Source organism: Bacillus sp. XT-2 (genome assembly GCF_025696525.1).
GTDB classification, from domain to species: domain Bacteria; phylum Bacillota; class Bacilli; order Bacillales; family Bacillaceae; genus Bacillus; species Bacillus halotolerans.
Map to the genome: position 1 here is coordinate 115,343 of NZ_JAHVOC010000006.1, position 57,671 is coordinate 173,013.

At 45.2% G+C, this 57,671-nt stretch carries 54 protein-coding genes and 1 pseudogene (2 of these 55 running past the window's edge); 43 read left to right on the forward strand and 12 right to left on the reverse strand.

Annotated elements, in window-relative coordinates:
* Positions 1 to 753: the 3' portion of an aldo/keto reductase gene (locus KXD37_RS16160; protein WP_188323503.1), read on the forward strand. 180 nt of this gene lie to the left of the window's left edge; the window shows 753 of its 933 coding nt (coding positions 181-933); its start codon lies beyond the left edge, outside the window; it ends in the stop codon at positions 751 to 753.
* A gap of 37 nt (positions 754 to 790) precedes the next feature.
* On the opposite strand, the gene KXD37_RS16165 is transcribed toward KXD37_RS16160, so the two are convergent.
* Both KXD37_RS16165 and KXD37_RS16170 read right to left on the reverse strand, forming a co-directional pair.
* A complete protein-coding gene (locus KXD37_RS16165) occupies positions 791 to 1,855 on the reverse strand; it encodes a DUF4352 domain-containing protein (protein ID WP_101865318.1) in 1,065 nt (354 codons plus the stop codon).
* A gap of 23 nt (positions 1,856 to 1,878) precedes the next feature.
* Positions 1,879 to 2,013, reverse strand: a pseudogene (locus KXD37_RS16170) (hypothetical protein).
* Positions 2,014 to 2,173: 160 nt separating this feature from the next.
* On the opposite strand from KXD37_RS16170, the gene KXD37_RS16175 reads away from it, so the two are divergent.
* Both KXD37_RS16175 and KXD37_RS16180 read left to right on the forward strand, forming a co-directional pair.
* The gene (locus KXD37_RS16175) at positions 2,174 to 3,595 is read left to right on the forward strand and encodes a YcdB/YcdC domain-containing protein (RefSeq protein ID WP_263463667.1); all 1,422 of its coding nucleotides are present in this window, start codon (positions 2,174 to 2,176) and stop codon (positions 3,593 to 3,595) included.
* Positions 3,596 to 3,780: 185 nt separating this feature from the next.
* The gene (locus KXD37_RS16180) at positions 3,781 to 5,142 is read left to right on the forward strand and encodes a YcdB/YcdC domain-containing protein (RefSeq protein WP_188323504.1); all 1,362 of its coding nucleotides are present in this window, start codon (positions 3,781 to 3,783) and stop codon (positions 5,140 to 5,142) included.
* 5 nt (positions 5,143 to 5,147) lie between these two features.
* On the opposite strand, the gene KXD37_RS16185 is transcribed toward KXD37_RS16180, so the two are convergent.
* Positions 5,148 to 5,651, reverse strand: a complete 504-nt coding sequence (locus tag KXD37_RS16185) for a M15 family metallopeptidase (protein WP_024120117.1) — start codon at positions 5,649 to 5,651, stop codon at positions 5,148 to 5,150.
* A 120-nt stretch (positions 5,652 to 5,771) separates the two neighbouring features.
* Here KXD37_RS16185 and KXD37_RS16190 point away from each other — a divergent pair, with 120 nt between their 5' ends.
* From KXD37_RS16190 to znuB, 6 genes are all read left to right on the forward strand, one after another.
* Positions 5,772 to 6,893, forward strand: a complete 1,122-nt coding sequence (locus tag KXD37_RS16190; protein ID WP_024120118.1) for a Rap family tetratricopeptide repeat protein — start codon at positions 5,772 to 5,774, stop codon at positions 6,891 to 6,893.
* Positions 6,894 to 7,003: 110 nt separating this feature from the next.
* The gene (locus KXD37_RS16195) at positions 7,004 to 7,780 is read left to right on the forward strand and encodes an SDR family oxidoreductase (protein WP_106021212.1); all 777 of its coding nucleotides are present in this window, start codon (positions 7,004 to 7,006) and stop codon (positions 7,778 to 7,780) included.
* Between the two features lie 26 nt (positions 7,781 to 7,806).
* Positions 7,807 to 9,495, forward strand: coding sequence for a glycoside hydrolase family 13 protein (locus tag KXD37_RS16200; protein ID WP_106021214.1), 1,689 nt, complete (start codon positions 7,807 to 7,809; stop codon positions 9,493 to 9,495).
* A 191-nt stretch (positions 9,496 to 9,686) separates the two neighbouring features.
* Positions 9,687 to 10,649 (forward strand): metal ABC transporter substrate-binding protein, encoded by a 963-nt coding sequence (locus KXD37_RS16205; RefSeq protein ID WP_188323505.1) that lies wholly within the window; start codon positions 9,687 to 9,689, stop codon positions 10,647 to 10,649.
* A 57-nt stretch (positions 10,650 to 10,706) separates the two neighbouring features.
* A complete protein-coding gene (gene znuC / locus KXD37_RS16210; protein WP_024120122.1) occupies positions 10,707 to 11,402 on the forward strand; it encodes a zinc ABC transporter ATP-binding protein ZnuC in 696 nt (231 codons plus the stop codon).
* Entirely contained in the window at positions 11,360 to 12,202 is an 843-nt protein-coding gene (gene znuB, locus KXD37_RS16215) for a zinc ABC transporter permease ZnuB (protein WP_095714473.1), read from the forward strand. Before znuC ends, znuB begins: the two co-directional genes overlap by 43 nt.
* Positions 12,203 to 12,242: 40 nt before the next feature.
* Here znuB and KXD37_RS16220 read toward each other — a convergent pair whose 3' ends face one another.
* Positions 12,243 to 13,238 (reverse strand): LLM class flavin-dependent oxidoreductase, encoded by a 996-nt coding sequence (locus tag KXD37_RS16220; RefSeq protein WP_188323506.1) that lies wholly within the window; start codon positions 13,236 to 13,238, stop codon positions 12,243 to 12,245.
* 287 nt (positions 13,239 to 13,525) lie between these two features.
* Between KXD37_RS16220 and KXD37_RS16225 the strand changes: the two genes are divergently transcribed.
* From KXD37_RS16225 to niaP, 11 genes are all read left to right on the forward strand, one after another.
* Entirely contained in the window at positions 13,526 to 14,125 is a 600-nt protein-coding gene (locus KXD37_RS16225; RefSeq protein ID WP_010332925.1) for a TerD family protein, read from the forward strand.
* A 22-nt stretch (positions 14,126 to 14,147) separates the two neighbouring features.
* Positions 14,148 to 14,729 (forward strand): TerD family protein, encoded by a 582-nt coding sequence (locus KXD37_RS16230; RefSeq protein WP_010332926.1) that lies wholly within the window; start codon positions 14,148 to 14,150, stop codon positions 14,727 to 14,729.
* Between the two features lie 35 nt (positions 14,730 to 14,764).
* Entirely contained in the window at positions 14,765 to 15,343 is a 579-nt protein-coding gene (locus tag KXD37_RS16235; protein WP_010332927.1) for a TerD family protein, read from the forward strand.
* A 51-nt stretch (positions 15,344 to 15,394) separates the two neighbouring features.
* A complete protein-coding gene (locus KXD37_RS16240) occupies positions 15,395 to 16,168 on the forward strand; it encodes a TerC family protein (RefSeq protein ID WP_024120125.1) in 774 nt (257 codons plus the stop codon).
* Between the two features lie 62 nt (positions 16,169 to 16,230).
* Positions 16,231 to 17,391, forward strand: a complete 1,161-nt coding sequence (locus KXD37_RS16245) for an HpcH/HpaI aldolase/citrate lyase family protein (protein ID WP_106021220.1) — start codon at positions 16,231 to 16,233, stop codon at positions 17,389 to 17,391.
* Entirely contained in the window at positions 17,381 to 18,691 is a 1,311-nt protein-coding gene (locus KXD37_RS16250) for a phosphoribosyltransferase family protein (RefSeq protein ID WP_151175189.1), read from the forward strand. The genes KXD37_RS16245 and KXD37_RS16250 overlap by 11 nt, the downstream gene beginning before the upstream one ends.
* 6 nt (positions 18,692 to 18,697) lie before the next feature.
* On the forward strand, positions 18,698 to 19,807 hold the full coding sequence (locus KXD37_RS16255; protein ID WP_188323507.1) for a cysteine protease StiP family protein: 1,110 nt from the start codon (positions 18,698 to 18,700) through the stop codon (positions 19,805 to 19,807).
* Positions 19,804 to 20,604, forward strand: a complete 801-nt coding sequence (locus tag KXD37_RS16260; RefSeq protein WP_106021223.1) for an HAD family hydrolase — start codon at positions 19,804 to 19,806, stop codon at positions 20,602 to 20,604. Before KXD37_RS16255 ends, KXD37_RS16260 begins: the two co-directional genes overlap by 4 nt.
* Before the next feature lie 31 nt (positions 20,605 to 20,635).
* Positions 20,636 to 22,249: a YceG family protein gene (locus tag KXD37_RS16265; protein ID WP_263463657.1), complete on the forward strand. Its 1,614-nt coding sequence runs from the start codon at positions 20,636 to 20,638 to the stop codon at positions 22,247 to 22,249.
* A 15-nt stretch (positions 22,250 to 22,264) separates the two neighbouring features.
* Positions 22,265 to 23,356: a toxic anion resistance protein gene (locus KXD37_RS16270; RefSeq protein ID WP_151174734.1), complete on the forward strand. Its 1,092-nt coding sequence runs from the start codon at positions 22,265 to 22,267 to the stop codon at positions 23,354 to 23,356.
* Positions 23,357 to 23,477: 121 nt separating this feature from the next.
* Positions 23,478 to 24,680 (forward strand): niacin permease NiaP, encoded by a 1,203-nt coding sequence (niaP, locus tag KXD37_RS16275; protein ID WP_106021227.1) that lies wholly within the window; start codon positions 23,478 to 23,480, stop codon positions 24,678 to 24,680.
* Positions 24,681 to 24,693: 13 nt separating this feature from the next.
* On the opposite strand, the gene KXD37_RS16280 is transcribed toward niaP, so the two are convergent.
* Together KXD37_RS16280 and KXD37_RS16285 are read right to left on the reverse strand one after the other, a co-directional pair.
* Positions 24,694 to 25,875, reverse strand: a complete 1,182-nt coding sequence (locus KXD37_RS16280) for an MFS transporter (RefSeq protein ID WP_106022464.1) — start codon at positions 25,873 to 25,875, stop codon at positions 24,694 to 24,696.
* A 66-nt stretch (positions 25,876 to 25,941) separates the two neighbouring features.
* Complete coding sequence (locus tag KXD37_RS16285; RefSeq protein ID WP_081638228.1) at positions 25,942 to 26,244, reverse strand: ArsR/SmtB family transcription factor; 303 nt, start codon at positions 26,242 to 26,244, stop codon at positions 25,942 to 25,944.
* A gap of 290 nt (positions 26,245 to 26,534) precedes the next feature.
* Here KXD37_RS16285 and opuAA point away from each other — a divergent pair, with 290 nt between their 5' ends.
* Genes opuAA through KXD37_RS16300 form a run of 3 tightly spaced genes read left to right on the forward strand, consistent with a single transcriptional unit; the run spans position 26,535 to position 29,522 of the window.
* Complete coding sequence (opuAA, locus tag KXD37_RS16290) at positions 26,535 to 27,791, forward strand: glycine/proline betaine ABC transporter ATP-binding protein OpuAA (RefSeq protein WP_024120134.1); 1,257 nt, start codon at positions 26,535 to 26,537, stop codon at positions 27,789 to 27,791.
* Between the two features lies 1 nt (position 27,792).
* Positions 27,793 to 28,641, forward strand: coding sequence for a glycine/proline betaine ABC transporter permease subunit OpuAB (gene opuAB, locus KXD37_RS16295; protein ID WP_024120135.1), 849 nt, complete (start codon positions 27,793 to 27,795; stop codon positions 28,639 to 28,641).
* Positions 28,641 to 29,522: a glycine betaine ABC transporter substrate-binding protein gene (locus KXD37_RS16300; RefSeq protein WP_024120136.1), complete on the forward strand. Its 882-nt coding sequence runs from the start codon at positions 28,641 to 28,643 to the stop codon at positions 29,520 to 29,522. The genes opuAB and KXD37_RS16300 overlap by 1 nt, the downstream gene beginning before the upstream one ends.
* A 37-nt stretch (positions 29,523 to 29,559) precedes the next feature.
* On the opposite strand, the gene KXD37_RS16305 is transcribed toward KXD37_RS16300, so the two are convergent.
* Positions 29,560 to 30,711 carry a M20 peptidase aminoacylase family protein gene (locus KXD37_RS16305; RefSeq protein ID WP_151174736.1) on the reverse strand — a complete coding sequence of 384 codons (1,152 nt, stop codon included), beginning with the start codon at positions 30,709 to 30,711 and terminating at the stop codon, positions 29,560 to 29,562.
* A gap of 127 nt (positions 30,712 to 30,838) precedes the next feature.
* Between KXD37_RS16305 and KXD37_RS16310 the strand changes: the two genes are divergently transcribed.
* The 5 genes from KXD37_RS16310 (at position 30,839) to KXD37_RS16330 (ending at position 38,136) form a co-directional block, all read left to right on the forward strand.
* A complete protein-coding gene (locus tag KXD37_RS16310) occupies positions 30,839 to 32,272 on the forward strand; it encodes a YfcC family protein (protein WP_024120138.1) in 1,434 nt (477 codons plus the stop codon).
* A gap of 115 nt (positions 32,273 to 32,387) precedes the next feature.
* Positions 32,388 to 32,879, forward strand: coding sequence for a DUF6773 family protein (locus KXD37_RS16315; RefSeq protein WP_044162006.1), 492 nt, complete (start codon positions 32,388 to 32,390; stop codon positions 32,877 to 32,879).
* A 265-nt stretch (positions 32,880 to 33,144) separates the two neighbouring features.
* On the forward strand, positions 33,145 to 35,145 hold the full coding sequence (gene amyE / locus KXD37_RS16320; RefSeq protein WP_127696050.1) for an alpha-amylase: 2,001 nt from the start codon (positions 33,145 to 33,147) through the stop codon (positions 35,143 to 35,145).
* 367 nt (positions 35,146 to 35,512) lie between these two features.
* A complete protein-coding gene (locus KXD37_RS16325) occupies positions 35,513 to 36,478 on the forward strand; it encodes an L-lactate dehydrogenase (protein WP_103672191.1) in 966 nt (321 codons plus the stop codon).
* A gap of 32 nt (positions 36,479 to 36,510) precedes the next feature.
* Positions 36,511 to 38,136, forward strand: coding sequence for an L-lactate permease (locus KXD37_RS16330; protein ID WP_127696048.1), 1,626 nt, complete (start codon positions 36,511 to 36,513; stop codon positions 38,134 to 38,136).
* A gap of 41 nt (positions 38,137 to 38,177) precedes the next feature.
* Here the strand turns inward: KXD37_RS16330 and bmr3 are convergent, their stop codons facing one another.
* The gene (gene bmr3, locus KXD37_RS16335) at positions 38,178 to 39,716 is read right to left on the reverse strand and encodes a multidrug efflux MFS transporter Bmr3 (RefSeq protein WP_106021104.1); all 1,539 of its coding nucleotides are present in this window, start codon (positions 39,714 to 39,716) and stop codon (positions 38,178 to 38,180) included.
* Between the two features lie 112 nt (positions 39,717 to 39,828).
* Between bmr3 and KXD37_RS16340 the strand changes: the two genes are divergently transcribed.
* The 3 genes from KXD37_RS16340 (at position 39,829) to KXD37_RS16350 (ending at position 41,828) form a co-directional block, all read left to right on the forward strand.
* Entirely contained in the window at positions 39,829 to 40,293 is a 465-nt protein-coding gene (locus KXD37_RS16340; RefSeq protein WP_127696046.1) for a MarR family transcriptional regulator, read from the forward strand.
* Positions 40,294 to 40,367: 74 nt separating this feature from the next.
* Positions 40,368 to 40,997 (forward strand): LysE family translocator, encoded by a 630-nt coding sequence (locus KXD37_RS16345; protein ID WP_024120145.1) that lies wholly within the window; start codon positions 40,368 to 40,370, stop codon positions 40,995 to 40,997.
* Positions 40,998 to 41,066: 69 nt separating this feature from the next.
* Positions 41,067 to 41,828 carry a YqcI/YcgG family protein gene (locus KXD37_RS16350; protein ID WP_024120146.1) on the forward strand — a complete coding sequence of 254 codons (762 nt, stop codon included), beginning with the start codon at positions 41,067 to 41,069 and terminating at the stop codon, positions 41,826 to 41,828.
* A 1-nt stretch (position 41,829) separates the two neighbouring features.
* On the opposite strand, the gene KXD37_RS16355 is transcribed toward KXD37_RS16350, so the two are convergent.
* The gene (locus KXD37_RS16355; protein WP_263463658.1) at positions 41,830 to 43,170 is read right to left on the reverse strand and encodes an amino acid permease; all 1,341 of its coding nucleotides are present in this window, start codon (positions 43,168 to 43,170) and stop codon (positions 41,830 to 41,832) included.
* A 129-nt stretch (positions 43,171 to 43,299) separates the two neighbouring features.
* Between KXD37_RS16355 and KXD37_RS16360 the strand changes: the two genes are divergently transcribed.
* Positions 43,300 to 43,896 (forward strand): DUF1989 domain-containing protein, encoded by a 597-nt coding sequence (locus KXD37_RS16360; protein WP_044161986.1) that lies wholly within the window; start codon positions 43,300 to 43,302, stop codon positions 43,894 to 43,896.
* A gap of 133 nt (positions 43,897 to 44,029) precedes the next feature.
* Positions 44,030 to 44,854, forward strand: a complete 825-nt coding sequence (gene nadE / locus KXD37_RS16365; protein WP_106021096.1) for an ammonia-dependent NAD(+) synthetase — start codon at positions 44,030 to 44,032, stop codon at positions 44,852 to 44,854.
* A 78-nt stretch (positions 44,855 to 44,932) separates the two neighbouring features.
* Here the strand turns inward: nadE and tmrB are convergent, their stop codons facing one another.
* Positions 44,933 to 45,526 (reverse strand): tunicamycin resistance ATP-binding TmrB, encoded by a 594-nt coding sequence (tmrB, locus tag KXD37_RS16370; RefSeq protein WP_263463659.1) that lies wholly within the window; start codon positions 45,524 to 45,526, stop codon positions 44,933 to 44,935.
* A 54-nt stretch (positions 45,527 to 45,580) separates the two neighbouring features.
* Positions 45,581 to 46,369, reverse strand: a complete 789-nt coding sequence (locus KXD37_RS16375) for a sugar phosphate isomerase/epimerase family protein (protein WP_106021092.1) — start codon at positions 46,367 to 46,369, stop codon at positions 45,581 to 45,583.
* 370 nt (positions 46,370 to 46,739) lie between these two features.
* Here KXD37_RS16375 and KXD37_RS16380 point away from each other — a divergent pair, with 370 nt between their 5' ends.
* On the forward strand, positions 46,740 to 47,300 hold the full coding sequence (locus tag KXD37_RS16380; RefSeq protein WP_127696038.1) for a shikimate kinase: 561 nt from the start codon (positions 46,740 to 46,742) through the stop codon (positions 47,298 to 47,300).
* Between the two features lie 26 nt (positions 47,301 to 47,326).
* Here the strand turns inward: KXD37_RS16380 and KXD37_RS16385 are convergent, their stop codons facing one another.
* Positions 47,327 to 48,088, reverse strand: a complete 762-nt coding sequence (locus tag KXD37_RS16385; protein WP_127696036.1) for a class I SAM-dependent methyltransferase — start codon at positions 48,086 to 48,088, stop codon at positions 47,327 to 47,329.
* 115 nt (positions 48,089 to 48,203) lie between these two features.
* Between KXD37_RS16385 and KXD37_RS16390 the strand changes: the two genes are divergently transcribed.
* The 9 genes from KXD37_RS16390 to KXD37_RS16430 form a co-directional block, all read left to right on the forward strand.
* Complete coding sequence (locus KXD37_RS16390; protein ID WP_151174740.1) at positions 48,204 to 49,154, forward strand: LysR family transcriptional regulator; 951 nt, start codon at positions 48,204 to 48,206, stop codon at positions 49,152 to 49,154.
* 156 nt (positions 49,155 to 49,310) lie between these two features.
* On the forward strand, positions 49,311 to 50,267 hold the full coding sequence (gene cah, locus KXD37_RS16395; protein ID WP_188323510.1) for a cephalosporin C deacetylase: 957 nt from the start codon (positions 49,311 to 49,313) through the stop codon (positions 50,265 to 50,267).
* Positions 50,268 to 50,348: 81 nt separating this feature from the next.
* Positions 50,349 to 51,131 carry a nucleotidyltransferase domain-containing protein gene (locus KXD37_RS16400; protein ID WP_024120156.1) on the forward strand — a complete coding sequence of 261 codons (783 nt, stop codon included), beginning with the start codon at positions 50,349 to 50,351 and terminating at the stop codon, positions 51,129 to 51,131.
* A gap of 188 nt (positions 51,132 to 51,319) precedes the next feature.
* Positions 51,320 to 52,231 carry a proline dehydrogenase PutB gene (putB, locus tag KXD37_RS16405; RefSeq protein ID WP_081638229.1) on the forward strand — a complete coding sequence of 304 codons (912 nt, stop codon included), beginning with the start codon at positions 51,320 to 51,322 and terminating at the stop codon, positions 52,229 to 52,231.
* A gap of 16 nt (positions 52,232 to 52,247) precedes the next feature.
* A complete protein-coding gene (pruA, locus tag KXD37_RS16410) occupies positions 52,248 to 53,795 on the forward strand; it encodes an L-glutamate gamma-semialdehyde dehydrogenase (protein WP_044161972.1) in 1,548 nt (515 codons plus the stop codon).
* A gap of 91 nt (positions 53,796 to 53,886) precedes the next feature.
* Entirely contained in the window at positions 53,887 to 55,341 is a 1,455-nt protein-coding gene (putP, locus tag KXD37_RS16415) for a sodium/proline symporter PutP (RefSeq protein WP_188323797.1), read from the forward strand.
* 153 nt (positions 55,342 to 55,494) lie between these two features.
* Entirely contained in the window at positions 55,495 to 56,724 is a 1,230-nt protein-coding gene (gene putR, locus KXD37_RS16420) for a proline utilization transcriptional regulator PutR (protein ID WP_101860181.1), read from the forward strand.
* A gap of 191 nt (positions 56,725 to 56,915) precedes the next feature.
* Positions 56,916 to 57,302 (forward strand): lactococcin 972 family bacteriocin, encoded by a 387-nt coding sequence (locus KXD37_RS16425; RefSeq protein WP_188323511.1) that lies wholly within the window; start codon positions 56,916 to 56,918, stop codon positions 57,300 to 57,302.
* Positions 57,303 to 57,381: 79 nt separating this feature from the next.
* Positions 57,382 to 57,671, forward strand: the beginning of a protein-coding gene (locus KXD37_RS16430) for a bacteriocin-associated integral membrane family protein (RefSeq protein ID WP_188323512.1). It continues 1,918 nt past the right edge of the window; the window shows 290 of its 2,208 coding nt (coding positions 1-290); it begins with the start codon at positions 57,382 to 57,384; the stop codon falls past the right edge of the window.

The window sequence follows — 57,671 nt, forward strand, 5'->3', positions numbered from 1 at the left end:
TTGGGGCGATCCGAAGAATTAATCGGTGAGGTCGTTCATGAACGCGGTGTCCGGGATCAGCTCATTATCGCCTCTAAAGGAGCCCATAAAGAAGTAAACGGCCGCATTGAATTAGACAACAGCCGGGACTTTCTTCGCGGCGAGGTGGAAAAGAGCCTAAAGCGGCTGAAGACAGATTACATCGATCTGTATTATGTTCATTTTCCGGATGGCAAGACACCTCTTGCGGAAGTCGCGGGCACGCTGAAGGAACTGAAGGATGAAGGGAAAATCAAAGCGATCGGGGCTTCGAATCTCAATTATCAGCAATTGCAGGAATTTAATGCGGACGGCTATTTGGAGGTCTTTCAGTCAGAATACTCTTTAATTCAGCGTGATGCTGAGAAGGAGCTGCTCCCATACTGTGAAAAACACGGGATTTCCTTTATTCCGTATTTCCCGCTCGCATCCGGGCTGCTGACCGGAAAGTTTACAAAAGATGATGCCTTTGACGACACTCGAAAGGACAAGCCGCAATTCCAGGGAGACACCTTTATTCAAAACCTGAAAAAAGTGGACAAGCTCAAAGCGGTAGCTGAGGAAAAGAATGCGGAAACGGCTCATGTCGCCTTGGCTTGGCTGTTAACGAGACCGGCTGTAGACGCCATCATCCCAGGTGCTAAGCGCCCGGAACAGCTGAAGGCTAACCTGAAAACCTTAGATGTTGAACTGACGGATGATGAAGCAGATTTCATCAGCAGGATTTTTAAATAAAAAAGGAAATAGCCACAGGGCTATTTCCTTTTGATGTTTATTCTTTAATGAATGCTTCAACTAATTCTGCTGCTCTGTAATCGTCCATATCAAGCTGCCACTGGTCGATGTCATTTTTCTTCATTTTCACTTCAACTGTTTTTTCACTTGAAGCCGGGCCAAGCTTTTTGAACTCTTCTGGATAGACTTGAAGCGCATATTTTACAGCATCTTCATAGCTCGCACCTGAATTCTTGCTGTAGTAGTCTTTCATTCTGTCCTCGATGCGGTCGGAGAGAGAAGAAGCGTCGACTGGTTTAATTGTAGCTTCTACAATGGCTTCATCTTTTGAGATAGAAGTTGTTTTCGCTTGAATCGATGAGTTTTTGCTTAATCCCGCTTTAATGCCGTTCACGATATTATCAAGCGCTTTGCTGTCCGCATATGTGCTTGAAAGGCCTGATGCTGAGAGGTAGCCGTCTTTTGCTGACTCGTTAAAGTCGTTCACAATCTCATTTTTGTTAGCGCCGGTGATTTTTTCGAAATCTTTGTTATCTTTACCGAAAAGAAGGACATCTATATATGCCGATAAAGCTTTCGCAGAGTCTTGGAGCTGATCTGCTGTCGCAAGGATTTTTTTGTCTTTTCCATCAATTTTGAATGTAACTGATTTTGGCTTCTTATCACCGTAAGATTCCGGTGTATAATTCAGCTCGTATTTTTCGCCTTTATCTACAACGAAGAAAAGATTTCCTTCAACGGATTTGTCAGTGTTAATCGTGCTGCCCTGCAGCTTTTCGTTATAGTCTTCAGGATCTGTGTCAGACATTTTGGTATCACCCTGATACAAAGTGAAATCCATATTGTCTACATTAAGCGGTTCTTTCCCTGTGTTTTTCACAGCGACATTTACCTTTAACACGAGCTGATCATCTGAAGTTGACTTATCATACTGAGACGGAAGTGTATAAGAGACATCTTTGATCTTAACTTGAGCTATATCTGCGCTTTTTTCTGTTTCTGAATTTTTCTTCTCCGCGCTTGTTTTACTTCCGGAACAAGCAGCTGTAAACAGCATCAGCAGGAGAACAAGGAAAACAGCGTACGTTTTTTTCTGAAACATTCATTTTTCCTCCTCAAATGGTTTTAGGAAAGGGGAGTCTTTTGTCTTTGAGAATTGGATCTTTTTGAATGGATTGACATCATCCAGCCAAAAAAATCGGTTCTTTTCTCACGGTTTTACCCAGATTTATGGAAACTCCGTCCTTCTTTGCGATTGATGACCTATAAAAAGTTGCAACGGAATTAATTTTAAGATTATTAGCTTTTATATTGAATAGGTTCATCATACTATTTTTGGTGAAAAATGTTCTGGTAAAACTGGAAAACACAGAAATTTGTGTATATTAGACTATTACTTTGTGATCAGTCGAAGGGTGACATTCGAACGAAGAAGGGGGCCGCCTTGGTGAAAAAAGAGGAATTGAAACAAAAAGCACTGGAAATCGGCCGTGTGCCGACACACTTAAAGCTGGAAATTGAAGATTATGGTGATGAACGGAAAAGGTCGTATTTTTGCTGGATAGATCCGCAGGATGAACACAAAGGGATCATCGTAGAGCTTGGACCGGACGGACAGCTGGAAGGGCTTTCTCGTGATATTGAGCTTGAAAGCGATGAGAAGCTGTCCGAAGACCAAATAGAGGATATCTTGATTCAGTTCGTGCACTCTCATTATCCTGAAGCTCCGTCTGCATTTGTCCGTGAAGAAAATGATGAGGCGTATGATGATAAAGTAAGGTTTTCATATGTTCAAATGGAAGACGGGCTGCCGCTTCCTATGAGCGGATTTATGGCTGATGTCTCCTTATCAGGGGAGGTGGTGTATTTTCGGTATTACGGGAAAGCGTGCAATATAATCAAGCCGGAACAGGTCGCAGATGAAAAAGAAGCACTGGCTTATTTCAAGAAAGATGTAGATGTCACTCTCCTGTTTGAGATCCTTCATCGCTCTGTCTACAAAAACGGAGACGATCAGCCGCATTTGGTGTATGAGTTTGAAAACGCGGGCATTGCTGTGTCTGCTGATTTGGTTCGAGAAGAAAAAGAATTTGATAATGACGATTACAGGGAGCGGGAAAGCTTTCCTCTCCCTTTATTCGAGGGCATTCACGAAAAGGCCGATCCTGGCAGCATGATCGGGGTCGAAAAAGGCTTAGTCAAAGAGCGGGAAACGGATCTAGGGGATGGGAGAATCGGGGTCGTCTGGCGGAATCCGGATAATCCTGTGTATCAACCGGCGGATAAAAGCATGGACAGCTGGTTAAGAGGACGGATTCACCAAATGCTGAAAACCATCCATAACAAAGAAACCGGAAAACTTGAAGGTGTTATGTCGTTTATAGACGAAAAAGGGCCGTATACCGTAGGCGAGGAAGAGTGCGAAAAAATCGCCATTCGTTTTCTGTTTGCGTTGTTTCCGAATGCTGATCAATATTTTAAGATCAAATACGCTGAACAGGATGAAGAAAGCTCGTCAGCCGTCTTTACGTTTGACGTGCACTGTAACGGAGTTCCGCTTCGGTTTGGGCAGGTCAAAATCTGCGTCAGCCGCCAGACAGGACTTATTACCGTTTACATGGGACCGGACATTGACCCTGAAGTGCTCCAAGCGATTGACCCTGTTCCATCCATTTCACCGGAACAAGCCAAGTCTATCTTTTGGCGCCATTTTAAAGTCGAGCTTGGCTGGAAGAGAGAATACGAAGAAGATGAAGAAAACAGCTACCGGCTCGTCTACAACCCGGTATATCCGAGATTGATTGATGCCCATACTGGTGAGGCTGTCATAAGTGCATTGTAAAACAGTCAAAAGTCACACATTTTCGGCGTGTGTACTGGCTGATGTATGAAAAAAGTAATAGAAAGGATATGGAAACCCAGTTTCCTTAATAGAAAAGGACCTTTCTTCACTTTAAAAGAAGAAGGGTCTTTTTATATAATAAACAAGGTTCTCTTTGTCGTAGACTCTTTGAAAGGATGACTTCATTGGTAAACAAACAGCTGAAAAAGAAGGCGCAAGAGATCGGAAATGTACCGCCGCATTATGAGCTTGAGATCGAAGATTATGCTCAAAAACAAAAGAAGAAGGGGCATGCATACTTCATTTGGAAGGACCCCGAAGACCCGGAAAAGCAAATTATCGTAGAACTCTCGAACGACGGCGCTTTGCTCACATTTTCAACAGCCGCCGGCCTCGAGCAGGACAAAAAGCTCCCAGATGCCGAGCTGAAGCTGACAGCTCTTCAGTTTGCCGCAGCCCACCATCCGGCCACATTTATGAAATTTCATTTTCAAGCCAAGGAAGAACGAGGGCATCACATCCGGTTTGTTTATACAAAAAAACAGCTGGGCCTCTCGCTTCCTAATTCAGGATTTTTAATAGATATCACCCGCAGCGGACAGATTGTCCATTTTTTATATTACGGACAAGGGAACAAAGCCGACATCCCAAAGGAATTCGTAGAGAAAGAGAAGGTCATTTCTCATTACGTCAATACCATGTCTTTACGGCTCATGTATGACGTCATTGATGATGAACAGTCGCCCAGACTCGTCTATGAACCGATTTTGCCCGGTTACAGCTATCCAGCGGATGTAGATGAAATCGTGCCTGACCAGCATATATCGGATGAAAGAACGGAAAACGGGGCGCCTCTCCCGCCGCTTGAAAAAAAAGAAGGAACCGATATATATGGAATGCTGGGATTTACCCCTGATATGAAAAAAGTCGGTGAAAAGGACTTCGGAGAGGAACTTGGAAGCACTTGGCGCAAAGGCAGTGCGCCGGAGCGAAAGGATTTAAGCATAGGAAGCTATTTTGCGACGAGAAATAAAAATACAATCAAAATGAAGACTGATAAAAAAACAGGAAAATTAAAAGCAGCTATTTCATTTATGGAACTACAGGGTTCTGCACATTACTCAATGGAAGAATGCCAAGAGACAGCGCTTCAGTTTTTGTACGCGCTCTATCCGAGAGCTGATGAGTTTTTCAGAGTGAATCCAATCCGAATCGATGAAAGAGGCAGGGTCCGCAATCATTTTTCTGTCTGGTATAAAGGAATACCGCTGCGGTTCGGTGCTGCCCGCATCATCGTCAACCCGGAAACAGGAAAAGTTGACGCTTTTATGGCTCCGGATATAGACCCAGAGCAATTAGAAACAATCAACCACAAACCGGATGTTTCAGCTGACGAAGCGAGAGAAGCATTTTTATCAGCGTTTGATGTGAAGCTGGAGTGGCAGCCTGATTTTTCAGCAGGCAGCCATCAGCATTATAAGCTTGTGTATAAGCCGATTTATCCTTCATATATTGATGCGCATAAAAGAAAAAAGAAGAGGCTGTGAGGTGTCTAGTCAGGAATCATCTGCAAGTGAGGGTAATCCTTGAACCGTTCCCAATCCCCGCCCCACTCAAATCCGAGTTTTTTAGCGATGGTGACGACCTCCAGCCAATCTGATTTCCCGTTTTGATTGCCGTCGTAATCCATATCCCATAAGATGCTGCCATCCTTTTTCTGAAGAGCGAAATCAATCGCCAAACCATAATTATGATACGATTCCCCTCCTTTTGCGTAGGTGACAATATTCCCTTTTTTTGTGCGTCCTTGCTTATATAATTCGTCTTGTTCCTTGAAGGATCTGAATCCTTCAGTAATCACGATCGAGATGCCTTTATTTGATGCGGCAGCCTTGAGGGTGTCGGCATTCTGCTTCACAATCGGATCAAGAGCGGAAGGAACAGGCCTGTCCTGCAGAGCGGTTTGAGCGTGCCATGCGTGCCGCACATATGAAAAACAAAGGTCCGCCACAAACAGGAGGCATAAGATGAAGGATGTTTTTGCTATTAATTTCATACCGGTCTCACTTTCTCATGAGGTGCTGAATGTTATGTTTTAAGCCATTGACTCTCTCTAAAAGAGAATAGCTATGATAAAATATAACATAAATAGTAGCAGGAGGAAGGAGGCAGATCATTGAGAGCAAAGATTCCATCTGAAGAAGTGGCGGTAAAACTAAACGAATGGTACAAACACATTCGTGCGTTTGAAGCAGATAAAGCAGAAGCGTTAAAGCAGGAGATCGAGTACGAATTAGAAGATATGGAAGAAAATCAGGATTTACTATTATATTTTTCTTTGATGGAATTTCGGCATCGGATTATGCTGGACAAGCTGATGCCGGTGAAAGACAGCGACACCGAGCCTCCGTTCTCTGACATGCTGAATGAAATTGAAAGCAATCAGCAAAAACTGACGGGCTTATTAGAATATTATTTTTACTATTTCAGAGGGATGTACGAATTTAAGCAGAAAAATTTCATTTTAGCCATTGATCATTATAAGCACGCCGAGGAAAAGCTGGAGTACGTGGAAGATGAGATTGAAAAAGCTGAATTTCTTTTTAAGGTCGCAGAAGTGTATTATCACATCAAACAAACGTATTTTTCGATGAATTATGCAAGCCAGGCGCTTGATATCTATACGAAATACGAACTGTACGGCCGCCGCCGTGTGCAGTGTGAATTTATCATTGCCGGAAATTTGACGGATGTCTACCATCATGAAAAGGCGCTCAAGCACCTGTGCAGCGCTTTGGATCATGCAAGGCAGCTTGAGGAAGCATATATGATTGCCGCCGCTCATTATAACGTAGGCCACTGTAAGTACAGCTTGGGAGATCTTAGCGAAGCGGAGGGCTATTTCAAGAAGGCCGCCGCCATTTTTGAAGAGCACAAATTTCAGCAGACCGTTCAAGCTGTATTTTCACTGACACATATCTACTGTAAAGAAGAAAAATATGACAAAGCAATAGAGACGTATCAACACGGGGTAAAAAGCGCGGCGGAATGGGCGGATGACATGTACTTAACAAAATTCCGCCTTATTCACGAGCTTTATCTTGGCAGCGGCGACAGGAAGGTTCTGGAAGAGTGCTTTGATCTTCTCGAATCCCGCCAGCTTCTCGCTGATGCAGAGGAGCTGCTGCTGGATGCGGCAGAACGCTTCAATCAGCAGCAAAATTATGAGTCCGCTGCTTTCTTTTACCGCAGGCTGATGGACATAAAAAAGACACTTGCCGAGCAGCGCTTCCAATAAGAGATGGCAGAGAACCGAAAAGGTTCTCTGCTTTTTTTATGCTGTTTTCAACCCGGAAAAATGGGGTATTTTCCAGATACACAATGGAAAATCAGAGGAGGACATCATTTATGTATACAGATTTAATTGGAAAAACAGCCATCGTAACAGGCTCTTCAAAAGGAATCGGGAAAGCCATTGCGGAACGCTTTGGCCGCGAGAAAATGAATGTGGTGGTGAATTATCACAATGACCCGTCAGGAGCCGATGAAACAGTGGACATCATTAAGCAAAATGGAGGGAAGGCCGTCGCAGTCGAAGCGGACGTGTCAAAGGAAGAAGGGATTCAGGCGCTGATGGATGCCGCTTTAGGACACTTTGGCACGCTTGATGTAATGGTGAACAATTCAGGCTTCAACGGCACAGAAGCCATGCCGCATGAGATGAGCCTTGAAGATTGGCAAAGGGTCATTGATGTAAACGTAACGGGAACCTTTATGGGGGCAAAAGCCGCGCTCAATCACATGATGAAGAACAATATCAAAGGAAACGTGCTCAATATCTCAAGTGTTCATCAGCAGATTCCGCGCCCAGTCAATGTTCAATACTCAACTTCTAAAGGCGGCATCAAGATGATGACGGAAACGCTGGCGCTTAACTATGCAGACAAGGGAATTCGCGTCAACGCGATAGCACCGGGCACTATCGCCACAGAGTCCAACGTCGACACGAAAAAAGAAGAAAACAGACAAAAGCAATTGAAAAAAATTCCGATGAAAGCCTTCGGTAAACCGGAAGAAGTGGCGGCTGCAGCGGCTTGGCTCGTATCAGGAGAAGCGAGTTACGTCACCGGCACAACACTGTTTGTAGACGGAGGAATGACACTTTATCCGTCTCAGCTCGAGTAGAAAGAAAAAAACAGGGGGAGTGCGGGATGAAAAAAGACTGGTGGAAGGATGCAGTCGTTTATCAAATATATCCAAGAAGTTTTCAGGACAGTAATGGAGATGGGATCGGGGATTTGCGGGGAATGATTTCCCGGCTGGACTACATAAAGGAGCTTGGGGCAGATGTGATTTGGATATGTCCCATCTACCCTTCTCCAAATGTTGATTACGGTTATGATGTGACTGACCATAAGACGATTATGGAGTCTTACGGCACGATGGAGGATTTTCATGATCTGCTTGACGAGGTGCATCAGCGCGGCTTAAAGCTTGTCATGGATTTTGTCCTAAATCACACCTCAGTCGAGCATCCGTGGTTTAAAGAAGCGGAGCTGGACAAAAACAGCAAGTACCGCAGTTATTACTTTTGGCGCCCCGGAACCGAAGATGGCCCGCCGACAGACTGGGTGTCAGACTACGGACGTCCGGTTTGGCAATATGAGGAGCACACTGGCGAATATTATCTGCACATGAATGCAGTCAAACAAGCTGATTTAAACTGGGAAAACCCTGACGTTCGCCAAGCGGTATATGACATGATGAAGTTTTGGCTCGATAAAGGGGTCGACGGCTTGCGTATAGACCAGCTTCATCTGATCTCAAAGAAAGAGTTCCTTCCTTCACATGAGGACTACGTCAATCAGTGTGCAGAACCGAAACCCTTCCAGCCGAACGGCGAACGCATCCATGACTATTTAAAAGAGATGACAGACGAAGTATTTTCACAATACGATGTCATGTCGGTCGGTGAGGTTGGCTCTGTCACACCGGAGGAAGGCTTGACATATACGGGAACTGATAAGCATGAACTGAATATGATTTTTCACTTTCAGCATATGGAGCTTGACCAGCAGCCGGGAAAAGAACATTGGGATCTGAAGCCCCTAAAGCTTTCTGATTTAAAATCTGTATTAACAAAGTGGCAGAAGACGCTTGAACATAAAGGCTGGAATACTCTGTTTTGGTGCAACCACGACCAGCCGCGGATCGTTTCCCGTTTCGGAGATGAAGGGAGATATCGCAAAGAGTCTGCGAAAATGCTTGCCACTGTCCTTTATTTTATGAAAGGCACGCCGTATATTTATCAAGGAGAAGAAATCGGCATGACAAACGCGCCGTTTACGAGAATTGAGGACTACAAAGATATCCAAACGATTAATATGTATCATAAACGGGTGTTTGAGAACGGCTATGATCCTGAAGAAGTGATGACTTCTATCTTGGCCAAAAGCCGGGATCACGCCCGGACGCCGATGCAATGGAGCAGCGGGAAGAATGCCGGATTCACGGACGGAACGCCATGGCTGAAGGTCAATCCGGACTATGCATCCATCAATGCCGAGGAAGCGGAGGCCGACCCCGATTCCATTTTAGCCTATTACAAAAAGGTGATCAGCCTGAGAAAGCAGTATGCAGATCTCATAAAAGGAAGCTACGATCTCTTGCTTCCAGATGATCCGCAGCTGTTTGTATACGTCAGAGAGAACGGCCGGCAAAAGCTTTTGGCGGTGAATAATTTTTCAAAAGAGCAGGCTGTATTCCAATGGCCGGAGTGCTGCAGCAAGGATCAGGCGTCCCTTTTACTCAGCAATTATAAAAACAACGGTGATATTGCTGATGAAATGGTGTTTCAGCCTTACGAGAGCAGAGTATATCTTTTGAACACAAGAGAATAAGAAGTCAGCCCGGCGCAGTTTGCCGGGTTTTTCAGTACATATATCCGCGCTGCACGCGGGAAGAATAAAAACATAGCGTCAACATAAAATTAATCTTGCAAAACGTAATGACTTCGGTTTATTATTATTAAGGATTACAAAATCGTTATCATTTTGATTTAAAGTCATTGTGAAAAAGAGGGGATATCGTTATGTTTAAAAAATGGAGCGGTTTGTTTGTGATTGTAGCGTGCTTCTTATTGGTCGCGGCATGCGGCAACTCATCAACGAAAGGGTCAGCGGATTCAAAGAGTGATAAACTGCACATTGTCACGACGTTCTACCCGATGTATGAATTTACGAAACAAATTGTGAAAGATAAGGGCGATGTGGATCTTTTAATTCCGTCTTCTGTCGAACCGCACGACTGGGAGCCGACGCCGAAGGATATTGCAAGTATTCAGGACGCAGATTTGTTCGTTTATAATAGCGAATACATGGAAACTTGGGTTCCTTCAACTGAAAAAAGCATGGGCCAAGATCATGCGGTTTTCGTAAATGCGAGCAAGGGCATCGATTTAATGGAGGGCTCTGAAGAAGAACACGAACATGAACACGGAGATCACGAAGAGCATGAACACAGCCATGAAATGGACCCTCATGTATGGCTCAGCCCTGTTTTAGCGCAAAAGGAAGTTGAAAATATTACTGCGCAAATCGTGAAGCAAGACCCGGATAACAAAGAATACTATGAGAAAAATAGTAAAGAATATATTGCAAAACTGCAGGATCTTGATAAACTATATCGTACAACCGTAAAAAAAGCGGCGAAGAAAGAATTTATCACACAGCACACAGCTTTTGGCTATTTGGCAAAAGAATACGGCCTGACTCAGGTTCCGATTGCGGGGCTTTCTCCTGAACAAGAGCCGAGTGCAGCTGACTTAGCAAAACTGAAAACGTATGCGAAAGAGCATGACGTGAACATTATATATTTTGAAGAAATTGCATCCTCCAAGGTTGCAGATACACTGGCCAGTGAAATCGGCGCGAAAACAGAAGTGCTGAATACGCTGGAAGGCTTAAGCAAAGAAGAACAGGATAAAGGTATAGGGTACATCGACATCATGAAGCAAAACCTCGATGCCCTGAAAGATTCACTATTGGATAAATAAAAAGATAGTGTGCGCCGGAGGGTGCACACTATCTTTTTGTGAGAAAGGAAGATTGACATGAATCTCGTCTCATTGAAAGATATCGTTTTTGGCTATTCCCACACGCCTGTGTTGGATAAAGTATCTCTTGATATTGAAAGCGGCGAGTTTGTCGGCATCACAGGTCCAAACGGCGCTTCTAAATCAACGCTGATAAAAGTGATGCTCGGCATGCTGAAACCGTGGGAAGGCAAGGTAACAATCAGTAAAAAGAATGCAGAAGGAAAACGTCTGACTATAGGGTATGTCCCGCAGCAAATTTCTTCATTTAATGCAGGTTTTCCGAGCACCGTGCTTGAGCTTGTCCAATCCGGCCGGTACACAAAAGGGAAATGGTTTAAACGTTTGAATGAAGAAGATCATATCGAAGTAGAAAAAGCCCTCAAAATGGTGGAAATGTGGGAGCTTCGCCATCGGAAAATCGGTGACTTGTCGGGCGGCCAGAAGCAGAAAATCTGTATTGCCAGAATGCTTGCCAGCAATCCCGATCTCTTAATGCTGGACGAACCGACCACAGCGGTTGATTATGACAGCAGAAAAGGGTTTTACGAATTCATGCACCACTTGGTGAAAAATCACAATCGCACAGTTGTGATGGTCACTCATGAACAAAATGAAGTACAGCAATTTTTAGATAAAGTGATTCGATTAGAGAGAGGAGAAAAAGGCGGATGGAAATGTTTGACTTGGAATTCATGCGACGAGCTTTTCTAGCAGGCGGTATGATCGCCATCATGGCCCCGATTTTAGGGGTATATCTTGTGCTTAGAAGGCAGGCCTTAATGGCTGACACACTCTCGCATATTTCACTGTCGGGTGTTGCCATCGGCTTTTTCCTCAGCACCAATATTACCGCGGCGAGCATAGTCGTTGTGACCGTCGGCGCGGTCGGAATTGAATACATGCGGCGGGCATATCGGACATATTCGGAAGTGTCCATTGCCATCTTAATGGCGGCGGGTTTGTCCTTCGCGATGTTTTTAATCAGCCTTTCGAAAGGCGCCGCCAATATGAGCATTGATCAGTACTTATTCGGGTCGCTCGTGACGGTTAACCAGCAGCAGGTCTATATTATCGGCATCATTACATTGTTGATCCTGCTTTATTTTATCGTGCTGAAAAGGCCGCTTTACCTGCTGACATTTGATGAAGCGACAGCCAAAACGTCCGGAATCAATACAAACATTTTGTCGATGTCATTCAGCATTGTCACTGGTCTTGCGATCTCAGTTATTATTCCGATTATCGGCGTACTGCTCGTATCGGCACTGCTCGTATTGCCGGCAGCTTTCGCCATTAGAATCGCAAAAGGCTTTAACATGGTATTTATGTCAGCCATACTCATTTCCTTATTCAGTGTATTTATGGGACTGACATCATCTTATCAGCTCGGCACACCGCCAGGGCCTTCCATTACCCTGCTGTTAATTGTTCTGCTCCTGATCGGATTTGCAGTTCAGGGGATATGGACGTTTATCAAAAAAGAAACCCAGCGTAAAAAAGGGAGCAGATAAAAATAAAAAGCAGTTTTTCCTTTGGGAAAAACTGCTTTTTTTATAGAAATAACCCGGCAAGACGTTCATACGATTCTTTTTTCGCCTCAAAATCAAACACATTGCAAAGAACCATGATTTCATTTGCTTCATAGCGGTCCGCCAGCTCTAGAAGCTGCTGTTTTACAGTGCTTGGAGAACCGATGACCATGCGCTTTCTGTTTTCTCGTATTTGGTTTTTGTCTGATTCAGTATAGTGGTATGCTTTCGCTTCCTCAATGCTTGGCACCCTGCTGTCCAAGCCTTTCCCGACGCGAAGAAGCCACAAATCCTGGCTTAACGCGAGCTCCTCTGCCTCTTCATCTGTTTTTGCGCAAATGACAAAGATCGTAAACAGTGCGGCCGGAGATGTGAAATGGGCTGATGGCTGAAAGTTTTCACGATAGATACGAAACGCGCTTTCCCCTCGTTCAGGGCTGATAAAATGTCCAAACACATATCCGATTCCCTGATGGGCCGCTCGCCTTGCGCTGTTCTCCCCTAATCCAAGCACCCAAAGCTCCGGTGCTGTGTCAATAAGAGGAGCCGCTTTGATCCCGGCATACGGATGCCCGGCGGGAAGCGAATCGGTCAGAAAATAAGAGACATCCTGAAGCTGTCTGTTAAAATCGGTTAAGCTTTTTTTGATGCCGTCGGTTAATGCGAGCCGGGTTTTCGTCGTTCCGCCCGGCGAACGCCCGAGGCCAAGGTCAATCCGGTTCGGATACAAGGCCTCAAGCTGGCGAAAGGTCTCGGCCACCTTAAACGGGCTGTACTGAGGCAGAAGCACACCGCCAGACCCGACACGAATCTTGTTTGTGTGAGCCGCGATACGGGCGATCATAATTTCCGGAGCCGTGCTTGCCAGTCCTTTCGTGCTGTGATGTTCGGCAAACCAATAACGCTTATAGCCCCATTCTTCACTTCGTCCGGCCAGCTCGACCGAATGCTGAAGGGTTGTCACGGGGCTTTCTCCTTTAGAAACAGGTGCCTGATCAAGTATGCTTAAATGAATCAAAAGGCCGCTTCCTTTCCGTTGCTTTTTAGAATGTGATACAAGAATAGGCAAAATGACTCGCTCACGTCAAATGGTTTGTTTAAGATCCCCCATTCATATGATTTGCAAAACATATATCAAATATGGGAGATTTTTTTCGAGGATTTTCGTCAATTATTCTTAACTTTTACGAAACTTTGATATAATAAAAAACGTATATATTAATAATTTACGGCATACTCAAGTTACGTTTGTACGTAAAAATAAATGTGACTATATTCACATTTCGATGATTAGGAGTGAATCGTGTGGCAATTTCTTTAGAAAAAGGTCAGCGAATTGATTTAACAAAAGGAAAAGCGGGTCTGTCAAAATTGATGGTCGGTCTCGGCTGGGACCCGGTTTCATCAGGCGGCGGCTTTTTTGGAAAGCTGCTCGGCGGAGGCGGACCAAATATTGACTGTGACGCATCAGTGCTGATGCTGGAAAACGGCAAATTCACTGATAAGAAAAATGTCATTTATTTTGGAAACCTGAAAAGCCGCTGCGGCAGTGTCAAGCACACAGGTGACAACCTGACAGGCGACGGAGCGGGCGATGATGAGCAGATTTTAATTGATTTGGCGAAAGTGCCTGCCAACATTAATAAGCTTGTATTTGTTGTGAATATTTATGATTGCGTGAGAAGAAAACAGGATTTCGGCATGATTCAAAATGCTTTTATCCGTGTTGTTGATCAATCGAATCATGAAGAAATGCTCAAATACAATTTGAAAGACAATTATGCCGGCAGAACAAGCCTGATTACGGCTGAAATCTACCGCCAGGACGGCGAGTGGAAATTCGCGGCGGTCGGCGAAGGCACAAACGATACGAGATTAGAAGATATTGTCAACCGGTACGTATAAAAGAAAAAGGAGTGGATGAAACATGGCAATTTCATTGGCAAAAGGACAAAAAGTAGATTTAACAAAAACAAATCCGGGTCTTTCAAAGGTTGTTGTCGGTTTAGGCTGGGATACGAATAAGTATGACGGCGGTCATGACTTTGACCTTGACTCAAGTGTATTTCTTTTAGATGCGTCTGGAAAATGCGCATCTCAAAATGATTTTATTTTCTATAACCAGCTTGAAGGCGGAAACGGTTCAGTTGTTCATTCAGGCGATAACCTGACAGGTCTTGGCGAGGGTGATGACGAGAATGTAAAAGTCAATCTCAGCGCCGTACCTGCGAATATCGACAAAATCTCATTTGTTATCACGATTCACGAAGCGGAAGCGCGCAGCCAAAACTTTGGACAAGTGTCAAACGCGTTTGTACGCATTGTCAATGAAGAAACAAATGAAGAGCTTATTCGTTACGATCTTGCGGAAGATTTCTCTATTGAAACGGCAATTATCGCTGGAGAGCTTTACAGACACAACGGCGAATGGAAATTCTCTGCTATCGGCTCAGGCTACCAAGGCGGTCTTGCCCGCATCGCAACAGACTACGGCTTGCAAGTCGGTTAAGACATATTACGAAGAGCAGAAAGGAGAGAGGCAGTATGGCCATTCAATTAGCAAAAGGACAGCGTGTTGACTTAACGAAAACAAATCCGGGACTCACAAAAGCGGTGATCGGTTTAGGCTGGGATACAAATAAGTACTCAGGCGGACACGATTTTGACCTGGATGCTTCAGCCTTTTTAGTGGATGCGCATGATAACTGTGTGAATGATCTCGATTTCGTCTTCTATAATAACCTTGAGCACCCGAGCGGCGGTGTCATCCATACGGGTGACAACCGCACCGGTGAAGGCGACGGAGATGATGAGCAGATCATCGTTGATTTTTCAAAAATCCCTGCTCACATTGAGAAAATCGGCATCACAGTTACAATTCATGACGCGGAAGCACGCAGCCAAAACTTTGGACAAGTGTCAAACGCGTTTGTACGCGTTGCAGATGAAGAGACTCAAAATGAGCTTCTTCGCTTCGATTTGGGAGAAGATTTCTCCATTGAAACAGCCGTTGTCGTATGTGAGCTGTACAGACACGGAAACGAGTGGAAGTTCAATGCGATCGGCAGCGGTTTTTCCGGCGGCCTTGCTTCATTATGCCGGAACTACGGTTTGCAGGTGTAAGCGAGTGACAAATAAAGCAGTCACCGTTTTCAATTAATAGGAGGAAAAAACTTGGAATTTTTACATCACATCATGTCTACGTATGCTTCATTTTTCGATTGGAAAATGTGGGGGGAAGTTCTGACTGATCCGGTTTCTTGGGGTCTGATCGGTTCCCTTGTTGTGCTGGAAGGCCTTTTATCGGCCGATAACGCGTTAGTTCTTGCGGTTATGGTGAAACATCTTCCGGAAAAACAGCGTAAAAAAGCGTTAACGTATGGTTTATTCGGAGCGTACATTTTCCGATTTATATTCATCGGACTCGGTATGCTTCTCATTAAATTCTGGTGGATCAAAGTGCTTGGCGCGCTTTACCTGGCTTGGCTCGTCATTAAGCACTTCTGGATCGGCGAAAAAGAAGAGGAAGCAGACGGTATTAAGAAAAACTCTTGGATGGTCCGTACATTCGGTATCTTCTGGGCAACTGTTATTTCAGTTGAGCTGATGGACCTTGCCTTTTCTGTGGACAGCATCTTGGCCGCGTTTGCGGTATCTGAAAAAGTATGGGTTCTTTTGATCGGCGGTATGCTGGGTATTTTAATGATGCGTACAGTCGCAAAAGTATTCCTTGTGCTGATCGATAAAATCCCTGAACTTGAAAACACAGCATTCGTGTTAATCGGAATTATCGCGCTGAAAATGGCAGGGAGCGCTTTCCATTATGAAATGCCGCATTCTGTATTCTTCATTATCATTATCGCTGCATTTGCGGTAACATTTATCATTCACTATATCAACAAACAAAAGCAGGTGCGCGAACAAACAGCTGCGTCAAAAGAAGAATAAAACAAAACAAGGAGGGAGTTTCATGTCCTTCCTTTTTTGTTACAGAAAAGAGGGTGACTGGTTTGCGGTATTTCCACTATTTATCAGCGCGTCAAGAAGAGCATGTATTTTATCAAGTGCCGAAACAGGTCACGAAAGAGGCGCCTAAAAAATGGCTTGAACAAGCGCTGGGAGCCCTATTATATATGCCTGCAACCCGCCACGACATAGCCGCTATGATTACTGAACAAAAGTACGAGGATCTAACGTCCGTTGTTTTCTGCTTAGAGGATGCGATTGGGGATCATGAAGTCGAGCAGGCTGAACATAATCTCAACATTCAGCTTGAGCGCATAGAACAGGCGATTCAGCAAAACAAAATAGAACCGGATAATCTTCCGCTCATGTTTGTAAGGGTGCGTTCTCCGAAGCAGCTGCAGGAGCTGGCGGGACGCTTGAAGCGCTTTCTTCATTTGTTAACCGGTTTTGTGTTTCCGAAATGTTCAGGAGTGAACGCCCGTGACTATGCGGAAACGGTGGAAAACATTTCTCGCGATATGAGAGCGCCGATTTATGGAATGCCGATTTTAGAAACGCCCGATTTGCTTTCTAAAGAGACGCGGCCGGAGGCTTTCGGAGAGCTGAGTGCGGTTCTGCATCAATATCAGGACTTGATTTTAAATGTGCGAATCGGTGCTACTGATTTGTGCGGGTTATACGGCATCCGGAGAAAGCCGGGGCAAACCATCTATGATATTCGCCTGATTTCCGATTTTATGGCGGATGTCATCAATTATTTCGGCCGGACGTTTGTCGTTTCTGGACCGGTCTGGGAATATTTCCAGACAGCGCAAAAGCCTCACCTTCTGTCAGCGCACCAGCCTTCTGAGCTGAATGAGCATGTCAAAGGTTTGGTGAAGGAAACAGAGCTTGATATCGCTAACGGGATTCACGGGAAAACGGTCATTCACCCGTCTCAGCTTAAAGCGGTAAACAGCCTGTATGTTGTATCAAAGGAAGACTATATGGATGCGTTAAGCATTATTCATCACGGAAACGGTTCAATCGGTGTGATGAAAAGCCATTTTTCCAACAAAATGAATGAGATGAAGCCCCATATGAAATGGGCTGAGAACATCATAATAAAATCAGAAATCTATGGGGTGTATCATGAAAACCGATCTTTCTCCGATTTGCTCAACGAACAGCAAAACACTTCAAATATTGGACAATATGGCGGTTGATCTGTCGGTCACTGACAATCCGCTTTCTATTCCGGAGCAAGTCTTATTTGAAATGGCGGCGCGTGTAAACAAAAAAAGGGGTTTTTTATTTGTCAGCAAAGTGCTGGGAAAGCATATTCCAGTTCATCCGCTGAAGCCGCTTTTGGCGTCAGGGCTGCTTGCTTTGGAGTACGCTGAACGAAAAACGGGCCGTGAGCTGAAGGAGAAGGCCGACATTCTGAACGGGTTTCTTTCAGGAACGGACAGCGGGCTTCGGGCTGCTTATCGAACGTTGCAAAAGCAGCGTATTGCACTAGAGGAAGCGCCGCTTGTGATCGGGTTTGCGGAAACGGCGACAGCCCTTGGACACGCGGTTTATGACTGCATTGAGAATGCGTCGTATGTCCATACAACACGTGAATTGATACGAAACAACGAGCCTTCCATTACATTTGTCGAGGAGCACTCCCATGCGACCGACCAGCTGTGCTATGCGGAACCTCATATGATCAACAACGATTGCCCGGTGATTCTCGTGGATGATGAAATCACGACAGGAAAAACCGCACTGCATATCATTCGGGATATACAATCGAAGTTCCCCCGCAAAGAATACGCTGTTTTGTCTTTATTGGATTGGCGCACTGAGGAGCACAAACAAGCTTATGATGAAGCGGAACGGGAATTAGGGGTTACCATATCAACAACAGCTTTACTGTCTGGGCGCATTTCCTTTAAGGGAGAGCTTTTGTCAGAGTCCTCCTACGATTACAGACCAAAGCCGCAGGAATCAGCAATACACAGAACAGACATCGACTTGTCCGGCTTCTTTGCATCCTTACCCTATCAGCCGGCCACATTCGCAGACGAGCATTTTTATGTGAAGGAAACAGGGCGATTTGGCTTAAAGGCGAGTGACAGGCAGGCGGTTCACGAGGCCTGCCGCCTAGCTGCGCAGCATGTGGAACAGTATCGGAAGGGGAGAAGAACGCTTGTGCTTGGAACGGGAGAGCTGATGTACATTCCTATGAAAATCGCAGCGCATCTTCAGGGCTCCATTTCCTATCACTCTACTACCCGCAGCCCGATTCACCCTGTTGTCAAAGCGGGCTATGCTGTGCAAAACGGTTATTCATTTATGAATCCCGAAGATGAGGCGGTTCGCCATTTTATCTATAACCTCCCCGCCGGAGCGTATGACGAGGTCTTTTTCTGTCTTGAAAAGACCGTTTCGGATGAGGCGTTACAGCCAATTTTTCATATATTCAAAGAAAAAGAAGTGCCGCATATCCACATTGTAACCCTTTCAGGAAAGGTGTGATCTGAATTGACTGAGATAATTGACCAGATTGGGAGCTATCCGAAGGAGGATGTCACCTTTCTATTAAAAGATTTGTCCGCTGTTTCGATTGAAAAAAGCACGGAAGAACGGGAACGCTCGATCCAAAGCGGCACCCATTACTCAGAGATGCTGCCGATCGAATATAAGCCGACAGATGAATATATGAAACTGTTTTATGCCTCGCTTGAAGATAGTAAACAGAAGGTTGCGTTAGCGGCCGGAGCTGTAGCGGAGCAGCTTTTCGCCAAACACGGTGAGCATATGGTTTTGTGCAGTCTGGCAAGGGCGGGCACGCCGATCGGTGTATTGATCAAACGGTACATCAAGATGAAGTATCACGTCTCAGTTCCGCACTACAGCATATCGATTATTCGGGACAGGGGAATTGATGAAAACGCCTTGCAGTATATGCTGAAGCATCATCCAGAAGGAAAAATCGCCTTTATCGACGGCTGGACAGGCAAAGGCGCTATTACTAAAGAACTGAATCGATCCATCGAACAGTTTAACCAGCGCTGGAATACGAGACTTTCCTCAGAAATTGCGGTGCTTGCCGATCCGGGTGATTGCGCGGACATCTACGGAACGAAGGAGGATTTTCTGATTCCGAGTGCCTGCTTGAACTCTACGGTCTCGGGTCTTGTCAGCCGCACGGTCTTAAATGAAAAATGGATCGGGCCGGATGATTTTCACGGGGCGAAATATTACCGTGAGCTGAGCGAAGAGGATGTTTCTGTATTCTATATTGAAACGATAGCCGAGCAATTTCCGTCTATTTTTAAAGAAGCAGAACGTCTGGCGATTGGCTTGCAGCGCGTACGTATGAAACCGGCTTGGGACGGCTTGGCTTCCATTGAGACGATCCGAAAGCAATTTGGCATCAGCAATACGAACCTGATTAAACCTGGTGTCGGAGAAACGACCCGTGTGCTTCTTCGCAGAGTGCCTTGGAAAATACTGATTCAGCCTGGCGCTGAAGAAACGCTGAAACATATTCTTTTACTGGCAAAGGATCGGGGAGTGCCTGTAGAAGAATACGAGAACATGTCTTACAGCTGCTGCGGGCTGATTCGTCCGGCGGAGAAAAGCCTATGAACGCGTTTGCCAGCGATTTAGACAGAACATTAATTTATTCAAGGCGCATGATCGGCACGCCCGATAAGGAAGCCGGGATTGAGCTGATTGAAACATTAAATGGGCGGGAGCTTTCCTATATTTCCTCAGCCGTAAAAGAGCACTTAAATCAGATTCAGAAGGATCACTATTTTATCCCCGTCACCACGCGTACAAACGAACAGTATAAGAGAATCGGATGTTTCCAGCAGGACATTGTGCCGGAATATGCGGTGACAACAAATGGCGGGTGCATCTTAAAAGACGGCGAGCCTCTGAAAGAGTGGGACGAGCTGATGAAAGAGGAGCTGGCGTCGTGTCTGCCGATCGAGGCCATGCTGAGGGAAATCGCAGGTCTCTCTTTATCAGAGGCGGTAAAAAGAACCCGAATCGCCCATCACTATTTCGTGTATCTCATTTTACATGAGGAAAAAATACCGTATATCGATATATCCGCTGTGAAAGAGTGGGGCGCCGATAAGGGCTGGCAAGTATCTCTGCAGGGGCGGAAGCTTTACTTTATTCCCAATCCGCTTAATAAGTGGAAAGCAGTTGAATACCTGAAATCCAGGCTCTCTCTTGATGAAATCTATACGGCTGGAGACTCGCTGCTTGATCTTGAACTGATCCGGGAAGCTGATTTTGGCATCGCACCCGCGCACGGAGAGGTATTGAGTCACGATCCGGAACTACGCAAAACAATTGCAAGCGGCATGCTGGCGGGTGAAGAAATCACAGCGTCAGTTTTATCGCAAATATCCAAATTAAAACACGTGTAATATACACAAACAAACCAGAAAGGAGGATATGATGAGACAAGAAGAGCTAATCATTCATAAAGCTGTTCCGGCCGATGGTGATTGGAAAAGCATGCTGTTTCAGCCATTGCCGGAGCGGGATCACTATGAGAATGAACAAGGTCTTGCTTTTTCGAGGCTTGCCGGGCAAATACTGGGCACGCCCATTGATGAGACCGACTACTTTAACGAGCTGTATGAACTTTCTGTAAACGATCATATTTATGTCCTGAGCGAAACACTTGATAAAACAATTGCACCCGAAACATTTCAGGCGCTTCAGCATATTCATTCCATCAACCAGAAGGAAAAAGGCCTTTCGGTCAGCCGCTTTGTCGCCTTTCTGGACGGGGAACAGCTGATTGCGAAGCATTCCAATTCATTGCTGCACCGCCATTTAAGAAAAGCACTGATGACGCTTTTACATACCTTTGCCGAAAATCATGAGCAGGGGCTGAATCATCCTGATTTTCGCAGAGTGCTTCTTGATGTTTCAAAGTTTTCTTTGAACCACCTGAATCCTTGGCTGGAAAAAGCCGATATAGAGCGGGAGATGCCGAAGGTGGTCTGGTATGGAGACGCGACAAAAAGCCAGCTGTATTTCTTATATTATTTGATGCTTGTCGGCTGTGATGTTCTATTGTTCCATCCGGCGGGAACCGATCAGCTGACGCTCGTTGACCCTAAGCAGGAGCTAAGCTTCACGGAAAAGCTTCCGGATGTTTCAGATCTTCAGCCATTCCCCAAAGAAAAACCTGACCGTAAATCAACGGTGGCGTATCGATCGACAAAGGAAATTGAGCATGTGCTGAATCACGAGGAATCCATGCTGTACAAGCCTTGGCAGTTCAGAGACCACACACCGGTTTCCGTGACGCTGAAAACGACCTATGATGAACTGTTTTTAATTGCGAAAGAACGTGCGTTTATTCGCCCGAATTTCAAAGCCGATAAACATTCGATCGATATTCCGAATGTGTTTGCCAAAATTATGGGTGTGTCGAAGGACAATAAAGAATATTGGAACAGACTTCATACAATGGCGGACTATCCAGAAACGGAGATGGTTCGAAGCTTTCCGTTAACAGAAGAAATCAGATCAAACTATCAATTTCATTACAGCCACGCGCTTGATCATGAAGGAAACATCGATCCGGACAAGCTGATCGCAAGCAATGTGTGGCAGTACAAACAGCTTCCGGCAGGCATTCAGACCGCGATCGCCAAAACGATCTCGAGAATGTGCAGACACCCGCGGCTGAAGGCATTGCATCAGGAACAGGTCAAGGATGTTCAAATCTACTTGTTTAAACAAACAACAAACCTTCCCGCTAACCTGCTGAAATTGATTCAAATGTTCGACTATGCGCAGACTGTTCCGAAACTGGTGCTGTATCATACGGAAATGAACGGTGAGCTCACACGATCAGACGCCGCAGCCCTGCTGTTTTTGAATGAAATCGGAATTGATATCGTCATTTATAATCCTCCCGGACATCAAGACATTGAGCATTATATTGAAGAGGATCAGTATGATATCCACTGGCTGGACGACATGGTGTTTCAGCAGGACTATAAAGAGCCTTCGCTCGTGAAAAGGCTGTTCAGAACGATTACCCAAAAGTAAGGAGAGAAGAAAAGCATGACAACAGAAAATCAAAATCCGCTTGTTCTCGATAAAAACGAAGAAATTTCTCAGCAAAAGGCAGACGATATCCGCCTGCAGCTCCGCCAGGAACCAGAGGTGCAGCGCCTCGCCCAGCAAATTGACGTGAAAAACCATATGGAGCTGCTGGAGTATGGAAAGGAGCCGGCTGTTGAAATTTCCAAGTTCTCTGACCGCATCTTAGGAATGATGAAAACAACAAGCGTGACAGACTCAGGCACAATGCTGACTCAGCTTGGAAAAATCATGGACCGCTTTGACAAAAATGATTTTGACGAGCCCAAGGGACTGATGGCCAAAATCTTCAAACGCGGCGGCAGCATGATTGAGAAAATCTTTAAAAAGTACCAGACGCTCGGCGGAGAAATTGAAAAAATCAACGTTGAGATTTCTAAATATAAAGATGAGATGACAAAAACAAACTACACGCTCGATGAAATGTATGAAAACAATATCAACTACTACATGGAGCTTGAAAAATACGTTGTTGCCGGTCAAATGAAGCTGGAAGAGATGCAGTCAATCCTTCCTTCATATGAAGAAAAAGCGGCAAGCGGAAACCAGCTTGCGCAAATGCAGCTCGATACGCTGCGCAACGGCATTCAGGCGCTTGAGGAACGCGTGTATGATCTTGATATGGCGCGAATGGTGGCGCTTCAAACCGCACCGCAGATCCGACTGCTCCAGCGCGGTAACACTAAGCTGATCGGGAAAATTAACTCCGCTTTTATCATCACCATTCCGATTTTCAAAAACGGCATTATTCAGGCTGTTACGGTGAAACGCCAAAAGCTTGTGGCTGACTCTATGAGCGAGCTTGACCGCCGGACAAATGAGATGCTGAAACGCAATGCGGAGAACATCTCGAACCAGAGTGTTGAAATTGCCAGAATGGCCGGCAGACCAAGCATTGATATAGAAACGATCGAATCCTCTTGGAACACGATTGTCAGCGGCATGCAGGAAACAAAACAAATCGAAGAAGAAAACAAACGCCTTCGGGAAGAGGGCGCAAGACGAATTGCCCAGCTGCAGGATAATATTAAAAAAGCAGCATTACAGCAATAAAAAGACCCCCGCTTGTGAATCATAAGCGGGGTTTTTGATTGACATCAATTAGGTAATGACAATGTGTAAAGACAGGTGTAAACTTAAACGGTAATCATTTTGCATATCAGAGGTGTTGGCTATGGGGAAACAACAGCCTATATCCCAGCGTAAGCTGCTGGGTGTCGCCGGTTTAGGGTGGCTGTTTGATGCAATGGATGTCGGAATATTATCGTTTATTATCGCCGCGCTCCACGTGGAGTGGAATCTTTCGCCTGAAGAAATGAAATGGATCGGAAGCGTAAATTCCATCGGCATGGCTGTGGGTGCGTTTTTGTTTGGATTGCTGGCTGATCGAATCGGCCGCAAAAAAGTATTTATCATTACTCTTTTATGCTTTTCAATCGGAAGCGGTATATCAGCTTTCGTCACAAGCTTATCGGCATTTCTCATTCTGCGTTTTGTAATTGGGATGGGGCTTGGAGGCGAACTGCCTGTCGCTTCAACGCTTGTTTCGGAAGCGGTTGTGCCTGAAAAACGGGGCCGGGTCATTGTGCTTCTCGAAAGCTTTTGGGCTGTGGGCTGGCTGGCAGCGGCGCTTATTTCTTATTTTGTCATTCCAAGCTTCGGCTGGCAGGCGGCTTTGCTTTTAACCGCACTGTCGGCATTTTATGCGCTGTACTTGCGGACAGGATTGCCTGATTCGCCAAAGTACGAATCGCTTTCTATGAAAAAGAAATCGGTGTGGGAGAACGTGAAAAGCGTTTGGGCGAAACAGTATGTACGGCCGACGGTAATGCTGTCGATCGTCTGGTTCTGCGTTGTCTTTTCTTATTATGGGATGTTTTTGTGGCTGCCGAGTGTGATGCTGTTAAAAGGGTTCAGCATGATTCAAAGCTTTGAATATGTTCTGCTGATGACGCTTGCTCAGCTTCCGGGCTATTTTTCGGCTGCGTGGCTGATCGAAAAGGCGGGCCGGAAATGGATACTGGTCATTTATTTGATCGGAACAGCGGGAAGCGCGTATTTCTTCGGAACGGCAGATTCCTTAGGTCTGCTGCTGACGGCTGGAATGCTGTTGTCCTTCTTTAATCTTGGCGCGTGGGGCGTGCTGTATGCCTATACACCGGAGCAATATCCAACATCGATTCGGGCGACAGGTTCAGGAACCACAGCGGCGTTCGGAAGAATCGGCGGCATTTTCGGCCCGCTGCTCGTCGGAACACTCGCCGCCCGCCATATTTCGTTTTCAGTGATTTTTTCAATCTTTTGCATTGCCATTTTACTGGCGGTCGCGTGTATTTTGATTATGGGAAAAGAAACGAAACAAACTGAGCTTGAGTAATAAAAGCACCTCATCATGAGGTGCTTTTTACATGGAAACCGGCAGCTTGGTGTTTGTTTTTTCTGCTTGTTTGATAAAGGGCCATAGACAGGACAAATAAAATCGCCGTAAACGCCGTGACAGCCCCAAAATGATGCGTGTTTTGATATAAAAATCCGGCAAGGCATGTGCCGACAGTGGTCCCTGCATACATAGCCGCATTGGAAAGAGATGCAATCGTTCCGCGCGCGTTCGGTGAAATGGATTGGAATATCCCCATCATTAACGGAAAAATGATCCCCGCTATAAAGAAAGTCAGAAAAAAGCTGGTTTCTACAATAAATAAGGTAGGGAAGAAAGGAAGGGAAAAATAGAGCCCGCCCATCATCAGCATGCCGCTGATTAATGTCTTAAACGTTCCGAGCTTTGATGCAATTTTGCTTCCTATAAGGCTTCCAAGCATATTTCCCAGCCCCAGTACAAGCATCGCGGCGCCGATTTGGGATACGGTTAGATGATAATCTGCAGAAAGCCAGGTGCCGAGAAAGCTGAACGTGGCGAAATTTCCTGTTTGAAAGAGAAAATAAGCAAGCAGGATCATCGATGTTTTTGGCAGTGAAAACAGCTCACGATAAGGGCTGACTATAGATGAACGGTGTGCTGCCGCTTCTGCAGGACGAATATCTGGCATGGCCGCCGCCAAAATGAACAGGAGAACCAGCGAGCCTGCTGACAGAACGAAAAAGGGCGTGTGCCAAGTGAAGGAAGCCAAAAATCCGCCGATCGGAAGCCCGAGCATTTGTGAAGCCGCTAATCCTGCTGTTGCAATCCCCATGCTTTTTAACACTTTTGAGGCATGGACGATGACAGGGATGGATGCCCAAATTTGAGGCGTCACAAACGCGGCGCTGACACCGGCGGCAAAACGGAATGCACACATGGCGGCAAAGGAGGGAGCGATGCCGCATAAAAACGTGGAAAGGATAAAGCCCGCAAGCCCCGACAGCATCACTGTTTTCCGATTAAAGCGGTCAGAGATCGGACCGGCTGCCAAAGCAAACAGCGCATAACCGAGCGCATAAGCACTGACCATCCAGCCTGACAAATCAGTGGAGACATGGAATTGGTCCTGCAAAAGCGGGAGAAGCGGTGAGAGCAAAAAGGTATCTGTGCCGATGACAAACATTACACTGAAAAAAAGCCAAATAAGTTTCACTTTTAACACTCCTATAGTTTTATAATTATGAAACTATGAAACAGATATGTATATAGAAAACCCTTTTTAGAGGGTCTCCAGAAAGCCAGGCAGGTATGTTTGAAAGGTGTCTTCACGCAGCCTGACATATTTTGTCCGTGAATCTTTTCGCGTTGCAGTCAATCCCGCTTCACGCAGCGTTTTGAAATGATAAGATGCTGTGGTTTTGACGATATTGCATTTTTCACCTACTTCACCGCAGCTGAGTTCTTTTCCGCTGTAATAAAGCGTACGAATAATTGCAAGCCTGGATTCGTCAGACAATGCTTTGAATATGTGAGCTCTGATATGGTCTTCTGATTGTTTCATAGTCATGAAACTATAATACATTACATAGAGATGAAAAAGCAACTTATTTTTCCAGTAAAGGAGCTTGAAGTCATAAGAGGAAGAAGGATTTTCGGTTCAATAAAAGCGTTTTCAATTTTAAAAAGGCTTAATTTTACCTGTAAAATACAATAATAAAGGAGGATTACCGAGTATTTAGAAGCATAAATAAGGTCTTGGGGTCACAGGGATGTTTATCATGAAATGGTACAGAATAAAAGAGAATATGCGGTTTGTGTGTGTTGTTACATAAATGGTACGGTAATAAAGATTGCTTAATATGGAGGGAAAATATGAGTGTAGATGAGAAACCGATTAAGATAAAAGTCGAGAAAGTCTCTAAAATTTTTGGGAAACAAACCAAGAAAGCAGTTCAAATGCTTGCCGACGGAAAAAATAAAAAAGAGATCCTGAAAGCAACCGGATCAACCGTTGGGGTTAACCAAGCAGATTTTGATGTATATGATGGTGAGATATTTGTCATCATGGGTCTATCAGGGAGCGGTAAATCAACTTTAGTACGGCTGTTAAACCGGCTTATTGAACCGACTGCCGGAAAAATTTACATTGATGGTGACATGATAACAAATATGTCTAAAGACCAGCTCCGGGAAGTCCGCCGGAAAAAAATCAGTATGGTCTTCCAAAAGTTCGCTCTGTTCCCGCACAGAACGATACTTGAAAACACAGAATACGGACTGGAGCTTCAAGGTGTAGACAAACAGGAGCGCCAGCAAAAAGCGCTTGAGTCGCTTAAACTTGTCGGACTTGAAGGATTTGAACACCAATACCCTGATCAGCTTTCGGGCGGAATGCAGCAGCGTGTCGGCCTTGCCCGCGCTTTGACGAATAATCCGGACATCCTTCTGATGGACGAAGCATTCAGTGCGCTTGATCCATTAATCCGTAAAGATATGCAGGATGAGCTTCTGGATCTGCATGATAATGTCGGAAAAACGATTATTTTTATTACGCACGACCTGGACGAAGCGCTTCGCATCGGCGACAGAATCGCTCTGATGAAGGACGGAAATATCGTTCAGATCGGCACGCCGGAAGAAATCCTCATGAATCCGTCCAACGAATATGTTGAGAAATTCGTTGAGGACGTTGATTTGTCTAAAGTATTAACTGCCGGCCACATTATGAAACGCGCTGAAACGGTGCGGATTGATAAAGGGCCTCGCGTTGCGTTAACACTGATGAAAAACCTAGGGATTTCATCTATTTATGCAGTCGATAAACAGAAACAATTGTTAGGTGTCATTTACGCAGCTGATGCGAAAAAAGCAGCCGAGTCTGATTTATCCCTTCAGGATATCTTGAATACGGAATTTACGACTGTACCAGAGAATACGTATCTGACTGAGATTTTTGACGTTGTGTCTGACGCGAATATTCCAATTGCGGTTGTAGATGAAAAGCAAAGAATGAAAGGGATTGTCGTAAGAGGCGCGCTGATTGGCGCACTTGCGGGCAATAACGATTATATCAATGTTGAAGGCACTGCTGAGCAAACACAAGATCCTTCTGTACGGGAGGTGAAGTAAATTGGATAGACTGCCTAGAATACCTTTAGCAGATATCATTGACCGTTTTGTTGACTGGATTACGATAACGTTCGGCGGGTTCCTCGACGGAATCGCAAATGGCTTGGCCGTTTTTGTAAACGGGATTGTAAGCGGGCTTGGATTTATACCTTCTATTTTGTTAACGATTATTTTCGCAGCTCTTGCATGGTGGATCAGTACGAGAGGAATTGCGCTGTTCACTTTAATTGGGTTTCTCGTAATTGATTATTTAGGATATTGGGACCCCATGCTGCAAACGTTAGCGCTGGTTGTCACGTCCGTCATTATTTCGATTGTAGTCGGTGTGCCGATCGGAATTTGGGCATCTCAGAAAGAAACGGTTCGCCGTATCGTAACGCCTATCCTTGATTTAATGCAGACAATGCCTGCTTTCGTATATCTTTTACCGGCAATTTTCTTCTTTAATATCGGTGTTGTGCCGGGTGTTGTTGCGTCTGTTATCTTCGCAATGCCGCCGACAATCCGTATGACGGTTCTCGGTATTAAACAAGTGCCTGCGGATCTGATTGAAGCAACTGAAGCGTTTGGTTCTACAACAGCTCAGCGTTTGTTTAAGGTTCAGCTTCCGCTTGCAACAAAAACCATTCTTGCCGGGATCAACCAAAGTATCATGCTTGCATTATCAATGGTTGTTATCGCAGCAATGGTCGGTGCGCCTGGACTAGGTTCAGAAGTATACAGCGCCGTTACACAGCTGAAAACAGGGGTTGGTGTAGAAGCAGGTATCGCTATCGTTATCGTTGCGATTACGCTCGACCGTATTACACAAAATATTAAAGTGAAGAAGAAAAGCAGGGGGAATGCCTGATGTTTAAAAAAATCATCGGTATCGGTGTTTCCGCCATGCTGGCACTCTCACTTGCGGCTTGCGGACAAGAAAACGACGAAAATGCGTCCGCGGCTGAACAGGTGAATAAGACGATCATCGGGATTGACCCCGGTTCAGGTATTATGAGCCTGACTGATCAAGCGTTGAAGGATTATAACCTGGACGACTGGACACTGATTTCATCGTCAAGCGCTGCTATGACTGCTACGCTCAAAAAGTCATACGACCGTAAGAAACCAATTATTATCACAGGATGGACACCGCATTGGATGTTCTCCAGATATAAATTAAAATATCTCGATGATCCGAAAAAAACTTACGGCAGTGCTGAGGAGATTCATACGATCACCAGAAAAGGCTTCAGCAAAGAACAGCCGAATGCCGTTAAGCTTCTGAGCCAGTTTAAATGGACGCAAGACGACATGGGTGAAGTGATGATCAAGGTGGAAGAAGGCGAGAAACCTTCCAAAGCCGCTGCTGAGTATGTGAAGAAGCATAAGGATCAAATCGCGGAGTGGACCAAAGGCGTGCAAAAGGTCAAGGGAGACAAAATCAACCTTGCCTATGTGGCGTGGGACAGTGAGATTGCAAGTACAAACGTTATGGGCAAAGTGTTAGAAGACTTGGGCTATGACGTGAAACTCACTCAGGTAGAAGCTGGTCCGATGTGGACGGCGATTGCGACGGGAAGCGCGGACGCATCCCTTTCCGCATGGCTGCCGAATACCCATAAACCATACGCTGTCAAATATAAAGGCAAATATGATGATGTAGGCGTCAGTATCACTGGCGTGAAGATGGGTCTTGTTGTGCCTCAATATATGAAAAACGTCAACTCAATTGAAGATCTAAAGAAATAATGAAGAAAGCAGCCTGTTCGCAGGCTGCTTTTTTGATTTAAGAAGCGTTGGCTGATGCGAGTGTATCGGCTTTTTGGAACGTTTTTAACACGGCGTTTGCTAAAATGTGAATCCCGGTAAACATCGCGTTTCTGTCAAAGGTCATATGCGGGTGATGGAGTCCTGGCTGAAGTCCGCAGCCGAGGCCAAGCATGGTCGTTTTAAGGTTCGGCACTTTCACAGAATAAAAATGAAAGTCTTCGCCGCCGGTTGTCACAAGCGGTTCATCGAGCTGATCAGCTCCGATAACGTCTGTGATTGCTTCAGCCATAATGCCTTCAGCTTCTTTATTTTGTGTTGCCGCCGGAAGGCTGTGTTCCTTGTGAAGTTTAATTTTCGCATCGAATGCCGCGGCAGCCGCTTCGCAGGCTCTTTCTGTTTCTGCGATCAGCGTCTCCATGGCTTCATTTGTTTGCGCCCGCAGGTCAAGGCTGAAGGTCGCTTTTCCGGGAATGATGTTGGAGCTGTCGCCGCCGGCTTGAAGCTTTGTCATTTTGACTGTGTGCGGGATTTTCGGATCAATGTGAATCAGCCCCAGCTTATGTACGAGGAATGCAGCGATTTCGATGCTGTTTTTGCCAAGATGCGGACGTGCGCCATGAGCTTCCTCTCCGATGATTGTGCCTTCGATGTGCTGGCTTGACCCGTGCAGAATGGATGGGGCGCAGCGTCCGTTTTGGGTTTCCTGAATTGGACGGACATGGACGCCATACAAATAGTCGACGTCATCAAGCACGCCTTCCTCTATCATTTTCAGAGCGCCTCCGCCTTTTTCTTCTGCGGGCTGAAAGATAAAACGTATCGTTCCGTTCGGAAGCTGCGGCTGTTTTTTCAGCAGCATTAACGTACCTAAAGCCATTGTCATATGCGAATCATGCCCGCAGGAATGATTGGCGCGAAATGTGCCGTTGACCTCCTGCCATAATGCATCAATGTCAGCGCGGACAGCTACAACAGGCGAACCCGAACCTATTTCGCCGACAACTCCGGTACAATCTGAAAACGTGCGCGTGCGGCACCCTGCATCTTCGAGTTTTTGTTTAAGAAATTCAGTTGTCTCATATTCTTTCCAGCTGACTTCAGGGTTGGCGTGAAGATGTTCAAAGATGTGCATTACGGTTTGTTTCATTTCTTCTGAGAGTTTTTGCATGGGAAGAAAAACCTCCTTCATTCCTTTTTTTATATTGAAACAGGTAGATTGGCTGTTTATAATATAGCACATATTTATATTTTTCAGAATAATAGATATTTTCTAAAAAGAGGGGATGGATCGAAATATGAGTATGCCAGCAGCCGAAACACAGCCAAAGAAGAAACGCACCGCCTTTAACATGCCTGACGCCTATGTCCTCTTATTTATCATCGCTTTCATTTGCGCCGTTGCTTCGTATATTGTGCCGGCGGGAGAATTTGACCGTGTGACGAAAGGGGAGGTTACCACTGCGGTGCCGGGAAGCTACCATTCAATTGAACAGTCTCCGGTCAGCCTGATCAGCTTTTTCACTTCTCTTCAGGATGGAATGGTGGGATCAGCGCCTATTATTTTTCTGATTTTATTCACAGGCGGCACGATCGCTATTTTAGAAAAAACAGGTGCCATCAACGGACTGATTTACAATGTCATCAGCAAGTTCCGCACAAAGCAATTATTATTTATTTGTATTGTCGGTGCGTTGTTTTCTATTCTTGGAACGACTGGAATTGTCGTGAATTCAGTGATCGGATTCATCCCCATCGGCCTTATCGTCGCACGCTCCTTAAAATGGGATGCGGTCGCGGGTGCGGCTGTTATTTATATTGGCTGCTATGCCGGGTTTAACTCTACCATTTTATCACCGTCTCCGCTTGGCTTATCGCAATCGATTGCGGAGCTGCCTCTGTTTTCGGGGATCGGCCTTCGTGTGGTCATATACTTATGCTTTTTGGTGTCTTCTATCATTTATATCTATTGGTATACAAGAAAATTAAAGAAATCAAAGGATGCCAGTGTGTTAGGCACAAACTGGTTCCCGGCGGCAGGATTGAGCGATGCGAATCAAGAAGAAGATAAGTCTGTGCCGTTTACCGTTCGCCATAAGCTGATTTTGGGAGTGGCGGGTTTGTCGCTGATCGGATTTTTGTACGGCGCATTGAAACTCGGCTGGTCAGATTCCCAAATGGCTGCGACGTTTATTTTTATTTCTGTCCTTGCCGGATTCATTGGAGGACTTGCGGCAAACGATATTGCCAAAACTTTTATTACCGGCTGTCAGAGCCTTGTATACGGTGCGCTGATTGTCGGGATGGCGCGGAGCATTTCTGTCATTCTTGAAAATGGGAAGCTGCTGGATACAGTCGTCAATGCTTTGGCTTCGGTTTTGGACGGGTTCAGTCCGATGGCCGGCGCAATCGGCATGTATATCGCCAGCGCTCTGCTCCATTTTCTCATCTCTTCAGGATCGGGCGAAGCGGTTGTGTTCATTCCGATTCTGGCGCCGCTCGCTGATTTGATGGGCATCACGAGACAGGTCGCGGTGGAAGCGGTTATGCTTGGAGAAGGGGTCGTCAACTGTGTGAACCCGACGTCCGGCGTTTTGATGGCAGTGCTTGCCGCCAGCGGAATTCCGTACGTCAAGTGGCTTCGGTTTATGCTGCCGCTCGCTCTGATTTGGTTCTTAATCGGGCTTGTGTTTATTTGTATCGGTGTCCTGATCAATTGGGGGCCGTTTTAAACATTGCTGCCCGCCGGCTTGTACGGCGGGCTTTTCATTTATTCGTTGCAGAAGCGCAGGCTGTTATTGTAACATGTAAGCCATAAGCCATTCGTAAAAGTGCGGGAGGAAGGTCATGAATAATCTGCATAACAGACTTTCAGGCGTGAATGGGAAAAATAAGAGAGTAAAAGAAAAAGAACAAAAGATCTGGTCGGATATCGGCAAGTTAGCCGGGGCGTTTGCGCTCCTGGATGTGATCATCCGCGGCATTATGTTTGAATTTCCGTTTAAAGAATGGGTCTCGAGCCTTGTGTTTTTGTTCATTATCATCTTATATTACTGCATCAGGGCATCAGCTTCTGGAATGCTGATGCCGAGAATAGACACCGAGGAAGAACTGCATAAACGGGTGAAGCAGCAGTTCATAGAATCAATAGCTGTCGCCTTTGCGGTAGTGGTGCTTACGATGTATGACAGGGGAGTTCCCCATACATTCTTCGCTTGGCTGAAAATGATTCTCCTATTTATCGTCTGCGGCGGCGTTCTGTTTCTGCTTCGATTCGGAATCGTGAAGCTGTCTTACAGAAGAACGGTAAAAAAGGAGTTTAAGAAGAAATCATCATAGAGATGGTTTCTTTTTTTGTTCATAAATCAGACAATATCTCCACTTGCTGTTTAAGCATGTAAAATGGCTCGAGATGTCTGTTTGGGAAATGACTCTATCAAGTTGTTTTGATAGAGAGAGTATGATAGTTTAAAATGTAAGCGTTAACAAAATTCTCCAGTCTTCACATGCGTCTGAAAGGAGGAAGTGGAAGGATTGAGTAAGAGGGATTTCTGACTCCGCAGTAAGTCTTCAGAAATGAAAAATGAAATAAGGAGTGTCCAGAATGTCTAAAAAACGATTTAATACCTCTTTACTGCCGTTATTCGCTGGATTATTATTGCTGTTTCATTTGATTCTGGCAGGGCCGGTGGCTGTAAATGCAGAGACCGCGAACCAATCAAATGAATATACAGCGCCATCAATAAAGAGCGGGACCATTCTTCATGCTTGGAATTGGTCGTTCAACACCTTGAAAAATAATATGAAGGATATCCATGATGCAGGATATACTGCCATTCAGACGTCTCCTATTAATCAAGTAAAGGAAGGAAATAATGGAGATAAAAGCATGGGGAACTGGTACTGGCTTTACCAGCCGACCTCTTACCAGATTGGCAACAGGTATTTGGGTTCCGAGGAAGAGTTTAAAGAAATGTGTGCGACGGCTGAAGAATATGGCGTGAAGGTTATTGTCGATGCCGTCATCAATCACACAACCAGTGACTATGCTGCGATTTCAAATGAAATTAAAAGTATTTCAAATTGGACGCATGGAAACACACAAATTAAAAATTGGTCCGATCGAAGGGATGTCACTCAGAATTCATTGCTGGGGCTTTATGATTGGAATACGCAGAATACACAAGTACAGTCATATCTGAAACATTTTCTGGAAAGGGCATTGGATGACGGTGCTGACGGATTTAGGTATGATGCGGCCAAACATATAGAGCTTCCGGATGACGGTGATTTTGGCAGTCATTTTTGGCCGAATATCACAGATACATCTGCAGAATTCCAATATGGAGAAATATTACAAGACAGTGCCTCCAGAGATGCTGCATATGCGAATTATATGAATGTTACAGCATCAAACTATGGGCATTCCATAAGGTCTGCTTTAAAGAATCGCAATTTTAGCGCATCGAACATCTCCAATTATGCATCTCATGTATCTGCGGATGATTTGGTCACATGGGTGGAATCGCATGATACGTATGCCAATGATGATGAAGAATCTACATGGATGAGCGATGATGATATTCGTTTAGGCTGGGCGATTATTGCTTCTCGTTCAGGAAGTACACCCTTGTTTTTCTCCAGACCTGAGGGCGGCGGAAATGGTGTAAGATTCCCTGGGAAAAGTCAATTAGGTGATCGCGGGAGTGCTTTATTTAAAGATCAAGCCATCGCTGCAGTCAATACATTTCATAATGCCATGGCCGGACAGCCTGAGAAACTCTCTAACCCGGATGGAAACAATCAGATATTCATGAATCAGCGCGGCCCTGAAGGTGCTGTTTTGGCAAATGCATCTTCATCACCAGTTTCCATTCATACTTCAACGGATTTACCTGATGGCAGCTACGATAATAAAGCCGGGGATGGTTCGTTTAAAGTAACAGATGGCATACTGACAGGTACAATCAGCGGCAGAGGTGTGGTTGTGCTTTATGCGGAAGATACCGCAAATGTACCTAATGTCTTCCTCGAGAATTATCAAACAGGTGTAACCCATTCTTTCTATGATGATCAGCTAACGGTAACTCTGCGTGCCGACGCTCATACCGCAAAAGCTGCTTATCAAATAAATCATGGTGATGAGACACAGTTTAAGGACGGGGATCAATTAATGATCGGAAAAGGGGACCCGTTTAATACAACATACAAGGTCACTTTAACAGGAACGAACAGTGATGGAGCATCTGGGACAAAAGAATATACTTTTGTAAAAACAGACCCATCTTCTGAGAAAAGAATAGGCTATCAAAACCTAAATAATTGGAGTCAAGTTAATGCATATGTATACAAGGAGAATGGGGGGCAGGCAATAGAATTGACCGGATCTTGGCCGGGAAAAGCAATGAGTAAGAATGCAGACGGCATTTACACTCTGACGTTATCGGCGGATACTGATACAAAAAACGCCAAAGTGATTTTTAACAACGGCAGCGCCCAAGTACCTGGCCAGAATCAACCTGGTTTTGATTACGTGCAAAATGGTTTATATAATGACTCTGGCTTAAATGGTTCTTTGCCCCATTTAGTCCGGACATTTCGTTAACAACAATACCCTAAAGTGAACAATCGCTTACTTTATCTGTTTGGAGATCACCATGTATAGACTCCGGCAATGTCAGATCGATGCGTCACACTCATGATAAATAATGAGCATTCACATTGCCCGATACAATGCTTTTTGAGGAAAGCAGCGAAAGAAACTAACAAACATTCCTTCTTTGTCTTGCGATTCTCATGCTGAAAATCACTCAAGAAAACGGTAAGAAACTATCATAGATAGTTTCTTTTTTTGTTCATAAATCAGACAAATCTTTTCTCTTGCAAAAGTTTGTGAAATGTTGCACAATATAAATGTGAAATACTTCACAAACAAACACCAAAGAAAAACAAACACTGGAGGATGAGGATAAATGATGAATGAACGTGTAAATAAAGTAGCTTTAATCGGAGCGGGTTTTGTTGGAAGCAGTTATGCATTTGCGTTAATTAACCAAGGGATCACAGATGAACTTGTGGTCATTGATTTAAATAAAGAAAAAGCAATGGGCGATGTAATGGATTTAAACCACGGAAAGGCGTTTGCGCCGCATCCGGTCAAAACATCTTTCGGAACATATGAAGACTGCAAGGATGCTGATATTGTCTGCATCTGCGCCGGCGCAAACCAAAAGCCTGGTGAGACACGCCTTGAATTAGTAGAAAAGAACTTAAAGATCTTCAAAGGAATCGTCAGTGAAGTCATGGCGAGCGGATTTGACGGCATTTTCTTAATCGCGACAAATCCGGTTGATATTCTGACGTATGCAACATGGAAATTCAGCGGCCTGCCAAAAGAGCGAGTGATCGGAAGCGGCACAACACTTGATTCTGCGAGATTCCGTTACATGCTGAGCGAATACTTCGGTGCAGCGGCACACAATGTGCACGCTCATATTATCGGCGAACACGGTGATACTGAGCTTCCTGTCTGGAGCCACGCGAATATCGGCGGAGTGCCGGTCAGTGAACTGGTTGAGAAAAACGAAGCATACAAACAAGAAGAGCTTGACCAGATCGTGGATGACGTGAAAAACGCCGCTTATCATATCATTGAGAAAAAAGGCGCGACGTATTACGGGGTAGCCATGAGCCTTGCGCGAATCACTAAAGCGATTCTTCATAATGAAAACAGCATTTTAACAGTCAGCACATATTTGGACGGACAATACGGAGCAGATGACGTGTACATCGGAGTGCCGGCTGTCGTCAACCGCGGCGGAGTCGCTGGCATCACTGAGCTGAACTTAAATGAGAAAGAAAAAGAGCAGTTTAACCACAGCGCCAACGTGCTCAAAAACATTTTGAAACCGCATTTTGCAGAACAAAACGTCAATTAGAACGCAACTATAGAGTAAAGGGCTGATTGTCAATGTGGGAGCAGTTGTATGATCCGTTTGGAAACGAGTATGTGAGCGCACTGGTTGCGCTCACACCGATTCTCTTTTTTCTCTTAGCTTTAACCGTTTTTAAGATGAAAGGCATTCTTGCGGCATTTCTGACCCTAGCCGCCAGCTTTTTGGTTGCCGTATTGGCATTTCATATGCCGGTTGAAAAAGCCGTTTCTTCTGTTTTATTAGGCATCGGAAGCGGTTTGTGGCCGATCGGCTACATTGTCCTGATGGCAGTGTGGCTCTATAAAATCGCTGTGAAAACCGGGAAGTTTACCATTATTCGTTCCAGCATTGCCGGCATTTCGCCTGACCAAAGATTACAGCTATTATTAATCGGTTTTTGTTTTAACGCATTTTTGGAAGGTGCGGCCGGCTTTGGTGTTCCGATTGCAATTAGTGCGGCGCTGCTCGTAGAACTTGGCTTTAAACCGTTAAAGGCGGCGGCGCTCTGTTTGATTGCGAATGCTGCCTCTGGAGCCTTTGGCGCGATCGGGATACCGGTGATTACAGGCGCGCAAATTGGAGACTTGTCTTCTCTTGAGCTGTCTCGGGCATTGATCTGGACACTGCCGATGATTACTTTTCTGATTCCGTTTTTACTCGTGTTCTTATTAGACCGGATGAAGGGAATCAAACAAACCTGGCCTGCCTTGTTGGTTGTCAGCGGTATATATACAGCGGTTCAGACGCTGACAATGGCTGTGCTCGGACCGGAATTAGCTAACATTTTGGCGGCGCTGTTCAGTATGGGCGGGCTTGCGCTCTTCCTGCGCAAGTGGCAGCCGAAACAGATTTACCGTGAGCAGGGAGCCGAAGAAACCGGTGAGAAAAAGAGATACAGCGCCGCAGACATTGCCAAAGCGTGGTCTCCTTTCTACATTTTAACTGCGGCGATCACCATCTGGAGCCTTCCTGCATTCAAAGCGCTTTTCCAAGAAGGCGGGCTCTTCTATCAGACAACGCTTTTGTTCAAGATGCCTTTTCTGCATCAGCAAATTATGAAAATGCCGCCCATTGCCCCATCTGCCATGCCGCTTGATGCGATTTTTAAAGTCGATTTGTTATCAGCGACAGGTACAGCGATTTTAGCCGCAGTCATCGTTACAGGACTGTTCAGCAAAAATTTCTCTTATCGGGATGGCTTCAGTTGCTTGAAGGAGACAGGGAAAGAACTGTGGATGCCGATTGTCACGATCTGCTTTGTGATGGCGTTTGCCAATCTGGCCAACTTCGCGGGGCTCAGCTCTTCCATCGGGCTGGCACTGGCGAAAACAGGCGATTTGTTCCCGTTTGTGAGTCCTGTTCTCGGCTGGATCGGCGTGTTCATTACTGGCTCAGTTGTCAGCAATAACGCTCTGTTCGGGCATTTGCAGGTTGTCACCGGAGCACAGATCGGTGCCGGTTCTGATTTGCTGTTAGCCGCAAATACGGCGGGCGGGGTGATGGCGAAGCTCGTTTCTCCGCAATCTATCGCCATTGCCGCTGCCGCGGTCGGCCAGACAGGGAAGGAATCAAAGCTGTTTAAACGGACAGTGATGTATAGTCTGATTCTGCTATTGATCATCTGCATATGGACGTTTATTCTTGCAAGATTAGGTGTTTAATAGAAAAAAAGCAGTACACTCGAGGTGTACTGCTTTTTGTATTAATTTGCTTTCTTCGTCATTTCCTCAGTTGTTTTGACTCTTGTTTTTCCCATGAACAAAACGGTGATCGCCGCGAGGACAATTGGAATCAAAGCAAGTAAAAAGACATATGTGATGCTTGATGACATGGCGTCGATGATCCGGTTCAGAATCGCAGCAGGGATCTGTGATCGTGTGCCGGCTTGGAAAATCGCCTGTGGATCACCGATATTCTGCGGAGCGCCTGAGCCGGCGGAGCCTTTCATCCCGCTGAAGGCATCGCTGAGCTGGTTTGTGAATACGTTCGTCTGAACCGTGCCGAAAATCGTGACGCCGAGCGTCATGCCGAATGATCGTAAAAATGAATTCGTGGAGTTGGCCGTTCCCCGAAAACGAGGTTCAAGATCATTCATGGATGCTGCCGGGAGAAGCGAGAAGTTAAAGCCTACGCCGAAGCCTGAAATCATCATAAAGACAGTCAGCCATACGCGCGCTGTGTCCGGCGTCATATTGGAAAGCAGCAGCATGCCGATAAAGAAAGATATGACGGAAATCAGCATCAGATTGCGGAAGCTTGCCTTCGTTTGGAAGATTCCGCCGATCATACTTCCGATCACTGATCCGATCATCATCGGTGTCAGAATGAAGCCTGCGCTTGTCGCTGAGCTGCCGTATACCGCCTGTACGAAAATCGGAATAAACACTGCTAAAATAATGAATGTTCCGCCATAAAGAAAAGCGAGAATCTGCGCTGTGGCAAACAAGCGGTTCTTAAACATCCAGAAGGAGATAATCGGTTCTTCCGCTTTTCTCTCCACAATAAAAAAGGCAATAAAGAAAACAGCGAAAATGATAAACAGGCCAATGATTTGAATCGAATTCCAGTCGTATGTTTTGCCGCCAAGCTCAAGCGCAAACATCAGGCACACAATGGATACGACTAAAGTAATCGCGCCGCCCCAATCAATTTTCTGCTTTTTATGCTCCAGCGATTCTTTGTAATAGCGAATGATGAAAAACAATGACAGTGCACCGATAGGGACGTTGATGTAAAACACCCAGTGCCAGCTGATAGAGTCTGTGATAATAGCGCCTAACAGCGGGCCGAGAACACTTGATAATCCAAATACAGCGCCGAACATGCCTGACATTTTTCCGCGTTTTTCCGGCGGAAACAAATCAAAGATAATCGTGAAGGCAATCGGCAGGAGCGCTCCGCCCCCAATCCCCTGAATGGCCCGGTAGATGATCAGCTGGTTCATTGTTTGTGCGATTCCGCATAATGCCGACCCGATTAAGAAAAAGATAAGTCCAAACAGGAAAAAACGTTTTCGGCCGTACATGTCGGAAAGCTTGCCGTAAATCGGCATTCCAGCCATCACCGCTACCATGTAGGATGCAGTTACCCATGCAAATTTATCAAAGCTTCCAAGATCAGCCACGATGCTGCCCATCGCTGTGGCAACAATTGTATTGTCCATTGCCGACATTAAAATGCCCAGCAAAAGACCGAGAACCACAAATTTAGTGGAAGGATATTTTGCGGCTGTTGTATCCATTTATTCTACCTCCTCTACCTTTTCTAAGTAAGGTTTGATATCATGATAATAGTTTGATTATTAATTATCTCGATTATCAAGATAAATTTGATTTTATAGGGAGGACTGTCAGTTGTCAACAAGAGATTCCAGAAGTGAGTTGGAAAAGACTTCCGTTCAGCTTTTTCGGAAATTGGGCACAAGAACGGTTCTGTTTCATCAGGCAGCCGCTCAGGCTCTCGGTCTGTTTCCCACCGATTTGAAATCAGCTGACATCTTAAATGAAGCGGGGCCAATGACGGCCGGCGAACTGGGGAGAAAGACGGGACTCAGCACGGGTTCGGTTACGGCGCTCGTTGACCGGCTGGAAAAAGCGGGGTATGTGGCCCGTGAAAGGGACCCGAACGACCGCAGAAGAGTGATTATCGTGCCTCTTACCGCTTCTAAACAGCATGTGAAGGATTTGTTCCGATCACTGTCAGAGTCGACGATGGATCTGTGCCGCGAGTATACGGAGGAGGAATTGGAACTGATTTTCGGTTTTATCGGCAAAGCCTCCGATATTATAGAGGAAGAGCTTGACCGCTTGAAACAATAGGTGAGTTTTGTGCATAGCTTGGCCCGTTCCCGAATAAATTGTACAAGTTGAGTAAGAGAGGGGAGTACGGGCCGGTGAACATTTTTTTGAGTTATATTGTGCTGGGGCTGTCCTTGTCTGCGCCTGTGGGACCTGTCAATGCGGCGCAAATTGATAAAGGCATTAAAAACGGGTTTTGGCATGCGTGGATTTTTGGTTTAGGCGCCATGACAGCTGACGGACTGTACATGCTTTTCATCTATTTCGGTCTGTCACAGTTTTTGACCGCTCCGTTTGTGAAAACGTTTTTGTGGCTCTTTGGCTTTTTTGTACTGACCTATACCGGTATTGAAACGCTGAAGAATATCAGGGAAGCGATAGACGTACGCAGCTCGAAGGGGAAGCCGTCCTACAGAAAAACATTTGCCTCGGGTTTTCTCATCTCATTGTCAAATCCATTGAGTATCCTCTTTTGGCTTGGGATTTACGGGAGTATTCTTGCAAAAACGGCGGAGGCTTACAATATGAGTCAGCTTCTCATCTATAGTTCCGGCATTATGATTGGCATTTTAATCTGGGATTTTTGCATGGCGATCGCAGCCAGTACATTCAGGAACCTGCTTCACGAAAAGCTGTTGCGGGGATTCACCGCGATTGCTGGCATATCCTTGCTTGTATTCGGTTTTTACTTCGGTTATCAAGGCATTAAAGAGTTATTGGGCTGATTCAAAAAGGACAGTCACCTGCCGCCTTCCGTTTTAATATAGTATTCAGATGATACTGGAGGTGGATCAATGGTGAAAGGGATTTACACCAAAAGTTTTCTGGAACGGAATCAAGCTGAGTTCCCGGAATGGCAAAAAATCGCTTTTGAGCTATTAGCAGAAACTTTGGCGGATGACGCGGATACGTTCCCGTGTATTCCCGGCCGTCAGGCATTTCTGACTGATCAGCTTCGCATTGCCTTTGCAGGAGATCCCAGGGAAAACGGTACGGTGGAGGAACTGGCGCCGCTGCTTGCGGAGTATGGGAATATCTCGCGAGACTCCGGGAAGTATACGTCATTGGTTGTGTTATTTGATACACCGGAGGATTTGGCTGAGCATTATTCCATTGAAGCATATGAAGAGCTGTTTTGGCGCTTTTTAAATAGACTGAGCGAACAAGATGAAAAAGAGTGGCCGGCAGATATTCCGGCCGATCCAGAGCATTATAAATGGGAGTTTTGTTTTGACGGCGAGCCGTATTTTATTCTGTGTGCAACGCCGGCTCATGATGCGAGGAGAAGCCGAAGCTTTCCTTATTTTATGATCACGTTCCAGCCAAGATGGGTGTTTGAAGATCTAAATGGTTCAACCGCATCTGGCCGAAACATGAGCAGGCTGATCCGATCCCGTTTACAGGCTTATGATCAAGCTCCGATTCATCCGCATTTAGGCTGGTACGGAGGAAAGGATAACCGGGAATGGAAACAGTATTTTCTCCGGGATGATGAAAAACAGGTATCAAAATGCCCGTTTTCATATTTAAAGAACATGTTTAACAAAATGAAATAGTTCACGAGCTGGCAGGGCGGTCTTTATGTCCCTGCTTTTTTTGATAGATCAAGGTGACAACGGCAATGACAGCTAGAAATCCCAAGCTGACAAAAAATCCGGGTCGGCTTGATTTTTCAAACAGCGTGCCGGACACAGCCGCCGCGATCAGAATTGTCGCCAGATAAATTTGCGTTTTCGCCATGGCTGCCGGATCGGTCAGCTTTTTGCTGGAGAACAGGATAAACAGCCAAGTGTATAAAAGCATAAGCCCGGCCGCTGTTGTCATGTGCTCATATATATTTTTAGGCAGCACTAAAGACAGTACGATAGACACGATAAGCCCCGCAAATGTTAATCCGAGCGCGGGCCAGCATATTTTTTTGCCTTCTTTTAGAGTAAAGCATTTCGGCGCGTCGCCGTCATCGGCCATCGTACAAAGCAATGTTGTCACGGCAAAGAGTGAAGCGACAAGGGTCGAGAAGCCCGCGATAATAAAAATGCCGTTAAAAATATCAAGGACCACTTCGAGATGAAATCCTTTTAAAGACGTAATAAACGGGCTGTCCTGTTCTGTAAACTTGTGTAAAGGAACTAGTAGCAAAGCGAGCCCGATTGAAATGATATAAATAATCGCCAGCGTTGCCAGCATCAGCTTTCCTGATTTTGAGGCTTCCTCCGGCTTCTTTAAATGAACCGTCATGAGCCCCATGACTTCAATGCCGCCAAACGCGTAAAATGCATAAATCAGGCCTGTCCACAGCCCCATAGCTCCGAATGGGAAAAATTCTTTCGTCTCATTCGGAATCTGCACCTCCGGCTTTCCGCCTGATAATATGCCGCACAAAGCCAGAATGGCAATCACGATAAACATGAAGATAGCGGCTGTTTTGATAACTGCCAGCACGTTTTCTGTTTTTTCAAAAACAGAAAGTCCGGTAAAAATAATGAGAAGCCCAAGTACAGCATAGATGGAAGCAAATACCCACAGCGGTACTTGAGGAAACCAATGCTTCGTAAATAACGAAATGGCTGTCAGCTGGCTTCCGGTAATCAGCATTTCAGATGACCAGTACACCCAGCCGTTGCTGAAGCCGGCCCACCTGCCGAACGCTTTTCTCGCATATGAACAGAACGAGCCCTTTTCAGGGTGTTTTGCCGAAAGTTTGGCAAGCTGTTCGAATACAAAATAAGTGCCGATCGCTCCAATTAGAAATGAAAGCAGAACGGAAAATCCGCTTTTCACAATTGCGATGCTGGAACCGAGAAAAAAACCTGTTCCGATTGTGCATCCTATCCCGATTAATGAAAGCTGCCACCAAGCCAGATTTCCTTTTTCTTGGTCTTTTTTTGTTTGACTCATTTACATTCAACCCCTTTTATCTAAGGTTAGATTGCAACCCGCGCAAGGCTTATATGCATCGGATTTTTGCCTCTTTTTACATGGAGGCGATGGTAAACGCTCATACTAATAGAAAAAGGAGCGAAGCGGATGACACAGCAATATATCGTTCAGCCGAAGAAAGGGCTCGGCCTGAAGCTGAAAAAGGGCCAGATTTTGAAGGTGGTTGATGTAGAGGGGCAGCAGGTTGCTGATTTTGTGGCGTACCACGCAAAGGATTTTTATGAGCATCTTGATCAGGGAGCTACCATTGATGCCAATCATTCCATTCATGTGAAGGTCAACGATCATATTTACTCTAATTTGTATAAACCGATGCTGACGCTCATTGAGGATACAGTCGGCAAGCATGACTTGCTTCTGCCGGCCTGCCGTCCTGACATGAACCGGCTGTTATACGGAAAACAAAAGGACGAGTTCCAGGATACGTGTTATGACAATATGAACCGGGCGCTTGAGCAGTTCGGCGTGCCGAAGCCGCATATGCATTATCCGTTTGCGATTTTTATGAATACCGTTCTGGATGAGAAGGGGAACCTGTCTGTGGAAACGCCGCTGTCAAATGCCGGGGATTACGTCAGACTCAGAGCGGAGATGGATTTGGTTGTCGCGTTTTCTTCCTGCCCGATTGAAAAAGGAAAGTGCAATGGCGACAGTGTGACGTCCATACGGGTTGAAGTCAGCTGATCTCTCTTATTCACTATGAAATAAGACCTGTGCTATAGTTAATATGGATACATAACAGTCATGATTCATTTTCATTGATTCGGGGAAATGAACAGTAAGAAACAAGCGAAAATGTACAGGAGGAATGATTGGGATGAGCATGCAGGAAAAGATTATGCGTGAATTACATGTGAAGCCCTCAATTGATCCAAAGCAAGAAATTGAGGACAGAGTCAATTTTTTAAAACAATATGTAAAGAAAACCGGCGCTAAAGGACTTGTGCTTGGCATCAGCGGCGGACAGGATTCAACACTTGCGGGAAGACTTGCTCAGCTTGCGGTGGAAAGCATTCGCGAGGAGGGCGGAGACGCTCAATTTATCGCGGTCCGTCTTCCGCACGGCACACAGCAGGATGAAGATGACGCCCAGCTCGCTCTGAAATTCATCAAGCCGGATAAATCATGGAAATTTGACATTCAATCAACAGTCAGCGCTTTTGCGGATCAATATCAGCAAGAGACAGGCGATAAGCTGACAGACTTTAATAAAGGAAACGTAAAAGCGAGAACGAGAATGATTGCTCAATACGCGATCGGCGGCCAAGAAGGCCTTCTTGTGATTGGAACAGACCATGCGGCCGAAGCCGTGACTGGTTTCTTTACGAAATACGGTGACGGAGGAGCAGATCTCCTGCCGCTGACAGGTTTAACAAAGCGTCAGGGAAGAAGCCTGCTGAAAGAGCTGGATGCACCGGAACGCTTATACTTAAAAGAACCGACTGCCGATCTGCTGGATGAAAAGCCGCAGCAGTCTGATGAAACTGAGCTTGGCATTTCCTACGATGAGATTGATGATTATCTCGAAGGAAAAGAAGTATCGGCGAAGGCGTCAGAAGCGCTGGAGAAACGCTACAGCGTGACGGAGCATAAGCGCCAGGTCCCAGCTTCTATGTTTGATGACTGGTGGAAGATAATATGATAAAAGCCCACTCTTGGAGTGGGCTTTTTATTTATTGATCCATTTGCATGTATCAGGGACATGCTTTCAAAACGTCTTTTATTTGATACGGATATGATTCAGCTTCACCATCAATCTGTCAGTGAATCTTCGCAGGCTGCCTCTCGAATCAGGCTCAAGCGGCAGATTTGCTTGGGCAGCGATCGTTTCTGCGACCTGCTGAATAGACATTTGGTCTGTATGGAGATGTTCTGTGAAGAGGCTATCAGACAGGCTGTTGATGCAGCGGTCGATTTGTTTTGCGGCCCAGGAGTTTTTTCCTTCCGCTCTGGTGCGCAGGCGTTTCAGCAATGTTTCCTTTAAAGCCAGCAGGGTAAAGTGGTGAATGGTCCGGCCATCCTGTCTCAGCCTGCCGATAATGTCATCGAAGTATTGATCATTCGTAATGGTCATGGGCACAATGATGATGCCCTGATATGTATCTGATAAATAGGAAAGCATGCTGTAATTGAATTCCCGCCACAGATGGTAGCTTTGAAAGTCATCTTCAGCGATATCCGGCGGTATCATCGAACGCATCGCAAACCCCATCTTTTCAGGATCATATACGTAAGACGGTTTCAGCCTTCTGTGCAGTTCAAACGCTGTTTGTGTTTTTCCGGAACCGAAAGCCCCATTTATCCAAATGATCATCATGATATCCCCCTTTTTGTTTATGATACAAAAAAAGACCCTTCGATCGAAGAGTCAGCGGGAAAAAACAGACGTATATTCGCGGAGCGATTCCTTTATATGCGTAAAGGCATGTTCTCCAAAATACTCAAGAGAAACAAAACCATCATATTGTCTGTTCATCAGCTCTTTTAAAAATGCTTTTTGATCGAGATCTCCTTGAAAAATCGGAGTTGGCTCGCTCAGATACCAGTTATCAAAGTTCCAGCGGTAGTTTTTCAAATGGATATGGCTGTTCGTATGAAAGGTTTTTTCTAAAGCGGGCAGCTGGTCAATTCGGTTCACGTGCAGATTTGACCCGTCAAAAATCGTTCGGAGTCTTGGATGGCCGACATCCTTCAAAAATGTTAAAGCAGCTTCAGGTGTATCGGCATACGTATCATAGTGAATTTCCAGACCGATATTCACCTCATAGCCGTCTGCCATTTGCGCAGCCTGCTGGAATTGTTCAACCGCACGCAGCCATTTTTCCGGTGACGTTCTGTTTGACGCCTGATTGCCGGCAAATACGCGAATAAGCGGGCTGTGAAGCTGTCTCGCCGCCCGAAGCCCTTTTCTCACTGCTTCTTTTGTTTCTTCTTCTCCTTGTGTCACAAAATCGGTGTATAAGCTGACCGCGGGCACCTTCAGTTTATGCTGCTGCAGCAGGGTATAAAGGCTGTCCAGCGGCCCGAAGTCCTGTTCATACTGTTCGATGTGGCCGTACCACAAATCAATCCCGTCAAAGGACTGCTCCTTCGCAAAGGAAATGACGTCCATTACATTTTGCTTTTTACACCCGGTTGTACAAAAGCTTATTTTCATCTCACATCCCTCCCGTCATCTTTTTCCCTGATGAAAAACGGATAAACGCAGAGAGAGGAAGGACGTTTAATCATTTAATGCTTTTTTGCGTCGAAGTATTAAATTATTTCTGAAAATGTTGTACAATGAATGTCATCCGGACAAGAAGGTTATTGAACGCAAAAAAGAAACGGAGCCGACTGCTCAAAAACGACGTTTCGTCATGTTACATCTTTTATTCTGCATCACGGAGGCCATTGCGTTTTCTTATGTTTTATTGTAGGAAAGCTTAATGAAATAGAGGACGCCTGAGCCGGTATCTATATAAATATTCGCAAAATCAGCATATAATGAAGATAAACTTTCATTCCTTAGGAGGATTTCGCCGAAGATGAACGCTAAACGAGCCATCCCAGTAAGAGAAAGAAATATCGTCCTGATTGGATTCATGGGTGTAGGAAAAACGACAATCGGCCAATTGGTCGCTAAGAAATTATATAGAGATTTTATCGATATTGACCAAGAAATCGAAAAGGATTTCAACATGTCGATCCCTGAGATGTTTGAAAAAAAAGGTGAGGACTTTTTCCGGAAAACAGAAAAAGAATATATCCTGAATCTATGCCACCATACAAGATTTAAAATTGTCTCACTTGGCGGAGGCTCTTTTAAACAAGAGGAAATCAGAAAATGCTGTCTCGAACATTGTCTGGTGCTTCACCTCGATCTGTCTTGGGAGAACTGGAAGCAGCGCGCGAATTTGCTGATCGAAAGCCGCCCGGTGCTGCATAACCGGTCAATGGATGAAATGGAGCAGCTGTTTAACGAAAGAAAAGTCATCTATGACAAGCACAATTCAAAAGTGGAAACAGACAACCTTGCTCCTGAAGAGATTGCAGATTACATTGTGGAGACGTTAAAAATCGGTTGGGATCTTTATCAGCCAATGTAAAAGCCGTGCGGTATGCACGGCTTTTTTTATCGCTTCACGCCTTGGATCAATATCGCTTTTAAGCAAAAGGATTCAGGCTTTCCGTTTTGATTCAATTCGAGGCAAAAGGTGTCACGGGCTTCGTCAGACGCGTTGTTCAAATGGCTGATGATACGCTGTTCCCGATCGGCGGGGGTTCCGCCTCGTTTGATCCAGCTGTTGTATTCAATCGGCAAATTCCACTTTTGGATTTCTTCATAGCCGAGCTGGTTGGCCGTAAACATTGACTGCCATTCCGATAATGAACTTTCGCGTACGTGAGAAGGATCTCTGAGCCGGTTCAAATGATTGACAAACTCATCAAGATCAGGAGCTTCAGGCGCGTAGTGATCGACCAGGAAAAACCGTCCGTTCTTTTTCATCACGCGTGCAACTTCACTGACGGCTTGATGAACATTGGAAAAGTGGTGAGCCGCATATCGGCAGGTGATGACATCAAATGAATCGTCAGGGAAAGGAAGCTCCTCTGCCGTTCCTTTCTGAAAGTGTACATTGAAAGCGCCTTTTTCTTCCGCAAAAGATAAAGCAACGTCAACCATTTCTTGCGTCGCATCAATGCCGATGCATTCTTGGACGTAAGGGGAAAAAGCCAGCGCTGTATGGCCCGCTCCCGCTCCGACATCAAGCACTCGCTGCTCTGCACGGCATTCCGCAGTTTTGATCAGCATCGCTAAATCTTCACCCTCAGCAAATACCTTCTCATCACGGTACATCTCAGCATTTTTCGAAAACGGAGTTTCATTTGGCAAGTGAACCAGCTCCTTCATTTTTGGTGGTGATATGGATTATGTTAGCAATGTCTGTTATGATTCGTCCAAGATATAAAAATGATGAATTCGATAGTTTCAACCTATGGAGGCTGAAATGGATATTAAAGTGATGGAATATGCTGCGGAAATTGCCCGCCGACAGAGCTTTACAAAAGCGGCGAAGCACCTTCATATCGCCCAGCCTTCTCTCAGCCAGCAAATCAAAAAGCTGGAGATGGAACTTGGGCTTACTCTTTTTCACAGGTCACACGGCTCTGTTACGCTGACACCGCACGGCCGCCGTTTTATTGAAAAGGCTGAGGACATCATTCGATCAAGGGATGACTTGCTGCGGGAGATGCAGGAGCGTTCTCAAGGACTGGGACACAAGCTTTCGATCGGGATTCCGGCTGTAACAGGGAGATATATTTTTCCTCCGCTGCTGAAGCAGTTTTTGGCGCGTTATCCCCATATGGAGGTTCAGCTTATCGAAAAAGACCCAGCTGCCTTAGAGGAGATGACGGCAAAGGGTGAGGTTGATCTTTCTGTTTTATCCTTGCCGATCGAGGATGAGAGACTCTCCATCGAACCCTTGCTGACGGAGCCGATCGTTCTTGCCGTACCAAAGGAAAAACAAAGGTGGATGCCGCCCGACATGACTGCACTGATTGATAAAGCGCTGGAAGGAGAGGGGAGCCGGCCGCCGTGCGTGCCGCTTGAGATGGCAAAGCACGTTCCTTTTATTTTGCTGAAGGAGGGCTACGGTTTTCGCCGGACGGTACTTGACCTATGTGCGGAAAGCGGCTTTAAGCCACACGCGACGTTTAAAACGAGCCACATCGAAACCGCGCAATCCCTTGTGGCAAACGGTTTGGGGGTAACACTGGCGCCAAATATGGTCAAAAGAGACAAAGACCCGGGTGTCATCTATTTATCTCTTCAATCCGCGCCTTCACGCACTCTGGTTTTTGTATTTTTAAAGAACCGCTATGTCAGTCTGACCGCTCAGGCCTTTATGGAACTGAGCCGGGAATCGGTTAAACAAACGTTTGATCAAGAAGAGTGAATTGGTGTTCAAGGATAGAAGGATATACATCACAAGATCAAATGCACGTCGAGGGATTGAATCAGAAAACAGATGTTAAAAAATTTAGAAAATAGATTCAAAACGTGATAGTATAGAATAAACTAAATCTTATTAAACAAAGGAGAATAATCGGAAATGCAACTATTCGATATGCCGCTCGACCAATTGCAAACGTATAAGCCTGACAAAACTGCCCAAAAAGATTTTTCTGAGTTTTGGAAATCCTCTTTGAATGAGCTTGCCAAAGTTCCAGCAGTTCCTGACTTACAGCCGGTTGATTATCCTGCTGACGGGGTAAAGGTATACCGCCTCACATATAAAAGTTTTGGAAATGCCAGCATTGCCGGATGGTATGCGGTGCCTGACAAAGAAGGCCCGCATCCGGCGATCGTGAAATATCACGGCTACAATGCAAGCTATGACGGAGACATTCATGAAATGGTCAATTGGGCGCTGCACGGATACGCTGCGTTCGGCATGCTTGTCCGCGGCCAGCAGGGCAGCGAGGATACCAGTATTTCTCCGCACGGACACGCATTGGGCTGGATGACGAAAGGAATTCTTGATAAAGATACATACTACTACCGGGGAGTTTATTTGGACGCCGTCCGCGCTCTTGAAGTCATCAGCAGCTTTGATGAAGTCGACGAAACGAGAATCGGCGTGACGGGCGGAAGCCAGGGCGGAGGCTTAACCATTGCGGCCGCGGCTCTGTCAGATATTCCGAAAGCCGCTGTTGCTGATTATCCTTATTTAAGCAATTTCGATCGGGCCATCGATGTGGCGCTTGAACAGCCGTATCTCGAAATCAATTCCTTCTTCAGAAGAAATGGCAGCCCGGAAACAGAAGAGCGGGCCATGAATACACTAACGTATTTCGATATTATGAATCTGGCTGACAGGGTGAAGGTGCCTGTACTGATGTCGATCGGGCTGATTGACAAGATTACGCCGCCTTCTACTGTGTTTGCGGCATATAACCATCTGGAGACAGAAAAAGAGCTGAAGGTGTACCGCTACTTTGGGCATGAGTATATCCCTGCCTTTCAAACGGAAAAGCTTGCCTTCTTTAAGCAGCATCTTAAAGGCTGACAGACGTGAAGAGCCGCCGCATCATCGGGCGGTTTTTTTCTGCAGACAGCCGGAATGAGAAAAGACGGGAGACGAATATATATGAAACAAAGAATCATTGATGAACTAAAACGAATTGAGCAAGAGTACAGCGTTAAAATCGTGTATGCCGTTGAATCAGGGAGCCGTGCTTGGGGATTCCCGTCGCAAGACAGCGATTATGATGTCCGCTTTATTTATGTGCCGAAGAAGGAATGGTATTTTTCAATCGAGCAGGAGAGGGATGTCATTGAAGAGCCGATCCACGATTTGTTGGACATCAGCGGCTGGGAACTGAGAAAAACGCTGCGTCTATTCAAAAAATCAAACCCTCCGCTGCTTGAGTGGCTGTCCTCAGACATTGTGTATTACGAAGCCTTTACGACCGCAGAGCAGCTGAGAAAGCTGCGAAGCACAGCGTTTAAGCCTGAAGCCAGTGTGTATCACTATATCAATATGGCAAAAAGAAACGTCAAGGATTACCTGCAAGGGCAAGAGGTGAAAATCAAAAAGTATTTTTACGTGCTGCGGCCGATACTGGCGTGTAAGTGGATTGAAAAGCACGGAACCATTCCGCCGATGGATTTTACTGTTTTGATGAATGAATTGATTACGGAACCCGAACTGAGAGCAGAGATGGAAACCTTGCTTGAGCGCAAAAGAAAAGGTGAAGAACTGGATCTAGAAGCAAGAATTCATGTGATTCACCAATTCATTGAAACGGAGATTGAAAGGATTATGGAAGCGGCGAAAACGCTGAAAATCATCAAAAAAGATATCACGCCTGAGCTGAATCGTTTGCTTTTGAATACTGTTGAAGAAGTGTGGAATGATGGAGGAAGCTGATGTTTCATGTCGCTTCCTCTCTCCATATTTCGACAGGAAGTCCCCCGACTTTCTAACTATCTGATTGTGAGAAACCCACAAAAATAATCAGAATCTTTGTATTTTGAGAATATTGTGAACGGTGGTTTTGTCCATTTACAATAAACTCATACAAATACTTCTTAGATTGCGGGGTGTTGAGATTGGAAGTGATCACAAGAGATTTTTTCTTATTTTTATCCAAAAGCGGCTTTCTCAATAAGATGGCGAGAAACTGGGGAAGCCGGGTGGCAGCGGGTAAAATTATCGGCGGGAATGATTTTAACAGTTCAATCCCGACAATTCGACAGCTTAACAGCCAAGGCTTGTCAGTTACTGTCGATCATTTAGGCGAGTTTGTGAACAGCGCCGAGGTCGCAAGGGAACGCACGGAAGAATGCATCCAAACCATTGAGACCATTGCGGATCAGCAGCTGAACTCACACGTTTCTTTAAAGATGACGTCTTTAGGTCTCGATATAGATATGGATCTGGTGTATGAAAATATGACGAAAATCGTCCAGACGGCCGAGAAGCATAAAGTCATGGTCACCATAGACATGGAAGACGAGGTCAGATGCCAGAAAACGCTTGATATATTCAAGGATTTCAGAAGGAAATACGAGTATGTAAGCACGGTGTTGCAGGCCTATCTGTACCGGACGGAAAACGATATTGACGATTTGGATTCTTTGAAACCGTTCCTTCGTCTTGTAAAAGGAGCATATAAGGAATCAGAAAAAGTGGCTTTTCCGGAAAAAAGCGATGTCGATGAGAACTACAAAAAAATCATCCGAAAGCAGCTCTTAAATGGTCACTACACAGCGATTGCGACACATGACGATAAAATGATCGATTATACAAAGCAGCTTGCCAGGGAAAACGGCATTTCCAATGACATGTTTGAATTCCAGATGCTGTACGGCATGCGGTCGCAAACCCAGCTCAGCCTCGTAAAAGAAGGTTATAACATGAGAGTCTACCTGCCTTACGGAGAGGATTGGTACGGCTACTTTATGAGACGCCTGGCAGAACGTCCGTCAAACATTGCATTTGCTTTCAAAGGAATGACGAAGAAGTAAAAAAGGAGAGATTACAATGACAACACCTTACAAACATGAACCATTCACAAATTTCCAAGACCAAAACAACGTAGAAGCGTTTAAAAAAGCGCTTGCGACAGTAAACGAATATTTAGGAAAAGACTATCCTCTTGTCATCAACGGTGAAAGAGTGGAAACAGAAGCGAAGATCGTTTCAATTAACCCGGCTAATAAAGAAGAGGTAGTCGGCAGAGTCTCAAAAGCTTCTCAAGAGCACGCTGAGCAAGCAATTGAAGCTGCGGCTAAAGCCTTTGAAGAGTGGAGATACACGTCTCCGGAAGAAAGAGCGGCTGTCCTGTTCCGCGCGGCTGCCAAAGTCCGCAACAGAAAGCATGAATTCTCCGCTTTGCTCGTAAAAGAAGCAGGGAAGCCTTGGAACGAGGCAGATGCCGATACGGCTGAAGCGATTGACTTCATGGAATATTATGCACGCCAAATGATTGAACTGGCAAAAGGAAAACCGGTCAACAGCCGTGAAGGCGAGAAAAACCAATATGTATACACGCCGACTGGCGTAACAGTCGTTATTCCGCCTTGGAACTTCTTGTTCGCGATTATGGCGGGAACAACAGTAGCACCGATCGTTACCGGTAACACAGTTGTTCTTAAACCTGCGAGCGCAACGCCTGTCATTGCTGCGAAATTCGTTGAGGTTCTTGAAGAATCCGGTCTGCCAAAAGGCGTTGTCAACTTTGTTCCTGGAAGCGGAGCGGAAGTCGGTGACTACCTTGTTGATCATCCAAAAACAAGCCTTATCACGTTTACAGGATCAAGAGAAGTCGGTACGAGAATCTTCGAACGTGCGGCAAAAGTTCAGCCAGGCCAGCAGCACTTAAAACGTGTTATCGCTGAAATGGGCGGTAAGGATACAGTTGTAGTGGATGAGGATGCGGACATTGAATTGGCGGCTCAATCCATCTTTACATCTGCATTCGGCTTTGCGGGCCAAAAATGTTCTGCGGGTTCACGTGCTGTTGTCCATGAAAAAGTGTATGACCAAGTATTAGAGCGCGTTATTGAAATTACAGAATCTAAAGTAACGGCAAGCCCTGACAGCGCAGATGTTTACATGGGACCTGTCATTGACCAGGGTTCTTATGATAAAATTATGAGTTATATTGAGATTGGAAAAGAGGAAGGCCGATTAGTAAGCGGCGGCACTGGTGATGATTCAAAAGGATTCTTCATCAAACCGACGATCTTCGCTGACCTTGAACCGAAAGCAAGACTCATGCAGGAAGAAATTTTCGGGCCTGTTGTCGCTTTCTCTAAAGTATCAAGCTTTGATGAAGCATTAGAAGTGGCCAACAATACTGAGTACGGTTTAACGGGAGCGGTGATCACAAACAACCGCAAGCACATTGAGCGTGCAAAACAAGAATTCCATGTTGGAAATCTGTACTTTAACCGTAACTGTACAGGAGCCATCGTCGGCTACCATCCGTTCGGCGGCTTCAAAATGTCCGGCACAGATTCAAAAGCCGGCGGTCCTGATTACCTGGCACTGCACATGCAGGCAAAAACAATCAGTGAAATGTTCTAAAGCGGGACTAAATGGGCATCCTCCCTGCGGGGGTGTCCATTTCATCCATATACTATAAAAAAGAGGAGGAAGTGCCATAGAAAACACACAGCTGATTATTTCAATTTGTATTTATATGGCAGGGATGCTGCTGATCGGCTACTTTGCCTACAAACGTACGTCAAACCTGACGGATTACATGCTGGGAGGACGTTCCTTAGGTCCGGCTGTAACCGCTCTCAGTGCGGGAGCTGCCGATATGAGCGGCTGGCTGCTGATGGGGCTTCCGGGCGCCATGTTTACAACTGGACTAAGCGGCGTTTGGATTGTGTTCGGGCTTTGCCTTGGGGCATGGGCAAACTGGCTCTACGTCGCGCCGCGGCTGAGAACATATACAGAAAAAGCGGGGAATTCGATTACGATTCCCGGATTCCTTGAAAATCGTTTCGGAGATCAAACAAAGCTCCTCAGACTGTTTTCAGGAATTGTCATTTTAGTCTTTTTCACATTTTATGTATCGTCCGGAATGGTGTCCGGCGGCGTCTTATTCAACAGCATCTTGGGGATGAATTATCACACCGGCTTGTGGATTGTGACTGGTGTTGTTGTCGCGTACACCCTGTTTGGGGGCTTTCTGGCTGTAAGCTGGACAGATTTTGTTCAGGGGATCATTATGTTTGCAGCACTTATTCTCGTTCCTATCGTTACGTTTTTCCACACCGGGGGAATAGGTGAAACAACTGCTGAGATCCGCTCTGTGGACCCTGATATGTTTAATATTTTTAAAGGAACCAGTGTTCTTGGCATCATTTCATTGTTTGCCTGGGGCTTGGGCTACTTCGGCCAGCCGCATATCATTGTGCGCTTTATGGCGATTACGTCTGTCAAAGAGATAAAAAGAGCGCGCAGAATCGGAATGGGATGGATGATTCTTTCGGCAGCCGGCGCAGTGCTGACAGGTTTGGGCGGAATCGCTTATTACCATCAGCGGGGCATGACATTGAAGGACCCGGAGACGATTTTTATTCAATTAGGAAACATTTTGTTCCACCCAATTATCACAGGTTTTCTGATTTCTGCGATTTTAGCGGCCATCATGAGTACGATTTCTTCCCAGCTGCTTGTCACATCAAGCTCTTTAGTAGAGGATTTGTATAAGTCGATGTTCCGGCGCTCAGCTTCTGATAAAGAACTGGTGTTTTTAGGGCGTCTGGCTGTGCTGGCTGTTTCAATTGTCGCGTTAGTTATGGCATGGGAGAAAAACAATACCATCCTTGGATTGGTCAGCTACGCGTGGGCGGGCTTCGGTGCATCTTTTGGACCGGTTGTACTGCTCAGTTTATTTTGGAAACGAATGACCAAATGGGGGGCACTCGCCGGCATGATTGTAGGGGCAGCGACTGTAATCATTTGGGCGAATGCCGGTCTTTCGGGCTTTCTGTATGAAATCATACCTGGTTTTGCTGCGAGTCTATTATCTGTCTATATCGTCAGCGTATTGACGCAGGCTCCGTCACAAGATGTGACAGACCAGTTTAAAGACTACCAAGATACGATGTCACAATAAAGATCGAAAGGAGGAGGAAGGGGATATCCCTTTTTCCTCTTTTCTCCTTTTAAGACCGCTGTTTTTTCTTTTGGAAACAAACGTATTTTTTTCTATACAAAAAGACCCCGTATGGATATGATTAAAGTAAAAAAAGTATAGGAGAAAAAAGGTATGGAAGAGCTTTTAGAGAGAGTTTTTTCATTTTCAGATGTTGATAAGCTGATTGACTTTATCAGCTATGAACTGCAAAAACCAGTGATACTGGAAAGCGCGGATTTCTTTTTGTTAGCCTACAATTCTTACTATATTAACCATTTTGATTCTGCGAACCAGCAGACTATTTTTTCAAAAAAGTGTCCGGTTCAGATTTTTGAGAGGTTTTTGAAGGACGGGATCATTGAAAAGCTGAAAACAGAACCTGAGCCTTTTCGCGTCAATAAAATTGAGAGCATTGGGTTAAATCAGAGAGTAGTCGTGAGTGCGAAGCATAAAGGGGAAGTCATGGGCTACATCTGGATTCAGGAACTGGATCGTGATCTGACAGACGAAGAGCTCGATTTTTTGTACGAGACCTCCTTCCATGTCGGAAAAATTATTTATAAAGCGAACAAACTGAAACAGGAAAAGGAAGAAAGAGCTGAGGACCTCATCAAACGGGCTATCTATCAGCAATTTATTTCTGAAAAGGAGCTCAGGCGCGAAGCTGAGAGAATCAACACCGTGCTGCCTTCTGTGTTTTCAGTTGTCATCCTGCACGCCGCGAATGGGGATGGGGAAGCGGTGGAAGATTTAAAGGAAAATATCAGGTCTTACCTGAATTTGCGGGATAAAGTCAGTCATGTCTTAACGATAGAATCCAATATTGTCATCGTCGTAGCGAGTTTTTCCCAAAAAAGCTCCGCCTCCTCAGCAGCTGCTGAATTCATTAACAAGCTGTTAACACATTTTCACTTTCAAAAAATTCCTACCCCTATCTATATCGGTATCGGAAACGAATATGACCACATCTTAAAACTTGGCAAAAGTTATACAGAAGCATTGGAAGTCATTAAAGCCGCAGAAATAACCGGCAACCAGGAAAACATTCCATATGAATATGAGAAGCTCGGTATTTATCGTTATTTAGAAAGCATTGAACAGAAAAATGACTTTTTGGAATACGAGAATAAGGATTTGGCTTTACTAAAAGCGAAAGACCAAGAAAGCAGCACCGAGCTGCTGAAAACGCTGGAAATCTATCTCCTCAACAATTGCAAAACAAAACCAGCCGCAGAACAGCTGTTTATTCACCAAAACACATTAAATTACCGCATCAAGCAGATTCTTGAGATGACATCCATCGATTTAAGCGACTTCAGAACGCGATGCCAGCTCTATCTTGATTTGATGCTGATGAAATAAAACAGCCTGTTTAGAGAGTTTTTCTGCGAGTTTGTTAATAGAATATATCTAGATCACTTTCTTTTATGATCCATTTATAGGAAAAGATATTTATTTACTATATTGTTAATATATGGGATAATAAGGTTGTGGTTGAACGGATGAGCGCGCTGTCATTCAATCTACATTAAAAAAGAAGGAGTGGATCAGTAATGGTGAAAAAAGGTCTCATGAGTGCAGCTTTAATAGCAGCATTAGCATTATCAACTGGACAAGCAGCATCAGCAGCAAGTGCTGCAACAAGTGGCGAGGTTGATTTAACTAATACGCCTCTGAAAAACTCTGAAGTAACCCCATTTGCAAATGAAGATGTTGGCGGAGGAAACTGGGATTACGGTACAGCTGGTTATTTTGATTGGGGATTTAAAAAGAAAGTTTGGTCAAATTATCATCACAAAGATAAGGCCCATGCTTCATCATGTGCTCTAGGGACAAGAACTAATTCAAGCGGTAAAATTAAAGCAGGAACAACCTCATACTCCAGTTTATCAGGTGGAGCAACAGATGCTAAGACAAAGGCCAATTGGAAAACTTACTAATATAAAATTATGATAAGGATATCATCGAAAACTTAGAGAAGTTTTCGATGATTCTCCTTTTTATAAAGGAGTTTTTTTTGTGAGAAAAATTGTGATTTTATTTCTTGTGATTTCTTCACTGTTCTCCTTTTTGATTTCCTTTAGGGAAAATGCGAATAAACAAATTGAAGAGTTTGAACAGCTAGATAGTTTTGTCGGAAAACCTTTTACTATACCTGATGATCCTTTACTTAATGATCCTAAAGAAATGATCGAACTAATTATGAGTAGTTCTAAAGCATATAAGGCTAATATTTTTCGGCCGGCTATTAATTTCTCTACAAACGATAAAGTGGAAATTTCTAAATATGTTTTGTTAACGCAACAAAC

Coding starts and splice junctions, on each gene's coding strand:
- KXD37_RS16265 (WP_263463657.1), top strand. CDS start 20,636: ATGAGACAAGAAGAGCTAATCATTCATAAAGCTGTTCCGGCCGATGGT.
- opuAA (WP_024120134.1), top strand. CDS start 26,535: ATGAGTGTAGATGAGAAACCGATTAAGATAAAAGTCGAGAAAGTCTCT.
- KXD37_RS16270 (WP_151174734.1), top strand. CDS start 22,265: ATGACAACAGAAAATCAAAATCCGCTTGTTCTCGATAAAAACGAAGAA.
- KXD37_RS16355 (WP_263463658.1), bottom strand. CDS start 43,170: ATGAGTCAAACAAAAAAAGACCAAGAAAAAGGAAATCTGGCTTGGTGG.
- pruA (WP_044161972.1), top strand. CDS start 52,248: ATGACAACACCTTACAAACATGAACCATTCACAAATTTCCAAGACCAA.
- amyE (WP_127696050.1), top strand. CDS start 33,145: ATGTCTAAAAAACGATTTAATACCTCTTTACTGCCGTTATTCGCTGGA.
- KXD37_RS16195 (WP_106021212.1), top strand. CDS start 7,004: ATGTATACAGATTTAATTGGAAAAACAGCCATCGTAACAGGCTCTTCA.
- KXD37_RS16285 (WP_081638228.1), bottom strand. CDS start 26,244: ATGTATTATAGTTTCATGACTATGAAACAATCAGAAGACCATATCAGA.
- KXD37_RS16350 (WP_024120146.1), top strand. CDS start 41,067: ATGGTGAAAGGGATTTACACCAAAAGTTTTCTGGAACGGAATCAAGCT.
- KXD37_RS16300 (WP_024120136.1), top strand. CDS start 28,641: ATGTTTAAAAAAATCATCGGTATCGGTGTTTCCGCCATGCTGGCACTC.
- KXD37_RS16200 (WP_106021214.1), top strand. CDS start 7,807: ATGAAAAAAGACTGGTGGAAGGATGCAGTCGTTTATCAAATATATCCA.
- KXD37_RS16360 (WP_044161986.1), top strand. CDS start 43,300: ATGACACAGCAATATATCGTTCAGCCGAAGAAAGGGCTCGGCCTGAAG.
- KXD37_RS16425 (WP_188323511.1), top strand. CDS start 56,916: ATGGTGAAAAAAGGTCTCATGAGTGCAGCTTTAATAGCAGCATTAGCA.
- KXD37_RS16260 (WP_106021223.1), top strand. CDS start 19,804: ATGAACGCGTTTGCCAGCGATTTAGACAGAACATTAATTTATTCAAGG.
- KXD37_RS16380 (WP_127696038.1), top strand. CDS start 46,740: ATGAACGCTAAACGAGCCATCCCAGTAAGAGAAAGAAATATCGTCCTG.
- KXD37_RS16310 (WP_024120138.1), top strand. CDS start 30,839: ATGAGTATGCCAGCAGCCGAAACACAGCCAAAGAAGAAACGCACCGCC.
- KXD37_RS16400 (WP_024120156.1), top strand. CDS start 50,349: ATGAAACAAAGAATCATTGATGAACTAAAACGAATTGAGCAAGAGTAC.
- KXD37_RS16315 (WP_044162006.1), top strand. CDS start 32,388: ATGAATAATCTGCATAACAGACTTTCAGGCGTGAATGGGAAAAATAAG.
- putR (WP_101860181.1), top strand. CDS start 55,495: ATGGAAGAGCTTTTAGAGAGAGTTTTTTCATTTTCAGATGTTGATAAG.
- KXD37_RS16375 (WP_106021092.1), bottom strand. CDS start 46,369: ATGAAAATAAGCTTTTGTACAACCGGGTGTAAAAAGCAAAATGTAATG.
- bmr3 (WP_106021104.1), bottom strand. CDS start 39,716: ATGGATACAACAGCCGCAAAATATCCTTCCACTAAATTTGTGGTTCTC.
- KXD37_RS16325 (WP_103672191.1), top strand. CDS start 35,513: ATGATGAATGAACGTGTAAATAAAGTAGCTTTAATCGGAGCGGGTTTT.
- KXD37_RS16165 (WP_101865318.1), bottom strand. CDS start 1,855: ATGTTTCAGAAAAAAACGTACGCTGTTTTCCTTGTTCTCCTGCTGATG.
- znuB (WP_095714473.1), top strand. CDS start 11,360: ATGGAAATGTTTGACTTGGAATTCATGCGACGAGCTTTTCTAGCAGGC.
- KXD37_RS16235 (WP_010332927.1), top strand. CDS start 14,765: ATGGCCATTCAATTAGCAAAAGGACAGCGTGTTGACTTAACGAAAACA.
- niaP (WP_106021227.1), top strand. CDS start 23,478: ATGGGGAAACAACAGCCTATATCCCAGCGTAAGCTGCTGGGTGTCGCC.
- KXD37_RS16330 (WP_127696048.1), top strand. CDS start 36,511: ATGTGGGAGCAGTTGTATGATCCGTTTGGAAACGAGTATGTGAGCGCA.
- cah (WP_188323510.1), top strand. CDS start 49,311: ATGCAACTATTCGATATGCCGCTCGACCAATTGCAAACGTATAAGCCT.
- KXD37_RS16205 (WP_188323505.1), top strand. CDS start 9,687: ATGTTTAAAAAATGGAGCGGTTTGTTTGTGATTGTAGCGTGCTTCTTA.
- KXD37_RS16390 (WP_151174740.1), top strand. CDS start 48,204: ATGGATATTAAAGTGATGGAATATGCTGCGGAAATTGCCCGCCGACAG.
- KXD37_RS16185 (WP_024120117.1), bottom strand. CDS start 5,651: ATGAAATTAATAGCAAAAACATCCTTCATCTTATGCCTCCTGTTTGTG.
- KXD37_RS16250 (WP_151175189.1), top strand. CDS start 17,381: ATGGCGGTTGATCTGTCGGTCACTGACAATCCGCTTTCTATTCCGGAG.
- znuC (WP_024120122.1), top strand. CDS start 10,707: ATGAATCTCGTCTCATTGAAAGATATCGTTTTTGGCTATTCCCACACG.
- tmrB (WP_263463659.1), bottom strand. CDS start 45,526: ATGATCATTTGGATAAATGGGGCTTTCGGTTCCGGAAAAACACAAACA.
- KXD37_RS16305 (WP_151174736.1), bottom strand. CDS start 30,711: ATGCAAAAACTCTCAGAAGAAATGAAACAAACCGTAATGCACATCTTT.
- nadE (WP_106021096.1), top strand. CDS start 44,030: ATGAGCATGCAGGAAAAGATTATGCGTGAATTACATGTGAAGCCCTCA.
- KXD37_RS16230 (WP_010332926.1), top strand. CDS start 14,148: ATGGCAATTTCATTGGCAAAAGGACAAAAAGTAGATTTAACAAAAACA.